The 57,452-nt window shown below is 53.9% G+C and carries 56 protein-coding genes and 1 pseudogene (1 of these 57 running past the window's edge); 21 read left to right on the top strand and 36 right to left on the bottom strand.

Features of this window, described 5'->3' with window-relative positions:
* Positions 1-600 carry the 5' portion of an aldolase catalytic domain-containing protein gene (locus tag F1379_RS19785; protein ID WP_203457140.1) on the bottom strand. It extends 360 nt beyond the left edge of the window, so the window shows 600 of its 960 coding nt (coding positions 1-600); it begins with the start codon at positions 598-600; its stop codon lies beyond the left edge, outside the window.
* Between the two features lie 288 nt (positions 601-888).
* On the opposite strand from F1379_RS19785, the gene F1379_RS19780 reads away from it, so the two are divergent.
* From F1379_RS19780 to F1379_RS30045, 4 genes are all read left to right on the top strand, one after another.
* Positions 889-1,131 (top strand): FeoA family protein, encoded by a 243-nt coding sequence (locus F1379_RS19780; RefSeq protein WP_239004744.1) that lies wholly within the window; start codon positions 889-891, stop codon positions 1,129-1,131.
* Positions 1,128-3,140 carry a ferrous iron transport protein B gene (gene feoB, locus F1379_RS19775; protein WP_150273024.1) on the top strand — a complete coding sequence of 671 codons (2,013 nt, stop codon included), beginning with the start codon at positions 1,128-1,130 and terminating at the stop codon, positions 3,138-3,140. The genes F1379_RS19780 and feoB overlap by 4 nt, the downstream gene beginning before the upstream one ends.
* A gap of 43 nt (positions 3,141-3,183) precedes the next feature.
* A complete protein-coding gene (locus F1379_RS19770; RefSeq protein WP_150273022.1) occupies positions 3,184-3,375 on the top strand; it encodes a FeoB-associated Cys-rich membrane protein in 192 nt (63 codons plus the stop codon).
* A gap of 101 nt (positions 3,376-3,476) precedes the next feature.
* On the top strand, positions 3,477-3,623 hold the full coding sequence (locus tag F1379_RS30045; RefSeq protein ID WP_203457139.1) for a hypothetical protein: 147 nt from the start codon (positions 3,477-3,479) through the stop codon (positions 3,621-3,623).
* An 88-nt stretch (positions 3,624-3,711) separates the two neighbouring features.
* Here the strand turns inward: F1379_RS30045 and F1379_RS19765 are convergent, their stop codons facing one another.
* The 4 genes from F1379_RS19765 to leuB form a co-directional block, all read right to left on the bottom strand.
* Entirely contained in the window at positions 3,712-4,815 is a 1,104-nt protein-coding gene (locus tag F1379_RS19765) for an ATP-binding protein (protein ID WP_150273019.1), read from the bottom strand.
* A 434-nt stretch (positions 4,816-5,249) separates the two neighbouring features.
* Positions 5,250-5,657, bottom strand: coding sequence for a hypothetical protein (locus F1379_RS19760; protein ID WP_150273016.1), 408 nt, complete (start codon positions 5,655-5,657; stop codon positions 5,250-5,252).
* Between the two features lie 223 nt (positions 5,658-5,880).
* Positions 5,881-6,420 carry a peroxiredoxin gene (locus tag F1379_RS19755; RefSeq protein WP_150273014.1) on the bottom strand — a complete coding sequence of 180 codons (540 nt, stop codon included), beginning with the start codon at positions 6,418-6,420 and terminating at the stop codon, positions 5,881-5,883.
* A 242-nt stretch (positions 6,421-6,662) separates the two neighbouring features.
* The gene (leuB, locus tag F1379_RS19750; RefSeq protein ID WP_150273011.1) at positions 6,663-7,745 is read right to left on the bottom strand and encodes a 3-isopropylmalate dehydrogenase; all 1,083 of its coding nucleotides are present in this window, start codon (positions 7,743-7,745) and stop codon (positions 6,663-6,665) included.
* Positions 7,746-7,973: 228 nt separating this feature from the next.
* Between leuB and F1379_RS19745 the strand changes: the two genes are divergently transcribed.
* Positions 7,974-8,954, top strand: a complete 981-nt coding sequence (locus F1379_RS19745; protein ID WP_150273009.1) for an aldo/keto reductase — start codon at positions 7,974-7,976, stop codon at positions 8,952-8,954.
* An 81-nt stretch (positions 8,955-9,035) separates the two neighbouring features.
* Here F1379_RS19745 and F1379_RS19740 read toward each other — a convergent pair whose 3' ends face one another.
* The 8 genes from F1379_RS19740 to ilvB all read right to left on the bottom strand — a co-directional run bounded on the left by F1379_RS19740 (position 9,036) and on the right by ilvB (position 17,037).
* Entirely contained in the window at positions 9,036-10,133 is a 1,098-nt protein-coding gene (locus F1379_RS19740; protein ID WP_162551221.1) for a DUF4097 family beta strand repeat-containing protein, read from the bottom strand.
* Between the two features lie 19 nt (positions 10,134-10,152).
* On the bottom strand, positions 10,153-10,650 hold the full coding sequence (locus tag F1379_RS19735) for a hypothetical protein (protein WP_150273004.1): 498 nt from the start codon (positions 10,648-10,650) through the stop codon (positions 10,153-10,155).
* Between the two features lie 170 nt (positions 10,651-10,820).
* A complete protein-coding gene (locus F1379_RS19730; protein ID WP_162551220.1) occupies positions 10,821-11,279 on the bottom strand; it encodes a zf-HC2 domain-containing protein in 459 nt (152 codons plus the stop codon).
* On the bottom strand, positions 11,276-11,800 hold the full coding sequence (locus F1379_RS19725) for an RNA polymerase sigma factor (protein ID WP_275262607.1): 525 nt from the start codon (positions 11,798-11,800) through the stop codon (positions 11,276-11,278). The genes F1379_RS19730 and F1379_RS19725 overlap by 4 nt, the downstream gene beginning before the upstream one ends.
* 197 nt (positions 11,801-11,997) lie before the next feature.
* Positions 11,998-13,539 carry a 2-isopropylmalate synthase gene (locus F1379_RS19720; protein ID WP_150272997.1) on the bottom strand — a complete coding sequence of 514 codons (1,542 nt, stop codon included), beginning with the start codon at positions 13,537-13,539 and terminating at the stop codon, positions 11,998-12,000.
* 105 nt (positions 13,540-13,644) lie between these two features.
* Positions 13,645-14,637 (bottom strand): ketol-acid reductoisomerase, encoded by a 993-nt coding sequence (gene ilvC / locus F1379_RS19715; RefSeq protein WP_150272995.1) that lies wholly within the window; start codon positions 14,635-14,637, stop codon positions 13,645-13,647.
* Positions 14,638-14,803: 166 nt separating this feature from the next.
* Positions 14,804-15,292: an acetolactate synthase small subunit gene (gene ilvN / locus F1379_RS19710; RefSeq protein WP_150272993.1), complete on the bottom strand. Its 489-nt coding sequence runs from the start codon at positions 15,290-15,292 to the stop codon at positions 14,804-14,806.
* On the bottom strand, positions 15,289-17,037 hold the full coding sequence (gene ilvB, locus F1379_RS19705) for a biosynthetic-type acetolactate synthase large subunit (protein ID WP_150272991.1): 1,749 nt from the start codon (positions 17,035-17,037) through the stop codon (positions 15,289-15,291). Before ilvB ends, ilvN begins: the two co-directional genes overlap by 4 nt.
* A 614-nt stretch (positions 17,038-17,651) precedes the next feature.
* On the opposite strand from ilvB, the gene F1379_RS19700 reads away from it, so the two are divergent.
* Positions 17,652-18,101, top strand: coding sequence for a GNAT family N-acetyltransferase (locus F1379_RS19700; protein ID WP_150272989.1), 450 nt, complete (start codon positions 17,652-17,654; stop codon positions 18,099-18,101).
* 24 nt (positions 18,102-18,125) lie between these two features.
* Here the strand turns inward: F1379_RS19700 and F1379_RS19695 are convergent, their stop codons facing one another.
* From F1379_RS19695 to F1379_RS19675, 5 genes are all read right to left on the bottom strand, one after another.
* Complete coding sequence (locus F1379_RS19695; protein WP_150272987.1) at positions 18,126-18,455, bottom strand: hypothetical protein; 330 nt, start codon at positions 18,453-18,455, stop codon at positions 18,126-18,128.
* Between the two features lie 205 nt (positions 18,456-18,660).
* Positions 18,661-19,617 (bottom strand): ABC transporter permease, encoded by a 957-nt coding sequence (locus tag F1379_RS19690; RefSeq protein WP_150272985.1) that lies wholly within the window; start codon positions 19,615-19,617, stop codon positions 18,661-18,663.
* Positions 19,618-20,691: an ABC transporter permease gene (locus F1379_RS19685; protein WP_150272983.1), complete on the bottom strand. Its 1,074-nt coding sequence runs from the start codon at positions 20,689-20,691 to the stop codon at positions 19,618-19,620.
* Positions 20,684-22,222 (bottom strand): ABC transporter ATP-binding protein, encoded by a 1,539-nt coding sequence (locus F1379_RS19680; protein WP_150272981.1) that lies wholly within the window; start codon positions 22,220-22,222, stop codon positions 20,684-20,686. Before F1379_RS19680 ends, F1379_RS19685 begins: the two co-directional genes overlap by 8 nt.
* A gap of 233 nt (positions 22,223-22,455) precedes the next feature.
* Complete coding sequence (locus tag F1379_RS19675) at positions 22,456-23,544, bottom strand: BMP family lipoprotein (RefSeq protein WP_150272979.1); 1,089 nt, start codon at positions 23,542-23,544, stop codon at positions 22,456-22,458.
* 306 nt (positions 23,545-23,850) lie between these two features.
* Between F1379_RS19675 and F1379_RS19670 the strand changes: the two genes are divergently transcribed.
* Positions 23,851-24,399, top strand: coding sequence for an acyl-CoA thioesterase (locus F1379_RS19670; protein WP_150272977.1), 549 nt, complete (start codon positions 23,851-23,853; stop codon positions 24,397-24,399).
* An 86-nt stretch (positions 24,400-24,485) separates the two neighbouring features.
* On the opposite strand, the gene rplT is transcribed toward F1379_RS19670, so the two are convergent.
* The 4 genes from rplT to F1379_RS19650 form a co-directional block, all read right to left on the bottom strand.
* On the bottom strand, positions 24,486-24,845 hold the full coding sequence (gene rplT, locus F1379_RS19665; protein ID WP_150272975.1) for a 50S ribosomal protein L20: 360 nt from the start codon (positions 24,843-24,845) through the stop codon (positions 24,486-24,488).
* A 32-nt stretch (positions 24,846-24,877) separates the two neighbouring features.
* Complete coding sequence (gene rpmI, locus F1379_RS19660) at positions 24,878-25,078, bottom strand: 50S ribosomal protein L35 (protein WP_062320217.1); 201 nt, start codon at positions 25,076-25,078, stop codon at positions 24,878-24,880.
* A gap of 61 nt (positions 25,079-25,139) precedes the next feature.
* Positions 25,140-25,637: a translation initiation factor IF-3 gene (infC, locus tag F1379_RS19655; RefSeq protein WP_150272973.1), complete on the bottom strand. Its 498-nt coding sequence runs from the start codon at positions 25,635-25,637 to the stop codon at positions 25,140-25,142.
* Between the two features lie 274 nt (positions 25,638-25,911).
* On the bottom strand, positions 25,912-27,150 hold the full coding sequence (locus tag F1379_RS19650) for a glycosyltransferase family 2 protein (protein ID WP_150272971.1): 1,239 nt from the start codon (positions 27,148-27,150) through the stop codon (positions 25,912-25,914).
* 398 nt (positions 27,151-27,548) lie between these two features.
* On the opposite strand from F1379_RS19650, the gene F1379_RS19645 reads away from it, so the two are divergent.
* Together F1379_RS19645 and F1379_RS19640 are read left to right on the top strand one after the other, a co-directional pair.
* Positions 27,549-28,076 (top strand): phosphatase PAP2 family protein, encoded by a 528-nt coding sequence (locus F1379_RS19645; protein WP_150272969.1) that lies wholly within the window; start codon positions 27,549-27,551, stop codon positions 28,074-28,076.
* 52 nt (positions 28,077-28,128) lie between these two features.
* Positions 28,129-29,244 carry an MGDG synthase family glycosyltransferase gene (locus tag F1379_RS19640; protein ID WP_150272967.1) on the top strand — a complete coding sequence of 372 codons (1,116 nt, stop codon included), beginning with the start codon at positions 28,129-28,131 and terminating at the stop codon, positions 29,242-29,244.
* Positions 29,245-29,520: 276 nt separating this feature from the next.
* Here the strand turns inward: F1379_RS19640 and trmB are convergent, their stop codons facing one another.
* Positions 29,521-30,237 carry a tRNA (guanosine(46)-N7)-methyltransferase TrmB gene (gene trmB / locus F1379_RS19635; RefSeq protein ID WP_150272965.1) on the bottom strand — a complete coding sequence of 239 codons (717 nt, stop codon included), beginning with the start codon at positions 30,235-30,237 and terminating at the stop codon, positions 29,521-29,523.
* Positions 30,238-30,498: 261 nt separating this feature from the next.
* Entirely contained in the window at positions 30,499-30,678 is a 180-nt protein-coding gene (locus F1379_RS19630) for a hypothetical protein (protein ID WP_150272963.1), read from the bottom strand.
* 352 nt (positions 30,679-31,030) lie between these two features.
* Between F1379_RS19630 and mnmL the strand changes: the two genes are divergently transcribed.
* The 4 genes from mnmL to F1379_RS19610 all read left to right on the top strand — a co-directional run bounded on the left by mnmL (position 31,031) and on the right by F1379_RS19610 (position 34,637).
* Complete coding sequence (gene mnmL, locus F1379_RS19625; protein WP_150272961.1) at positions 31,031-31,984, top strand: tRNA modification radical SAM protein MnmL/YtqA; 954 nt, start codon at positions 31,031-31,033, stop codon at positions 31,982-31,984.
* The gene (mnmM, locus tag F1379_RS19620; RefSeq protein WP_150272959.1) at positions 31,984-32,577 is read left to right on the top strand and encodes a tRNA 5-(aminomethyl)-2-thiouridylate-methyltransferase MnmM; all 594 of its coding nucleotides are present in this window, start codon (positions 31,984-31,986) and stop codon (positions 32,575-32,577) included. The genes mnmL and mnmM overlap by 1 nt, the downstream gene beginning before the upstream one ends.
* Positions 32,578-32,601: 24 nt before the next feature.
* Complete coding sequence (locus tag F1379_RS19615) at positions 32,602-33,570, top strand: type I phosphomannose isomerase catalytic subunit (RefSeq protein ID WP_150272957.1); 969 nt, start codon at positions 32,602-32,604, stop codon at positions 33,568-33,570.
* 95 nt (positions 33,571-33,665) lie between these two features.
* Positions 33,666-34,637 carry an alpha/beta fold hydrolase gene (locus F1379_RS19610; protein WP_150272955.1) on the top strand — a complete coding sequence of 324 codons (972 nt, stop codon included), beginning with the start codon at positions 33,666-33,668 and terminating at the stop codon, positions 34,635-34,637.
* Positions 34,638-34,805: 168 nt separating this feature from the next.
* Here the strand turns inward: F1379_RS19610 and F1379_RS30360 are convergent, their stop codons facing one another.
* The 3 genes from F1379_RS30360 to recQ are packed head-to-tail and all read right to left on the bottom strand — an operon-like array spanning position 34,806 to position 39,711.
* Positions 34,806-35,927, bottom strand: a complete 1,122-nt coding sequence (locus tag F1379_RS30360) for a nucleotidyltransferase family protein (RefSeq protein ID WP_150272953.1) — start codon at positions 35,925-35,927, stop codon at positions 34,806-34,808.
* 17 nt (positions 35,928-35,944) lie between these two features.
* On the bottom strand, positions 35,945-37,861 hold the full coding sequence (locus F1379_RS19600) for a B12-binding domain-containing radical SAM protein (protein ID WP_150272951.1): 1,917 nt from the start codon (positions 37,859-37,861) through the stop codon (positions 35,945-35,947).
* 17 nt (positions 37,862-37,878) lie between these two features.
* Positions 37,879-39,711 (bottom strand): DNA helicase RecQ, encoded by a 1,833-nt coding sequence (recQ, locus tag F1379_RS19595; RefSeq protein WP_150272949.1) that lies wholly within the window; start codon positions 39,709-39,711, stop codon positions 37,879-37,881.
* Between the two features lie 317 nt (positions 39,712-40,028).
* Between recQ and F1379_RS19590 the strand changes: the two genes are divergently transcribed.
* From F1379_RS19590 to F1379_RS19570, 5 genes are all read left to right on the top strand, one after another.
* Positions 40,029-41,054, top strand: coding sequence for an RluA family pseudouridine synthase (locus tag F1379_RS19590; protein ID WP_150272947.1), 1,026 nt, complete (start codon positions 40,029-40,031; stop codon positions 41,052-41,054).
* A 983-nt stretch (positions 41,055-42,037) separates the two neighbouring features.
* Positions 42,038-42,817, top strand: a complete 780-nt coding sequence (locus F1379_RS19585; protein ID WP_150272945.1) for a sporulation protein — start codon at positions 42,038-42,040, stop codon at positions 42,815-42,817.
* 306 nt (positions 42,818-43,123) lie between these two features.
* The gene (locus tag F1379_RS19580; RefSeq protein WP_338046606.1) at positions 43,124-43,684 is read left to right on the top strand and encodes a hypothetical protein; all 561 of its coding nucleotides are present in this window, start codon (positions 43,124-43,126) and stop codon (positions 43,682-43,684) included.
* A 2-nt stretch (positions 43,685-43,686) separates the two neighbouring features.
* Positions 43,687-44,103 (top strand): hypothetical protein, encoded by a 417-nt coding sequence (locus tag F1379_RS19575; protein ID WP_150272943.1) that lies wholly within the window; start codon positions 43,687-43,689, stop codon positions 44,101-44,103.
* Positions 44,104-44,201: 98 nt separating this feature from the next.
* Positions 44,202-44,531, top strand: a complete 330-nt coding sequence (locus tag F1379_RS19570) for an HIT domain-containing protein (protein WP_150272941.1) — start codon at positions 44,202-44,204, stop codon at positions 44,529-44,531.
* 331 nt (positions 44,532-44,862) lie between these two features.
* On the opposite strand, the gene F1379_RS19565 is transcribed toward F1379_RS19570, so the two are convergent.
* From F1379_RS19565 to F1379_RS19555, 3 genes are all read right to left on the bottom strand, one after another.
* Positions 44,863-45,585: a DsbA family oxidoreductase gene (locus F1379_RS19565; protein WP_150272939.1), complete on the bottom strand. Its 723-nt coding sequence runs from the start codon at positions 45,583-45,585 to the stop codon at positions 44,863-44,865.
* Positions 45,586-45,782: 197 nt separating this feature from the next.
* A complete protein-coding gene (locus F1379_RS19560) occupies positions 45,783-47,627 on the bottom strand; it encodes a hypothetical protein (RefSeq protein ID WP_150272937.1) in 1,845 nt (614 codons plus the stop codon).
* Positions 47,628-47,661: 34 nt separating this feature from the next.
* Positions 47,662-48,123 carry a hypothetical protein gene (locus tag F1379_RS19555; RefSeq protein ID WP_150272935.1) on the bottom strand — a complete coding sequence of 154 codons (462 nt, stop codon included), beginning with the start codon at positions 48,121-48,123 and terminating at the stop codon, positions 47,662-47,664.
* A 223-nt stretch (positions 48,124-48,346) separates the two neighbouring features.
* Between F1379_RS19555 and F1379_RS19550 the strand changes: the two genes are divergently transcribed.
* Positions 48,347-49,279: a glycosyltransferase family 2 protein gene (locus F1379_RS19550; RefSeq protein ID WP_150272932.1), complete on the top strand. Its 933-nt coding sequence runs from the start codon at positions 48,347-48,349 to the stop codon at positions 49,277-49,279.
* 91 nt (positions 49,280-49,370) lie between these two features.
* Here F1379_RS19550 and F1379_RS19545 read toward each other — a convergent pair whose 3' ends face one another.
* Positions 49,371-49,814, bottom strand: a complete 444-nt coding sequence (locus F1379_RS19545; RefSeq protein ID WP_150272930.1) for a MarR family winged helix-turn-helix transcriptional regulator — start codon at positions 49,812-49,814, stop codon at positions 49,371-49,373.
* 121 nt (positions 49,815-49,935) lie between these two features.
* Between F1379_RS19545 and F1379_RS19540 the strand changes: the two genes are divergently transcribed.
* Positions 49,936-51,177, top strand: a complete 1,242-nt coding sequence (locus F1379_RS19540) for a multidrug effflux MFS transporter (RefSeq protein ID WP_203457138.1) — start codon at positions 49,936-49,938, stop codon at positions 51,175-51,177.
* Between the two features lie 122 nt (positions 51,178-51,299).
* Here the strand turns inward: F1379_RS19540 and F1379_RS19535 are convergent, their stop codons facing one another.
* A complete protein-coding gene (locus tag F1379_RS19535; RefSeq protein WP_150272927.1) occupies positions 51,300-51,908 on the bottom strand; it encodes a TetR/AcrR family transcriptional regulator in 609 nt (202 codons plus the stop codon).
* Between the two features lie 262 nt (positions 51,909-52,170).
* Here F1379_RS19535 and F1379_RS19530 point away from each other — a divergent pair, with 262 nt between their 5' ends.
* Positions 52,171-53,301, top strand: a complete 1,131-nt coding sequence (locus F1379_RS19530) for an FAD:protein FMN transferase (protein ID WP_239004743.1) — start codon at positions 52,171-52,173, stop codon at positions 53,299-53,301.
* A gap of 697 nt (positions 53,302-53,998) precedes the next feature.
* Here the strand turns inward: F1379_RS19530 and F1379_RS19525 are convergent.
* The 4 genes and pseudogenes from F1379_RS19525 to F1379_RS19505 all read right to left on the bottom strand — a co-directional run.
* Entirely contained in the window at positions 53,999-54,874 is an 876-nt protein-coding gene (locus tag F1379_RS19525) for an HAD family hydrolase (RefSeq protein ID WP_239004742.1), read from the bottom strand.
* Between the two features lie 24 nt (positions 54,875-54,898).
* Complete coding sequence (locus F1379_RS19515) at positions 54,899-55,360, bottom strand: GNAT family N-acetyltransferase (protein ID WP_150272921.1); 462 nt, start codon at positions 55,358-55,360, stop codon at positions 54,899-54,901.
* A gap of 121 nt (positions 55,361-55,481) precedes the next feature.
* The gene (locus F1379_RS19510; protein WP_150272919.1) at positions 55,482-55,988 is read right to left on the bottom strand and encodes a metallophosphoesterase family protein; all 507 of its coding nucleotides are present in this window, start codon (positions 55,986-55,988) and stop codon (positions 55,482-55,484) included.
* 194 nt (positions 55,989-56,182) lie between these two features.
* Positions 56,183-57,358, bottom strand: a pseudogene (locus F1379_RS19505) (ATP-binding protein); the annotation flags it as partial.
* Positions 57,359-57,452 lie beyond the last annotated feature (94 nt).

Below are 57,452 nucleotides of genomic sequence, written 5' to 3'. Positions count from 1 at the left end.
GTGCGTATGCACGCCCAATCTTTTGTTCGGCAGATGGGTCTTAAATTTGTCTACGAGATATTTGATGTCATTATGATCAAGGCTTCCGTAGGAATCGACGATATATACCACGTCTACTACACTCTCACGGATCAGATCGAATGCCTCCAGCAGTTCATTCTCCATAACATTGGAGAGCGCCATAATATTGATGGTCGTTTCATAACCGCGGTCATGGAAGGTCTGCACCAGCTGCAGCGCCTTATCGACATCCTTGCTGTAGCAGGCAACGCGGATCAGATCGAGCATACTTTCGCTCCGGGGAAGAATGTCATTCTCATCGACGCGTCCGATATCCACCAGGGCCGACAGCTTCGTATGGCCTTTCTCCGGAATGACCTTCCGCAGGAAGTCATCGTTCAGGAAGCGCCATGGACCAGCCCCTTCTGCGCCTTTCAGCAGTTTGGGGGAATTTTTGTAGCCGATTTCCATATAATCAATACCGGCCTCATTCAGACCGGCATACAGCTTCTGCACGAATTCAATACTGAAATCCCAGTTGTTTACAAGTCCTCCGTCACGAATGGTGCAGTCCACAATTTTGCTCTGATTGATCTTCACGATACGTCTCCCTTCAGCGTTCCTGCTTAGCTCTGCCGCACAGATTTACTATGCGAACATTATCGTACAATCATACTTTAGACGTGAATATATTGTAAAGAAATCATTGGCGAAAGCTCAGTAAGCGTCTTCATTCCCTTGAAATACCTGGATTAGCTGTAAATACACATTAATATTTGCAAAGTCCGGGGAACTCATGACAAAGATCACGGAAGAGCCCTGTGAAAAATGCTACATTACAAGAAACTATTGAGATTGATTCTCAGTCTCTTTCGGAGGGATAATCATATGGCTTCCACTTCCTGCTCCTTGCTGCATCTAAAGCCGGGCTCAAGCTGCTCCATTTCCAAGATAGAAGGAATGAACCCCATTTTGCGGCGCCGCCTGGCCGATCTGGGAGTATCCGAAGGCGTTGTGGTCCGTTTGAAAGGAAAAGGCCCGTTCCTTGGTCCTATCACCCTGGAATGCAACGGCCAGCTCTTCGCCATCCGCCGGAAGGAAGCTTCACGGATCGAGGTGCAGGTGTCATGAGCTCCATTGCACTTGTCGGCAACCCCAATACCGGAAAGACCTCGTTATTTAACACATTAACCTCTTCCTATGAATATGTGGGGAATTGGGCGGGCGTAACGGTCGAGAAGAAGGTCGGCAGTCTCAAGAACGGCGCCGGCAAGCTGATTGACCTGCCCGGTATCTACTCGCTGCATCCCCTCTCCCGTGATGAAGGGGTCGCCGCCCAGTATCTGGTCGAGGAGACGCCTGAGGCGCTGATCAATATCGTCGATGCTTCCCAGCTCGAACGGAACCTGCTGCTCACCCTGCAGCTTCTCGAATACGGCAAGCCGATGCTGCTAGGCCTTAATATGGTCGATGTGGCGAATGCGCGCGGCATTCACGTCAGCCCGGAGGCGCTGGAGTCCCGGCTCGGCATCAAGGTCTTGCCGCTGGTAGCCAGAACCGGCAAGGGCAGCGCTCAGGTGCTGAGCGTGCTGCAGCAGACCTCGGACATCCCGGCGGTGAACTTCAAGCTTGATTACGGCGAGTTGACCGAGGAAGCCATTGCTTCCATTGAGAAGGAGCTCCGTTCTGTGCAGGGCTTGCCCAATCACCGCTGGCTGGCGCTGCAGCTGATGGAACAGAATCCGGTTGTGCTGGAGCTGCTGAGCAAGCGGATGGATACCAGCCGGCTGCTTGTGATCTGCGACAACTGCCAGAGTGCCTTGCAGAGCCGCAAGCTTGCCCTGACACTCCCGCAATGGATCCGCTCCACACGCATGGATTACATCCGTTCGCTGTGTCAGGCGGCCATCGATACCTCTTCGCTTAAGCCGCATAATTTAACAGAGCGGCTGGATGCGGTCCTGACCCACCGCTACCTGGGGCTTCCGCTGTTCATCTTCTTTATGTACGTCATGTTTAAGACAACCTTCGAATGGGTCGGTGCACCCTTATCCGATTTACTCGACGGGTTTATTGCCGGACCGCTCAGTGACGGCGCGAACTCCCTGCTGAATACGATCGGCGCTTCCGGCTTCACGCATGCACTCATTATCGACGGCATTATTGGCGGTGTCGGCGGAGTACTGGTCTTCGTTCCGCAGATCTTTATTCTGTTCCTGATGATCTCCTTCCTGGAGGATTCCGGTTATATGGCGCGTGTCTGCCTGCTGATGGACAGCACAATGGAGCGGATGGGACTGAACGGCAAGGCGTTTATACCGTTCATCATCGGCTTCGGGTGTAACGTTCCGGCGATAATGGCCGCGCGGAGTATCGAGCAGCCTAAAGACCGGATGCTGACCACCTTGCTGCTGCCGCTGATGTCCTGCTCGGCGCGTCTCCCGGTATATCTGCTGTTCGCCGCCGTGTTCTTCCCGCAGCGGCAGGCCGTGGCAGTACTGTCCATGTATGTGCTCGGTGTTGTGTTTGCGCTTATTCTCTGCAAATTGTTCTCCAAGCATCTGTTTAAGAATGAGTCTTCCGTCTTTATCATCGAATTGCCTCCGTACCGGATGCCGCAGTTCAAGACGCTTGGCCGCAGCACCTGGGAGAAGAGCAAAGGCTTCCTGCGTAAGGCAGGAACCATTATTCTCGCCGGCTCGGTAATTATCTGGCTGATGACCTACGCCGGTCCCGGCGGTCTGGACGTCGCCATGGACGACAGCTTCCTGGCCAAATTCGGCGGACTGATCGCTCCGCTGCTTGCACCGCTAGGCTTTGGAACATGGCAGGCCGGCTCTACACTGGTCCCCGGCTTCCTGGCTAAAGAGGTGGTCGTCTCGACCATGAACATCATTTACCATGCTCCGGATGCTGCGGGCCTGGAGAGTCAAATTTCCCAGGTGTTTACTCCATTAAGCTCCATCAGCTTTATGGCCTTTATCCTGCTCTATATCCCTTGCCTGGCCACGGTGGGTGTCATTAAGAAAGAAACCGCCTCCTGGAAATGGACGCTCTTCTCCATGGGTTATTCCCTGGTGCTTGCCTACATCGTCTCCCTGCTTATTTTCCAGGGTGGACGCTTGCTCGGCTGGTCGTAAGTTCTGCTGAACGGGATATCTATTATGAAAGCGGGGATTGGCAATGCTTGTGAATATCATCATTGTAGGGGCTGTGTTCGGTTATTCCGGCTGGATGATTTACCGCCACGTGCAGAAGGGTAAGGAAGGCGCCTGCGCCGGCTGCGACAAGAGCAAAAGCTGTGCTGCAGCTTCGCTTGACTCGCCGCTTTCCTGCTGCAGCACCGGAGCCTCCGACAACAATCTGCAGGCTTAAAGGTATAAATGGATATAATTCGCAAGGTTTAAATCCCTCTGGAGCGGGTATGTTTGTTGTAAGCAACTACAGCAAGCAAACTCATCTAGGAGGGATTTTACATGAATACCAAGAAGACTTTGTTTACCACTGTAGCCCTGGGTGCCGCCTATTTACTCAAGAACAAAGGAACACGCGATAAGCTTATTAACAGTGTGCAGTCCTTCACCAATCAGGTCAAAGCCAAAAAGTCCGGTAGCACCCTGTAGCCCGTCCTGCCGGGTTCTACCCGCAGCAATAAAGCCTGAGCTCTCCGCGGGATGCGGAGAGCTCAGGCTTTATAACTGTCTGCCGCCCTTATTGGATCAGCGGGAGCGTAATGATAAATCGGGTGCCCTCATTCAGCCGGCTGCTTACCGATATGCAGCCTCCATGATTCTTGATAATCCGGTCACTGACCGACAGACCGAGTCCTGTTCCATTCTCCTTCGTTGTGAAGAATGGCTTAAACAACCTGTCCAACGTGCAGATATCCATACCTTTTCCATTATCCGAAATGAAGATGCGGACTTCCGCTCCTTCCCGCCGGGCCCCGATTTCGATACGCCCGGACAGATCGTCGACGCGCTCCGAGATCGCTTCCATTGCATTGCGGATCATATTCAGCACCACTTGCTTCATTTGCTTAATATCGCCGGAAATCATCATATCTTCATGAAGCGGGTGAAGATTGATCTGGGTGCCCTTCATCAATGCTTCACTTTCGGCGAGCAGTACAACCTCTTTCAACAATGCAGAGATAGGGATCATGGCTACTTGGGGAACCGACGGCTTGGAAGAAGACAGAAACTCATGAATAATATCGTTAGCCCGGTCAATTTCAGCAAGGATAATCTTGGCATATTCTTCCTTGCCAAGCTGGTGGAGGTAGGGGTTCAGCAGTTGGATAAAGCCGCGGATCGCCGTCAGCGGATTGCGGATTTCATGGGCGATGGATGCGGACAGCTTGCCGAGCATAGCCAGACTGTCGTTCTGGTAGGCGGTCTGTTCAATCAGCTTAAAATCGGAAATCTCCTTCACCGTAAACAAATAATTGCCTCTCATCTGCTCTCCGCAGAACAAGGAAATACGCCAGTAACGGCCGTATTCATCCATAAACTCATAGCTCTGCTTTCCTTTGAGCACCAATTCACGGTAGCTGCGCAGCAGGTGCTTCTTCTTGAAACGGCCCAATTGGAGGTTCGATAACAGATTGGCCATGGTGCAGCCAAGTAAGGAATGGCGCGTCAGTTCAAGCATCCCGTACATCTGCCTGTTGACAAATGTAAGAATGCCGTCCTCATCAAAAAGCATAATTCCGCTGTCAATGTGCTGTAGCACATCCTCATATGTAGTATCCATGGACCCAGAATGAAACATTCTTTCCGGCAGAAGCAGGCTTTCCTGATATTGGCTGATCACGATACGATGTTCCCCCTTTACCGCTATTGGACTCAGACACTTAAGCGACATCAAATTACTATGTATTTGAGTATATGACGAAGCCGCCAGAACATTCGGAGATCGTATTATTTAATCCAACCGTTTCATCTATATTCCAATCATATCCAAGAGGAGAAGACAACGCAATCGGAGAAACTGTCGAATAGCAAAATTATTGATAAAAATGATTCTTAAGACACATTAAATATCATGTCATATTGATGGGCTTGAAACACCTGCAAAAATTGACTACCCAGTCATGAAAAAACCTGTAAAAATCCCGTCATCTCGGGATTTGTTTCAGATTGTTACAGAGCAAAAAATTGCACCATAGAAAAAAGCCCCCGCAGCTGCGAAGGCTTCCTTCAGGAGCAATTTATTCGTTTGTACTTCATCTTGCCAGCCCCGCTGCCCTATGCTTTTTGCTGGAGACGAAGACGGCGCTGGCTCATTACGGCGAGCCGTTTCTTCAGCTCGCGTTCCCATTTGGTATCCCCGATTTGCTTGGCCACGGCCAGCAAGTCCAGGGAAAGGTCGATCTGGCTGCGTACAATAGCCAGCGGATCCTCGCTTTCCAGATTCACAACGTTCTCGAAAATGGCTTCGTCATCCTCCATCACGTAGTCCTGAAAATCCACATCCGTCACACCGTCGCCATGAGCATATTCCGCGAGAATCTCATACTCGTTCTCTACCTTATAATGGACCTCCACCCGGTGGCATACCGGACAAAACAGCAGGGGAACATTATGGACTTGCGTGCGATAATGCTTTAGGGTTCCCTTAGTTCCAACCATACTCGCTCCACAGCAAAAGCTCATTAACGTTCACCCTCCCTGAAGTGTAGACACTTGTTTTCTTATTATTGTATTACAATTGCGCCACAGAGATTCCTTATTCCCATAGCCTTATGCAGACTTCACGCACCCAAATTCAGCTTTAGGATAACTCCCGGCAGTTTGGTGCAAAAAACCCCCTCGCCGTTATTTACCCGGAAGGAGGTTTCATTAGTCTATCAAAGAACTCGGGCGAAGACAAATGTAATTACAGGTTTCTGTCTCCCGGTTGCCAGTTCATGGCACACAGCCCGCCGGATTGCAAAGCTTGCAGTACACGCAGCGTCTCATCAACGCTTCGTCCGATATCATTATGGTTAACAACCTCATACTTCAGTTCCCCATCGGGATCGATAATGAACAGTCCCCGCAGGGCCACACCCTCTTCTTCGATCAGTACCCCATAATCGCTGGCTACCTTCTTCGTAATATCCGATGCCAACGGAAAATTCACCGGGCCAAGACCGTTCATATCCTTCGGCAGGCTGATCCAGGCCTTATGGCTGTGCACTGAATCGACGCTGACGCCAAGGATCTCGGTATCCAGCTCTGCGAACTCGGCAGCCGAGTCGCTGAGTGCGGTAATCTCCGTAGGACATACATAAGTGAAATCCAGAGGATAAAAGAATAAGACCAGCCATTTACCGCGATAGTCGGACAAGCTTCTGCGGCCAAATTCCTGGCCGTTGCCGGTTATAACCTCCATGGAGAAATCCGGGGCCTGCTTGCCTACCAAACGTTCCGCCATCCAAACAATCCTCCTTATGAATATGTAAAGCCAAAACCATCACATGCACGCCAAGCAAAGTGTATGCTCTTCCTGTAACAAGGATCATATAAGCATGTCTACCAGCTGTTGACAAAATGGTAGCACCCCGCAAATCTAAAGTCAATATTGCACTTATTACTTAATTATAATAATTATAAATTAAGTAAGTTTTTGTGAAGATTTAGGCTTTTCCGCTTCAATTCAGGAGGATTAGGTTTAAATTATGCTTTACGGATTGCAGCTACAATCAGATCGCCCATAGCGGAGGTGCTGATCGCTTGGCTCTTGTCTACGGCAATATCGCCAGTACGGTGTCCGGCATCGAGAACCTCAGCCACAGCGGCTTCAATGGCGGATGCAGCCTCTTCGTAGCCAAACGTCAGGCGGAACATGAGCGCCAGGGACAGGATCGTAGCGATCGGGTTAGCCAGGCCCTGGCCGGCGATATCGGGAGCGGAGCCGTGTACCGGTTCGTACAGGCCATAGCTGCCTTCGCCCAGCGACGCCGAGGCCAGCATGCCGATGGAGCCGGTCAGCATCGCTGCTTCATCGCTCAGAATGTCGCCGAACATATTCTCGGTCACAATGACATCGAAGCTGGACGGACGGCGCAGCAGCTGCATCGCGCAGTTGTCGACCAGCACATGCTCCAGCTCCACCTGCGGATATTCCGGGGCTACCCGGTTAACGACCTCACGCCAGAGACGGGAGGTTTCCAGCACATTGGCTTTGTCTACACTGGCAAGCTTGTTGCGGCGTTTGCCGGCAATTTCAAAAGCCTGGCGTACAATACGCTCCACTTCCACTACATTATATACACAGGTATCTACCGCTTCTTCGCCCTGCTCTCCCTGCCGGCGCAGCTTATCCCCGAAATAGATGCCGCCTGTCAATTCACGCACCACCATCAGGTCTGTGCCTTCCAGCACTTCCGGCTTCAGTGTGGACGCATCCTTCAAACAATCGAATACAACGGCTGGACGCAGATTGGAGAACAGGCCCAGCGCTTTGCGGATGCCAAGGAGTCCGGTCTCCGGACGCAGCTCCTTCGGATTGTTGTCCCACTTTGGACCCCCGACGGCGCCGAGCAGCACGGCATCGGCACTGCGGCAAATACGGAGTGTATCTTCCGGCAGCGGTGTTCCCCGCTCATCAATGGCGATTCCGCCGAAAAGGGCATGCTCCGTTTCAAACTTGTAGCCGAACACTTCCTCTGTCTTTTTCAGTACTTTTTCCGCTTCGGCCACCACTTCAGGTCCAATTCCGTCCCCGGCAATAACGGCGATCTTTTTCACTTCGCTCATGTTAGTCACTCCCCATTAGTTTTGCTGTCTTAACAGCTGGATTAGCAGGCATAGTTCTTCTGTATACTGTTGTATCACAAGCCCGGCCAAAGGACAAAGATATAGATTCTATGGAAGTGATAGGTATTGCCTATAGGTTAGATTTGCTCTTGATTTGCAGGTTGTTTACAATAAATAAGTATACAGCTTGTTGGTCATCATCCATATGAAGCGAGGAGTGATTGCGCAGTGCAGTTTACAAAGCTTGGCAAATCGGGTCTGAAGGTCAGCCGCCTGTGTCTGGGCACCATGAATTTCGGTCCGATTACGGACGAGAAGGAAGCTTTCCGCATTATGGACGCCGCGCTGGATGCCGGCATCAATTTTTTTGATACCGCAAACATTTACGGCTGGGGCGAGAATTCCGGCCTCACAGAGACGATTATCGGCCGCTGGTTCAAGCAGGGCGGCGGGCGGCGCGAGAAGACCGTGCTCGCCACCAAAGTCTACGGAGCAATGAGCGACAAACTGGACGGCCCCAACGATGAGGCAGGCCTGTCCTCTTATATTATCCGCCGCCATTTGGAAGGCTCGCTGCAGCGTCTGCAGACCGACCATATTGAGCTGTACCAGATGCATCATATTGACCGCAATGTTTCCTGGGACGAGCTGTGGGGAGCTTTTGAGCTGGCGGTCAGCCAAGGCAAGATCGGCTATGTCGGCTCCAGCAACTTCGCCGGCTGGGATATCGCCGTGGCCCAACTGGAAGCCAAAGCCCGCGGGTTCCTCGGCCTGGTATCGGAGCAACACAAGTACAGCCTGACTTGCCGTCTGCCGGAGCTTGAAGTGCTCCCCGCGGCGCAAAGCCTCGGTCTGGGTGTAATTCCCTGGAGCCCGCTGGACGGCGGACTGCTCGGCCGCAATGCCCTCAAGAAAATTGAAGGCTCGCGCAGCGGCGGCAACGCGGAGCGTATCGAGCAGCACAAGGCCCAGCTTGAAGCCTTCGCCGAGCTCAGCCGTGAGCTGGGCGAACCGCAGGACAACATCGCCCTTGCCTGGCTGATTGCCAATCCGGCGGTAACCGCACCGATTATAGGTCCTCGTACGCTGGAGCAGTTCGAAAGCGCACTGCGCAGCCTGGAAATCGTGCTCGACGAGTCCGTGCTGAAGCGGCTGGACGAAATCTTCCCCGGACCGGGCGGTGCCGCTCCGAAAGCATACGCCTGGTAAGCGGTTCTCCCTAAATAAATACTGGAACATAACAGGAGCCGCTTTGCGCATGGGGTTATGCGCAAAGCGGCTCCTTGCCTGTTATTCGGCGGTATCCACCGTTATCGATCCGTTGCTGGTGGACAGCTTCACCTCATGGGTACCATCGCCCAGTGTGGCTGTTCCGTCATCCTTGCCGTCACCATTGTAGCTCCAGCCGATATTGCCCTTAAGCGAACCGTTGCTGGTCCCCGCTTCAATCTTCGCATCGGCCACGGCCGGAAGGCTGACCGTTATTTTACCGTTGCTTGTAGAGAGCTTCCAGCTCCCGGTTACCGCTGAGTTAACCGTGATCCGGCCGTTGCTGCTTTTGGCTGCAAGCGGTCCGTCAATATTGTCCACCTCAATGACGCCGTTGGAGCTCCTGATGTCGACCTCGCCCTGCACATTCTGCACCGTCATCGTACCATTGCTGGTATGCGCTTCTACTCCTCCGGCGATGTCGTGGATATCCAGCTTTCCGTTGCTGGTGTCCGCCTTCAGGCCGGAATCCAGATTCCATGCTTCAATGGTACCGTCACTGGTTTCAATCTCAACGGCCAGATTACGCGGCAGCGTAATCTCCAGATACGGCGACTTCGTCGTAATGCCAAAGTGAATATTCGACAGCCAGTTATTGTCTCCCTCTTGCTCCATTGTCAGGGTATCGCCTTCGGCAACGACCCGCCACTCGTGAGCCAGTCTGCCGGCGGCCTCTTCTTCGGAGTCACCGGTTAGTTCCAGCTTACCCTCGTAATCCAGGGTGTTGCCGTCTCCCCCGGTAACCTTGACCTTGCCGTTTGGCAAATCTATTTTCACCGTCTGGATGCCGTTCAGATTATCCACAGTTCCCTGCACAGGCACGAGATGCGAATTGCCGAGAATTCCTGCCAGAGAACCCCCGGCAAGCAGTGTTTGGCCTCCGCTGGCCAGCACCAGTACTATGATCAGGATGATCGCCCAGGCACTGACACGGGTCCTGGTCTCCGATTTAATCAGCAGCCGCAGCAGCATCTCCACTCCGAACAGAATCAGCAGCCCGGGCCACAGGTAGCCCAGCAGATCGTAGGATACGTAATCGAACTGGGCCAGCACCACAAGTACACCTACCGCAATGCAGCCAAGTGCGGCAGTGAAGCTGCCAACCTTCCATCTCCCCATCCGTCCATTCCCCATTTCCCTAAACTTTTGTATTATTCCGCAGCAATCTGAACCCGTAGCCGATCAGAGCCAGCGCCAGCAGAATCGTCCCGATGTTCATATCAACGAGCACGCGCCACAGCCATGGAAAAACATTGATCACCATCAGCAGGAAGCCGGCAATCACGCAGCCGATGCCTACCCAGACTGGGCTGACCTCGTCCTGGGGATAAGCGGGCATTGGCGGAACTCCCATGCTCCAAGGCGCGCCATAAGCATCGGGATGAAACATCATCCGTTCATGCTCCTCTGCCTGCAGCTTCATCCAGGCAGCCTTCTGCAGCGCATCGAACAACTGGTAGAACCAGAGCGCAGCCAGGGCAAACGGAAATATCGTCGGCATGGAAGGGATGAAGATGATGCACAGTATGGCTCCGATCATATACTGGAGGCCCAGCTTTTTTAAGCCAAGATACATGTGCCCGAGGCCCGGAATCCAGGCCAGGAAAAAGGTAAGCCAGCGTTTTTTCTTGATCATATTTATCCTCCTAAAAGTTTTGCGAAAAATTTCGCTTCTTTGAATTCACATTGCAGCAAAACTGGCTTCGGAAGCATACGCTTTGTTTTGCGAAAAATTTCGCTTCTTTGAATTCACATTGCAGCAAAACTGGCTTCGGAAGCATACGCTTTGTTTTGCGGAAGTTTCGCTTATTTGTCTGTTGGTGGTGTGTTAGAAAGCCATGCGCTGACCGAGCTGGACATGTGGCCGTTGATCTCGCTGATGCCATAGGCAAAGTTCTCGAAAATACCAAGCTGCACCAGTATCAGGGTTAAGCCGACTGCCAGACAGTAATGCATCCAGGCTGTGCGCGGAGCAGTACGCCGTCTGACCGCCGTCTGCGGCAGGCTGCGTTCTCTGCGGTCATTCTCCAGCCGCTCAATTTCCGACATGACCGTGTTTGTTATATCGGGGTATTCCGGCAGGCCCTGCTCTGCAAAAGCACTGCCCTTCCCCTCCCAGATGGACGCCAGCTCCATGGTCTCTTCCAGCCACTGTGCGCATGCCGGGCAGGTGTCGATGTGCAGACGGAGCTGCATCTCCAAATCCGGAGACAACTGGCCGTCAATATAATGCGGCATCCATTCTTGTACTGTTGCACATTTCATCGCCATTCCTCCCCGAGTTTACGCATCATTTGTCTGGCCCTGTAAAGCTGGGATTCCACCGTTTTGACTGAAATTCCTTTTTGCTCTGCAATCTCCTGATAGGAATGGTGCTGAAAATAATACAACTGCACAACCGACCGGTACGGCTCTGCGAGATTGTTCAAATTCCGGTCCAATTCCTGCGAGGTCTCCTTACGGAGCGTCTCCTGTTCAGGCGTATGCGGTGAGACAACATCGTTCTCCGTATAGTCGGCCGCTGTACGGTGCCGCCATTCCCTGTCATTGGCCCGTTTCCAGTCAAGACAGGTCCGATAGGCAATCCGGTACAGCCAGGTGGAGAAGGAGGACTGTCCTCTGAAGGAAGGGAGCGCCTTGTAGGCTTTGATGAATACCTCCTGGGCCATATCCTTGGCCGATTCGGCTTCGCCCGTAATTTTGAAACATACTCTATAGACCATGCCTTGATAACGGTTGACCAGATGTCCAAAAGCCTGACGCTGGCCATCCAGCACGGCGGCAATCCATTCTGCCTCTTCCAGTGTGCTCCCCTCCTTCAGTTACATTACGTTAGACGCCGGACCGATCTGCCCCCCTGCAGATTTTGAAAAATATTTTTCACCTGTTTCACGATGTACACCTATCGTAACAAATCCAGGCACAAAAAAGCAGCCGGAGCAGCGGATTTCTCCGTGCCCCGGCTGCTGCCGTCTGCTGACAGCTACATCTGCGCATGCGCGCGCCGTGTATAGGTCTTGCGCTTCTCCAGCAGCTTGTTGAGCGCATCCAGATAAGCTCTTGCACTGGCCTCCAGTATGTCCGTGCTCAGACCGCGTCCTTGCGCAGCAACCTCGCCCTGCGAAAGTACAACATGGACTTCGCCCTGAGCATCCTTACCGCGGCTGACCGCCTGGATGGAGTAATCGCCCAGCGTAACTTCCTCTCCGGTCGCTCTATCAATCGCATTATAAATCGCGTCGACCGAGCCATTGCCTTCTGCTTCTGCCACAATCGGTTCCGGCTGCGGCCCGTTGATGACTACCTTGGCCGTTGGTGTGGCCTCATTGCCATAAGTAACAAAAATGGTCTTCAGGCTGAAGACCTCCGGCGTATCGATCAGCTTCGCCTCAAGCAGCGCCAGAATATCCTCATCGGATACTTCCTTCTTCTTGTCCGCCAGCTCCTTGAACCGGCTGAACGCTTCATTCAGCTCTTCTTCGTCAAGCTCATAGCCAAGATCGGCGAGCTTGTCGCGGAAGGCGTGACGGCCGGAATGCTTGCCGAGCACCAGCTTGCTTTCCTTAAGACCAATCGTCTCGGGAGTCATAATCTCATAGGTCGTCTTCTCTTTCAGCATGCCATCCTGGTGGATTCCCGACTCATGCGCAAACGCATTGGCGCCGACGATTGCCTTATTGCCCGGAACGACCATCCCGGTCAGCTTGCTGACCAGACGGCTGGTACGGGAAATTTCCGAAAGGACGAGCGAGGTCTTCGCGCCGAAGAATTCGCTGCGCGTCTCCAGAGCCATCGCCACCTCTTCAATCGCCGTGTTGCCGGCGCGTTCCCCAATACCGTTAATGGTGCCTTCAATCTGATCGGCGCCGTTCTGAATTGCGGCCAGCGTATTGGCGGTGGCCATGCCCAGGTCGTTGTGACAGTGGGCGCTGAGCTGGACCTTCTCAATATCCGGTACGGTTTCTTTGACGAACTTGAATATCGCACCGTATTCCGCCGGATTCAGGTAACCCACCGTATCGGGGATATTCACTACATTCGCCCCTTCACGGATAGCCATCGCCACCATCTCGGCCAGAAAATCGCGTTCTGTACGTCCCGCATCCTCCAGCGAGAATTCCAGCTTCGCAAAATATTTCTTGGCATAGCGGATCGCGGCCTGTGCCGTTTCCAGCACCTGCGCCTTCTCCATCCGCAGCTTATACTGGCGGTGAATCGGTGAAGTCGCCAGGAAGAGATGGATGCATGGATCGGCAGCTCCCTGCAGCGCTTCCCGAACCGCATCAATATCACTTTCTCTGGAGCGGGACAAGCCGATGACGGTCACATTCTTAACCGCCCGCGCCACCGCATTGACTGAGGCCAAGTCACCGGGCGAAGCCGCCGGAAAGCCGGCTTCCATCCGGTCAATGCCCAGCTTCTCGAGCTGATAGGCGATTTCCACTTTCTCGCGGGTGTTCAGATTGACGCCCGGCGATTGCTCCCCGTCACGCAGCGTCGTATCGAACACATAAATCTTGCGCATTCCCGAGCACCTCCTAAAGTTGTGCTTAAACCCTAAATGCGGCCCGCGTTGCCGCGGCCGCATCCAGAGTCATCAATATAAAGCCTGTAGCTTAAGTATATGAGCCTACTTCTTGCTCCAGTGCATCATTTCACGCAATTGACTGCCAACCACTTCAATCGGATGAGCGGCTTCGTTGCGGCGGGTTGCTGTCAGGAAGGCGCGTCCGGACTGGTTCTCAAGGATAAAGTCACGGGCAAATTTGCCCTGCTGGATATCGCTGAGTACAGCTTTCATTGCTTTCTTCGTTTCGTCAGTTACAACACGCGGGCCGGTAACGTAGTCGCCGTATTCAGCAGTGTTGCTGATCGAATCGCGCATTGTGGCCAGACCTCCTTCATAGATCAGGTCCACGATCAGCTTCAGCTCATGCAGACACTCGAAGTATGCCATCTCCGGAGCATAGCCTGCTTCAGTCAGGGTCTCAAAGCCGGCTTTGATCAATGCCGATACCCCGCCGCACAGTACAGCCTGTTCGCCGAACAGGTCGGTTTCGGTTTCTTCACGGAAGGAGGTTTCGATAACCCCGGCGCGTGTACAGCCGATACCTTTTGCATAAGCGAGTCCGATCGCTTTGGCATTGCCCGTTGCATCTTGCTCGATGGCAATCAGACCGGGAACGCCGAAGCCTTCTACATAAGTACGGCGTACCATGTGGCCCGGCGACTTCGGAGCCACCAGCAGCACGTCGGCATCCTTAGGAGCGACAATCTGGCCGAAGTGTACGTTAAAGCCGTGGGAGAACATCAGCGCTGCGCCGCTTTTGAGGTTCGGTTCGATCTCGTTCTTATATACGGAGGCCTGTGTTTCGTCTGGCATCAGGATTTGCACTACATCCGCGCGGGATACCGCTTCGGCGACCGGCAGCACTTCAAAGCCGTCGTTCTTGGCAGTTTCAAAGGATTTGCCTTCGCGCAAGCCGATAATGACCTGAAGACCGCTGTCGCGCAGGTTTTGCGCCTGGGCATGTCCCTGGCTGCCGTACCCGATTACCGCAATTGTCTTACCTTTTAATACGCTGAGCTCTGCATCCTGTTCATAGTACGTTGTAACTGCCATTGTCAATATCCTCCTTTAATTTGGACCCATCGTAAAGAGCGGGTGCTTCAAAAGCAAGCTGCTGGCTGTGCTTCTCAAGCCCCCGCCCTTTAGCGGGGTATAAAATATACCTTAAATGAATTAAAGCAAACAAGCAGCAATTCGTTAAAGCTGTAAATTATAACAATCAGGCATTGCCGCGGATCATTGCCGTTACTCCAGTACGTGACAGCTCTTTAATTCCGTACGGCTTCAGCAGTTCGATCATGGCGTCGATCTTGGTCGTATCGCCTACGACCTGCACCAGCAGGCTGGTTGAACCGATATCGACCACCGAAGCGCGGAAGGTTTCCACAACGCCCATAATCTCCGGGCGCTCCGCCGGGTCGGCCTTGACCTTGATCAAGGCAAGCTCACGGGCCACCATCGGCTTGGCACCAAGATCTACGACTTTGATGACGTCGATCAGCTTATAGAGCTGCTTCTCAATCTGCTCCAGTGTGTGCTGGTCGCCCAGTGTCACGATGACCATCCGCGACAGCCCGGTTTCCTCGGACTGCCCGACGGTAATGCTCTCGATATTAAAGCCGCGGCGGCCGAACAGGCCTGCCACCCGCTGCAGCACACCGGGCTGGTCATTCACAAGCACGGAAATCGTATGTCTCATCACGGTCATTCATCCCCCATAAGCATTTGATCAATCGTCGAGCCCTGCGTTACCATCGGGTAGACATTCTCATCTTTGTTAACGACGAATTCTACCAGAACAGGACCAGGGGTCTCCAGCGCTTCCTTCCACACTGCACCGGCCTCTTCCTTGTTCGTCGCCCGCAGGCCCTTGACGCCGTAGGCTTCAGCCAGCTTGACGAAATCAGGACTTCCCGCCAGATCCGTATAGCTGTAACGCTTCTCGTAGATCAAATTCTGCCACTGCCGGACCATGCCGAGCACTTGATTATTGATGACCACAATCTTAACTGGAATATTGTGTATGGCGCAAATGGCCAGCTCCTGGGAGCACATCTGCATACCACCGTCGCCGTTAATGGAGACTACCAGCCGCTCGGGTTCAGCCATCTGTGCGCCGATCGCCGAAGGGAAACCGAAGCCCATTGTGCCCAGGCCTCCGGAGGTGATCCAGGAGCGCGGATGATTGAACTTGTAATATTGGGCCGCCCACATCTGGTGCTGCCCGACATCCGTTGTCACAATCGCTTCACCCTTGGTGGTATCGTTAATCATTTCAATGACCCATTGCGGCTTGAGTTCCTCCGTAGAATCATTGTACCGCAGCGGATAGTCAAGCTTCCACTGGGCGATTTGCGTTCTCCAGGCATCGGCGTTCGCCGCGCGGGTCAAATCGGGAAGAAGCATTTCCAGCACTGTCTTCACATCTCCGACAATCGGAATGTCAGGTGTGACATTCTTGCCGATTTCCGCCGGATCAATGTCGATATGGACGATCTTGGCCTTCGGTGCGAAGCCGTCCAGCTTCCCGGTCACCCGGTCGTCGAAGCGTGCTCCGATATTGATAAGCAGGTCGCATTGCTGAATAGCATTGTTGGCAGTGTAGGTGCCGTGCATCCCCGGCATGCCCATCCACAGCTCGTGGCCGCTCGGGAAACAGCCCAGTCCCAGCAAGGTTGTCGTAATCGGAATTTCCGTACGCTTCACGAATTCGAACATTTCTTCATGCGCTCCGGAGTAGATAACGCCGCCGCCGGCGATAATGATCGGCCGCTCTGCCGCATTGATGGCGCGGATCAGCTTGTCGAGCTGCAGCTTGTTCGGAACGGTGCGCGGGTTGTAGCCGCGCAGGTTCACACCCTGATGCTGCGGTGGGGAGAACAAGGTTTTGGCTGCCGATACATCCTTCGGAATATCGATCAGTACCGGTCCCTTACGGCCGGTATTGGCAATGTGGAACGCCTCATGAATGATGCGCGGCAGATCCTCGACATCGCGAACCAGATAGCTGTGCTTCGTAATCGGCATGGTGATTCCGGTGATGTCTGCTTCCTGGAAGGCATCGGTGCCGATCAGGCTGGAGAAGACATTGCCGGTGATGACTACCAGCGGCACGGAATCCATAAATGCCGTGGCGATTCCCGTGACCAGATTCGTGGCCCCCGGACCCGATGTCGCGATACATACACCCGGCTTACCGCTTGCTCTGGCGTAACCGTCTGCGGCATGAATCGCTCCCTGCTCATGTCTGGTCAGGATATGCTTGAAATCGGTAAAGCTGTGGAGCGCATCGTAAATGTAAAGCACCGCTCCGCCGGGATAGCCGAATACAGTATCCACACCTTCCAGCACCAGACTGCGCAGCAGAATCTCCGACCCGGTAATCACCTCGGGATTCTTCCATTTCTCACGTAACTCTTCTGTAGACCGCACTTCTGAATTTGGCGCGCTCATCAGTATTCCTCCCTTCGCTGGTTAACATCCATTATGCAAATGACGGGCCGGCTTTTATCCTAAGGCTTATCCTGAGTTTCTATACAAAGCTCAAGCGACATAACAACAAAAAAACCTTCCGCCACCCACGCGCAGAAAATGACAGCGCGTGAGGGACGAAAGGTTGATCTTCCGTGGTACCACCCATGTTTGCGTTGTATCTCGCGATACAACGCCTTATCAGGTACAAAAATCCATCGATGTAGGCAGGGCCCAAATCTTTATACCTGAAGTCCGTAACGCGGACTACACGATTCCCCCTAATAATTCCATCACTCTTGCCGGTGGACCTTTCAGGGAAACAGCTCCGAGGTGAGCTCGTATATAAGGGATTATGGTGGAGGTTTCAGCATGCCCTCGCACTCTCTGGTCAAAAGAGCCCTTAAAACTTCGTCCTCTTCATTGCCGATGTAAGTATGTTTCGTTAAATGTTTAGACACATTATATGATTCCTCACACGGTTAGTCAATACCCATATTTTCTGAAAAGACACATATTGTTCGCAGCTGCTTGCCGGAACGCCCACACCCGGCTGGGCATATGATGTACGACAATGTGTGGAAAGGGGGCGCTCCATGATCCGCTACCGCAGACCCAAACAGGATGACACCGTCATTCTTGATCTGATTGAGAAGCAGCTTGTTCCGCTGTCGCATCTTCCCCAGACCGTAATCAATCAGGTACGCAAAGATCTCCCCCGCCGTCTGAGCCAAGGGGTCACTCTGGTGGCCTGTCCGGATTACGAAAGCGATCCGCTCGGATTCGTTCACTTCATGCTGCACGGCGATTTGCTGTATATTGATATGCTGGCCATCGCTCCTGCGGCGCGGCGCAAGCGTTGGGGAAATATGCTGATGGACCGGGCGGAGAGGTTTGCACTATCACGCGGCTGCCGAAGAGCCAAGGTTGCCGTAGATGTCGGCAATTCTGCCGGTATTTCCTTTTATCAAAAATTGGGCTACAGCGTAGCCCGTTATCAGCCGCAAAATTATTGCTATGAGTATGAAAAGCAATTTGATCTTTAAGTCTTTGTCTTTTCTCTCTGCAATTTAAAAGAATCCGGGAGGCGGATATGGAGGAACGCCGGGTCCGTAACCGCCGGGTCCGTAAGGACCATAAGGCACCGGGCCGGGGCCGTAACCGCCAGGTCCGTAGGGACCGTATGCGTATGGGGCTGTACCGACAGCCAGTAAGTCAAACAGCACCAGCGGAATCAGTGCTTTGGTTTGCACTTTTTTACCGGATACCCGCTGCAATACCAGACGGTTTCCCGAGACACGGACCAGTTTGCCCGTTACTTTCGAGCCGTCTTTTTTCACGGCAACAATCTGTTTGCCCACCAGCTTTAACACCTGCTTTTTTGTGACCGGGGTTGCCATGTTATCCCTCCTATACTTGAGATGGGTCTAGCTGTATCATCGTTGCTCAGGTTCGAAATCAGTCTATGCGCCTGAAGTGATATCGGCCTGTTCACCCGCCCGGTCTTCTGCCGCTTCGAGCATGCTGCCAAAAAAAAACCGCCTGTCCGGAGCTACCGGACAGGCGGTTAGATGTATGCACTGTAACGAATTAGTCGAATTCGTTTTAACGTTTTCCCGGGTCGTACGGTTCACCGAGCGCTTTCGGTGCCGAAGAACGGCCGACCGCGCTCACCAGTACGATGATGGTCAACACATAAGGAATCATAAAGATGAATTCCTGCGGGATATTCTGCGACCACTCAAACAACTGCACATAGTTGCGGATCGCCTGGGAGAAGCCGAAGAAGACAGCTGCACCGAACGCGCCAACCGGATTCCATTTCCCGAAGATCATCGCCGCAATGGCGATAAAGCCTTGCCCGGAGATCGTATTATGTGCAAATGTACCAGTGGTTGTGAGCGTGATGGTTGCCCCGCCGAGACCAGCCAGAAGGCCGCTCAGCATAACCCCGATATACCGCATCCGTTTAACGTTGACGCCCAGTGTGTCAGCTGCGCTCGGATGCTCGCCGACTGCACGCAAGCGCAGTCCGAATGGAGTCTTAAACAGGATGAAATAAATCACGATAACCAGGACGATGACCAGATAGGTCGTCGGATAAGAGTTAAAGATCCCTTCGCCGATGACTGGAATATCCGATAGGCCGGGGATTTTAATCTTTCTGAAGCCGTCAATCAGCGGAGATTCACCTGCTCCTTCGAAGAGCAGCTTAACCATGTACAGGGTGCTGCCCGCAGCAAGGAAGTTAATCACGGTACCGCTGATCGTCTGGTCCGCCTTGAAGGTGATCGAAGCTACCGCATGGATAAGGGAGCCAAGCACACCGACAACCATGGCGCAGAGCATACCCACCCAGGGAGCCCAAGCGCCCATTCCGGCATCCTGTGCATAGTAACCGCCGACAGCGGCTGCAAAGGCACCGAACATCATCAAACCTTCCAGTCCAATGTTGACTACACCGGAACGTTCAGAGAAGATGCCGCCAAGTGCGGCAAATATAAGCGCTGTGGAAAAAACAAGCGTTGTGTTCAGCAACTGTCCTAACGTCTGCAGATCCATCTATGACACCTTCTCTTTCTTGCGCTTGAAGTAAAACGGCTTCAGCACCCAGCGCACAATTCCTTGGGCTGCGATAAAGAATATGATCGAGCCGATAACGATACGGATCAACTCCGGCGGAACATCCGCGCCGAAGCTCATTCCTGCCGAACCGTAAGTCAGCATGCCGTACAGAATGGCTGCCAGAATGACGCCGAACGGATGCGTTAACCCGAGCAGCGCTACGGCGATCCCGTCAAAGCCGTAGCCCGGAGAAGCCGCGAAGATGGACTGATAGTGAAATACGCCCAGCACTTCGCCGGCGCCGGCCAAGCCGGCAAACACGCCGCTGATGAACATGGCCTTGATAACATTTCGGCCAACGTTCATTCCCGCATACTCAGCCGCATGGGGATTGAAGCCGACTGCACGCATTTCGTATCCCTGTTTAGTCTTCCACAGGTACACATAGAAGAATACTGCAGCCACAAGCGCCAGCACAGTGCCCCAGTGGACGCGTGCATTATCGAACAGCGAGTTCAGGAAGGTCATCGACATGGAAGCCGGATTGTCCACTGAACGGTTCTGGCCCTGCAGAAGCAGGAAATTCTTGATGATATAGTTGGATAAATAAAGCGCGATCCAGTTCAGCATAATGGTGGTGATTACTTCATTAATGCCACGTTTGGCTTTGAGGAAGCCGGCAAAGCCAGCCCACAGGCCACCGGCTAACCCGGCGGCAATAACCGCCAGCGGAACCAGCAAATAAGTCGGTGTACCGGCTAGCTTGATGCCTACAATAGAAGCGGCTGTCATCCCGATCAGCACTTGTCCGTCCGCACCGATATTAAACATCCCGGAGCGGAAAGCAAAGGCGACCGCGAGGCCAGTAAACATCAGCGGAGTCATCTCACGGATAGCCTCACCGAAGTCATAGGGGCTGCCGAATACGCGCTTGAACAGCGCAGAATATGCCGCAATCGGATCGTAACCGCCGATCAGCATAACGACGGCGCCGACCAGAAAGCCCATAATAACGGCCACAATCGGCACAACATAGGTGTCCGTCGCGAAGATTTTTTTCAGTCTATGCACCCGCATTTCCTCCCCGTTTCAAGCTTCCCGCCATCATCAAGCCAAGCTCCTGGTCATTGGTATCCTGCGGGTATACTTCACCGACAATTTGCCCTTCGTAGATAACGGCGATTCTGTCGGAGACGTTCATAATTTCATCGAGTTCAAAGGAAATCAGCAGCACGGCCTTGCCCTGGTCACGCTGGGCAATCAGCTGCTTCTGCACAAATTCGATTGCCCCGACATCAAGCCCGCGGGTAGGCTGGGCGGCAATGAGCAGAACCGGATCTTTGTCTATTTCCCGCGCAATAATCGCTTTTTGTTGATTACCGCCGGATAAAGAGCGCGCCTTGTTCTCAATCGATGGTGTACGGACGTCAAATTCCGCCACCAATTTCTCGGCATGCTGGTCAATGACATCGCGCTTCAAGAAGCCGTTTTGATTAAACGGCCGCTTGTAATAGGTTTCAAGCACCATATTTTCACTAACAGTGAAATCAAGCACCAAGCCATGCTTGTGCCGGTCTTCCGGAATATGTGATACGTTCATCTCGGATATCTTGCGCGGCGCCCAGTTGGCGATTTCCTGACCCGATACCTTGATGGAACCGGAATCAATCTTGCGCAGTCCGGTAATCGCCTGGATCAGTTCACTTTGTCCGTTGCCGTCGACTCCTGCTATTCCAAGAATCTCCCCAGCCTTCACTTCGAAGCTGAGACCATTTAGCACATTGACGCCTTCCTTGCTCTTACTGTTAACATTGTCCAGCTTCAGCACAGCTTCCCGCACTTGCGGCGGCTGCTTGTCCACCTTGAAGGTTACCCCGCGTCCAACCATCTTCTCGGCCAGCTCGTTCGGGTTCGTTCCGGCCGTCTGCACGGTATCGATCACTTTGCCACGGCGGATAATTGTCACGCGGTCGGAAATCTCCATGATTTCCTTAAGCTTATGCGTAATCAGAATAATGGACTTGCCTTCGGCGACAAGCCGTTTCATAATCGCCATCAATTCGGTAATCTCTTGCGGGGTCAGTACGGCGGTCGGCTCATCAAATATAAGAATATCCGCACCACGGTACAGCGTCTTCATAATTTCCACGCGCTGCTGCATGCCTACCGAAATGTCATGAATGCGGGCATTCGGATTAACCTGCAAGCCATATTGCTCGGAAAGCTTACGGACCTGTTCCGCCGCGGATTTATAGTCGATTTTAACTCCTTTTTTCGGCTCCATGCCAAGAACAATGTTCTCGGTTACCGTAAAAGGATCCACAAGTTTAAAATGCTGGTGAACCATTCCGATGCCAAGTTCAATAGCCTTGTTGGGGCTATCGATAATAACCGGTTTCCCGTTGATTTCAATACTGCCTTCGTCAGGCTGATAAAGTCCGAATACAATATTCATCAAGGTCGATTTGCCCGCTCCGTTTTCGCCGAGCAGTGCATGAATCTCCCCTTTTTGCAGTGTCAGACTGATGGAGTCGTTCGCGACGATACCGGGAAAACGTTTTGTGATTTGCTTCAACTCTACGACAGGAGCCGCAGCACTCATGGAATCACCCTCATCACAGAATATAGATTATAGCTATGCAGGAACTGCTGGGCCGTCCCGTATTTCACGGCAGCGTTCGGAGAAGTCTTATTAAATACCTGTATAGACACGGATGCACCGCCCCTTGCAGGGCGGCACCGCTGTCATCACCTTACACCTGTTGACAAGGAACAAGGCCGGCTCTTAAACCGGCCTTGTCTTTGTTAGCGAAAGAACAAGCATAGGTAGCAATATTATTCGGCCGGAACTGTAACTTCTCCGGAAATGATCTTTTGCTTGAATTCTTCAACCTTAGCGAGGATTTCTTCAGTAACATTGGCTTTGGAAGTCTCAGGCAGACCTACACCGTTGTCTTTCAAGCTCAGGACAGTAGTAGTACCGCCTTGGAATGTACCGTCAACCACTTGCTGGGATACTTTCTTAACCGCTTCGTCAACGCGTTTGATCATGGAAGTCAGGGTTACATCGTCGCCAAATTCCAGGGATTGGTCTTTGTCTACACCGATTACCCAAACTTTAGTGCCGCCGGCATCGTTGCGGGATTTCGCTTCATTGAATACGCCATTGCCTGTTGCGCCTGCAGCAGGGAAGATAATGTCGTTGCCTTCGCCGTACAGGGTAGCTGCCATCGACTTACCGATATCCGGTTTGTCGTATGCGCCGGCATAAGTGATTTTCACTTCAGCATCAGGGTTAACAGCTGCTACGCCAGCCTTGAAGCCAACTTCAAAGCGCTTGATAACCGGGCTTTCCATACCGCCGATGAAAGCGACTTTGTTGGTCTTTGTGGTCAAACCTGCAACCACGCCCACCAGGAAGGAGCCTTCGTTCTCGGCAAAAGTTACGGATTCTACGTTAGGAGCTTCAACAACGCTGTCGATGATAGCCAGCTTGGCATCCGGATTGGCCAGTGCGACTTCCTTCAGAGCGTCGCCAAGGTCAAAGCCGATACCCCAAGTCAGATCGTAGCCGCCTTTAACGAACTGGTTAAGGTTAGGTACATAGTCTGCATTGGATTTACTTTGCAGGTATTTGATTTCCGCTCCGGCTTCTTTCTCAATAGCCTGCAGCGCTTCCCAAGCGGATTGGTTAAACGATTTGTCGTTAACGCCGCCTACGTCAGTTACCAGACCGATCTTGGCATCGGATTTAGGAGCTTCTGTCGGAGCTTCTGTTGCTGGTGCATTGGTTGCCGTTCCGGCGTTGGAACCTTCAGTTGCATTGTTGCCGGAATTTGCCGTGTTATTGTTGTTTCCGCAGCCTGCCAGAATGACAGTGAAAACAAGCATCATCACGAGCGACAGCTTGTAGACTTTCTTCATTGATCGAAATCCCCCTTCGAAAATTGGCTGTCTTTGTTATCTGCTTGGACATACCATTAGTTCAGATTATAACTGTTCAAATCCTTAAAATCCAGACAGAAATAACCCTGGGTCAATAAATCTTTGCACTTTTTTGCAAGTAAACGCTTCCTCTGCCACAATGATGACAGATGTATGTGAAGTAGATGTTACGAACACTCCAAAAAGCTGCGACGGGAATCAGCTCCTGCCAATTAGTATTGCACAGCAAGAGCTTTTCTATTATCATGATTGTTTACATAATGCATGAAAGGTGAGTACGGAAACATGGATGAACTTAATTCCCAGCAAGCAGCTACCGCTTTCAAATATTGCCGCGAATCGCGCGTATTTAAGACCGGCCGCGTCTTCCCTAATGATGTTAACAATCACAAAACACTGTTCGGCGGCAAGCTGATGAGCACCATAGACGAGGTAGCCTCCATCTCCGCTATGCGCCATTGCCGTACCAACGTCGTGACAGCATCGACCGATTCCGTCGATTTCCTGCTGCCTATCCGTCCCTCGGATTCTGTCTGCTTCGAGTCCTTCGTCTCCTGGACCGGACGCACAAGCATTGAGGTGTTCGTCAAGATTATCGCCGAGAATCTGTATACAGGTGTCCGTTCGGTAGCAGCCACGTCCTTCCTGACCTTCGTAGCTGTCCATGAAGACGGCACTCCAGCACCCGTGCCGGGCGTTCTTCCCGAGACCGAAGAAGAGAAGCTGGTCAGCGAACTCGCCGCGGAGCGCTCCGAGCTGCGCAAGGTCCGGCGGACCAGCAGCAAGAAACTCGCCGCCCAGCTAAGCACCACGAAGTACTGGGAAGGCCTGTAACGCTTTAGCGGAACAGAATCACCGCACAAAAAAGCACCGTCGCACGGGAATCCGTGGAGGCGGTGCTTTTCGATTTATGCTGACGCTTAAGCGTTGATCTTTTCTTTGGCTACTACAGCCAGAGAGTTGAACGCGTTCAGGTCGTTAACGGCCAGATCGGCCAGCATTTTGCGGTTCACTTCTACGCCAGCCAGCTTCAGGCCGTGTACAAGCTTGCTGTAGGACAGACCGTTCTGACGTGCAGCGGCGTTGATACGTACGATCCACAGCTTGCGGAAGTTACGCTTAGTTTGACGACGGTCGCGGTATGCGTATACCATCGACTTCATTACTTGCTCGTTAGCTGTTTTGAAAATGCGGTGTTTCGAACCGAAGTAACCTTTAGCCAGCTTCAATACTTTTTTATGTCTACGACGAACTACAAATCCGCCTTTAACTCTTGCCATATTAATAAACCTCCCAAAAATGTGTGATCAAACTATTTCAAGTTAGCAAGTCCTTGTTTCAAACGTCTTACGTCACCGGCAGCCATAACCGGGTTGCCGTTCAGTACGCGCTTGGCGCGTTTGGACTTGTGGGACAGCAAGTGGTTTTTGTGGGCTTTGTAACGCAGAACTTTACCGGATCCGGTAATCTTGAAGCGGCCTTTCAGGCTGCTGTGTGTTTTCATCTTAGGCATGGTGTTTCCTCCTTGAATATTATGCGGTGTCCGTCCGCCGGAAAGCGGCCGGTCCCGGAACTTATTGCGGCTTAGGAGCCAGGATCATAATCATGCTGCGGCCTTCCAGCTTGGGCTGGCGCTCTACAACTGAAATATCAGCCACTTCGTTCTTGACACGTTCCAGAATCTTCTGGCCGATGTTGGCATGGGTGATCTCACGTCCGCGGAAACGTACGGAGCACTTCACCTTATCGCCTTCGTTCAAGAACTTGATCACATTGCGGAACTTGGTCTGATAATCATGTTCCTCAATGTTAGCGCGGAACCAGACTTCCTTAAGGTCAACGACCTTCTGATTCTTGCGCGCTTCTTTTTCTTTCTTCTGCGTTTCATAACGGAACTTGCCGTAATCCATGATGCGGCACACTGGCGGTTTCGCCTGCGGCGCTACATTGACTAAATCCAGATTAAGATCGATCGCCATCTGCAACGCCTCGCGGATCGGCTTGATTCCGATTTGCTCGCCTTCCGCTCCAACCAACCGAACCTCTTTGGCACGAATTTCATCATTGATCATATGTTCCTTACTAATAACTCTCCACCTCCAGATCTTCTAGGGCAATATACGGTTCTCCATAAAAAAGGGGTGCCGGTACACACCCGACACCCCGTTTGATCAACGTTCATGAACTTAAAAGTCTCATAAAGCATTGAGATCAAAACCAGCCGGCATAAAAGCCAGTCAGGTGAGAAGCCGGTGCTTCTGCTTGAATCCCTATGTTTTGCATACTTGAATAATATACAACATGCTGCCGGATGAGTCAATAGCTCACAACATTTTTTTCGGAAAATTATACTTGCTTGCTCTGTACCTCTTCAAGCCGCACTACGCGCGTATGCTTGGTATGGCTCCATTGCTTGTTGTTCTGCGTGAAGAACGCATAGAACGTAATGGGATACCAGGAGAGCAGGTAGACTGGAAAGGCCAGCAGATACAGGTAGACCTTCTTGAATCTGACCTTCTCCAGCGCCATAGCGAGCAGGAAGGTCAGTACATTCGCCCCGATGGCAAAGAAGCTGAGCCACACAGGCAGATGCCCATAAATGTTCGCGATGTTCGGTCCATCCAATAATGCGCTGTCTACCCACATCACCGCCGTCATCAGAAACGTCAGGAGTACAATATATACATTGGCCCCATATAGCGCCAGATCGAATTTGGTAAGACTCCGCTCCTTGATGCTTTGCCAGATGAGCGGGAAGAAATAGCGGCGGGCGACCGTAAAGTGGCCCTGCATCCAGCGCAGTCGCTGTCTCGAGGAAGCCTTGAAGGTCAGCGGCTTCTCATCGAACACCTTGGCATCATAATTGAAGCGCGGATATACGCCCTTGGATGCGCTGCGCATCGTAAACTCCAGATCCTCGACCAGACTCGTCGCCCCCCAGCCCATCTCTTTGAGCAGTTGGGTCTCGAAGCACATTCCGGTCCCTCCAAGGAAGTTGGCCATATTCAGGTTGTAGCGCGACAGCTGCCACAGCCGGTTAATGTACCAGTAGGATACGCCGTAAGCGGCCGTAATCCAGGAATCCTCCGGATTCTTGGTGTCGATGTAGCCCTGAATCACACGTGCACCCGAGCACAGGTCGTTGTTCATTTCCCGCAAAAATTCGGTATGCGCCAGATTGTCGGCGTCGAACATGACCACCGCGTCATACTGGCGCGGCATCGCCCACAATTCCTTCAGCATCCACTCAATGGCATAGCCTTTTCCCCGGAGATTCTGGTTCGTGCGCACACAGGCATTCATGCCGTGCTCCCGGACGATGCGCGCTGTATTATCCGTGCAGTTGTCGCAGATAACAAAAACATCATACAGCTCTTTCGGATAATTAAGCTGCTTCAGATTCTCCATTAATGCCCCGACAACCTCTTCCTCATTGTGCGCTGCAACCAGCACGGCAAAGGACTTTTGCGGCGCAAAGTGCTGCTTGTTCTTTTTCCGGTGCAGTCCAAACAGCGAAAAACAGAACTGATAGACTGCGATTGCGGCCAAAATGACCTGCAGTGTGACAAATAACGTGTCCGTCATGATGGTTCATGCCCCCTTTTCACTCCTGGATGTGGTTGATCTTTTCTCTCTCTGGTTAAAAACGTTCTCTGACCCTTTTTACTTCGTTCCTTACCATAGACCAAGAGTTCCCCTTTTACTGGCAGACGCAACGTTTTTTATTTATGCCGCTTAAAAGTTGAGTATTCCATTTTTTGCATTTACCTTTATACTCTTATACCTTTAAACGGGTTCCGGCTGCTTGAATCATTGTACGGTGAAGGGGCATCTTAAGTCAAAACAGGCATTTTCCGCTTCAGGGGAGCTTTTCCTTGAAATGGACTGCCCTATAAAAGTATGATAAAGACAGCTTAGCGGCGCTGTATCTTTAGCTGCCAAACGACCTGACATCAATAGCCGGACTAGCGGAGGGACAAGATATGATACGGATTTTCAGAAAACTGCATGCCTGGGAACAGCGCCTGTTTCAATGGATAAACGGACGGCTGCACCACCCTTTTTTGAACTTCTGGCTCTTCTATCTTACCCATTTAGGCGGAGCTACAAGCACGATTTCCATCAATGGATTAATTTGGGTATTCTCTCCCCAGCCGCTCCGAACCGTGGGCTTGCAGGCCCTTGTGGCCTTGGCGGTCAGCCACCTGCCGGTCGCCGTCGCCAAGAAGCTGTATCCGCGGATGCGGCCCTACCTGGCCCTGCCCGGAACCAACACCTTTCATAACCCGCTCAAGGATCATTCGTTTCCTTCGGGACACACTACAGCCATCTTCGCCTCAACGGTCCCCTATATGGCCGCTTATCCCGGCCTGGCCGTTATCCTGCTGCCGCTGGCGGCAACCGTCGGGTTCTCGCGGATTTATCTTGGTCTGCACTACCCCTCCGACGTGCTGGCCGGGGCGGTCATCGGGACAGGCGTAGCAGCGGGTACCATTGCTTTCTGGGCCTAAGCTGCTCCATGGCGGCAAGCGAATACCATTTCGGGAACAGGTGAATCATACATTGCGCAAAAAAAGAGTGTTATTGCTGTCGGAAGGCTTCGGCGCAGGGCATACGCAGGCGGCATACGCCCTGTCGAGCAGCCTGCGCAAATTATCACCGCATATTCAAACCAGGGTCCTTGAGCTCGGGAGCTTTCTGAATCCCAAGATGGCCCCTTACATTGTGTCGGCTTACCGGAAGACAGTCACCTCACAGCCCAGGCTAATGGGGTATGTGTACCGGCACCAGAAATCATTTAACCGTCTTACCACGCTTGCCTTGCATCGGATATTTTATACGCACACCCAAAACATTGTGAGGCAGCTAAGGCCCGATATTATCGTCTGTACGCATTTTATTCCAAGCGCCGTGGTTTCCCGCCTGAAACGGCTGGACCCCGGCCTGAAGGTTCCGCTCGTAACAGTGATTACCGACTATGATGCCCACGCCAGCTGGATCAGCCCCGAGGTGGACCGCTATCTGGTCTCTACCCAGGAAGTGAAGACGAAGCTGCGCCAGCGCAGCGTACCCGGCGGCAAAATTCAGGTGACCGGCATGCCGGTGCACCCCAGCTTCTGGGAGCATCCGGGCAGGGAAGAGATTCTGGAGCAATTCGCGCTCCGCGATCTGCCGACTGTGCTTGTCATGGGCGGCGGCTGGGGCCTGATGAACGACGAGGTCGTGAACGAGGCGCTCCTTAGTTGGCGCGACCGGGTGCAGTTAGTCTTTTGTCTTGGCCGCAACGACGAGCTTCTGGCTGAAATGCGGCGCGACGCCCGCTACAACCACCAAAACATCTCTTTGATCGGCTTCACCCGCGAGGTGGACCGGCTCATGGAGATTTCCGATCTGCTGGTCACCAAGCCCGGCGGTATGACCTGCAGCGAAGGCCTCGCCAAAGGCGTGCCTATGCTCTTCTATCATCCTCTGCCGGGTCAGGAGGAAGAGAACTGCCGGTATTTTACCGCCGCGGGATTCGGCGAGCCGATTACATCGCTTGAGGTCGTCGATAACTGGATGAAGCGCCTGCTGTATAACTATGACGATGTCCGGACCAAGCGCAAGCGGCACCTTGAGGCCATCGGCCGGTACCATCCGATGCAAAGCGCCCAGAGCATTATTGATATGCTGGAATAAGCAGAGCAAGAACCGGTTAGGGATAGTCTGCGGTTCCGGAAGCAGGTTTCCTCCAACTTAAATAAAAATAAGCAGAGCAGCGATTCTCCGGTTAGGGAGGATCGCTGCTCTGCTTATTGGTATAAGTCCGTTACGTCCCGAAATCATTGCAAAAACTTGAAATAGCAGCACCTGAGTCCTTTAGCGGAAAGACCCTGGGATTATCCCCTTAAACGCCGAAGAAGCTGCCCAAATCAGCCATTTCTTGGCTTCGGGGGCAGCTCCTGGGCGGAAAGACTAGAGGCGGTATTTATCCAGACGCGTGGCCTGATAGTTCCGCAGCGCTTCCTCTCCGACAATGGCCTCGCAGCGGTGGATGTTAACCCCTTGATTATAGAACTTCGTCTCGTATTCGGTCATGACATGTTCCTCATTAACAACCCCATCCGTATGCAGGTCCAGCGAAATATTCTTCATCTGCAGGCCGAAATCGGCAAAGGCGTTCAGCGAAAATTCAAACAGACTGCGCGAATCCGTCTTCAGGTGAATCTCACCCAGCGGACTGAGCAGTCCGCGGTACTTATCAAGAAAACGCGGATGCGTCAGGCGGCGGCGCGCATGCTTCGCCTTGGGCCAGGGGTCACTGAAGTTCAAATATATACGTTCCAGTTCTCCCGGCGCGAACACTTCCTCCGCATAATCGATATTCGCCAGCGCCACCTTAAGGTTGGGCGGGGTTGTCTGCCCCTCCGGCTCCCAAACCGCACGCGCTTTCTCGGCTGCACGTCGGACCAGTTCGTCGTACATATCGACACCGATAAAATTGATCTCGGGATATTTATAGCTCATCCGGCTGATAAACTGCCCTTTGCCCATGCCGAACTCCACATGGATCGGATGATCGTTGCCGAACACCTCCGACCACTGCCCCTTGAGGCTGCGCGGGTCCAGCACCACAAGGTCCAGCTGCTGTTCCAGGCTTTCACGTATTCCTTTTCTTCCGCGTAAACGCATTTAGGTATTCCTCCGCTTGTCTCTTTGTCCAAATCACACATTCACTTGCAATATTGTGCCGAACTTATCCGCAAAAGTAAAGCAATTTACGGCAAAAATCAAAATAATCCGGCAGCGAAACGCCTTCGGCTGCCACTTTTGCAGGATACCCGTTAAATCTCAGGTAAATGATGTAAATAAAGAAATTCTCCGGCACGGAGATGCCGGAGAATTTCTGGTGTTGTATTTGGAATTGGGGTCCATGTATTCAACGTCTATAGTCTACCTTGCCGGGGTGTTAAAATCAAATTTCTTCTCGAATGCGTTTCTGATCTTGCGCTGCGCTTCGATCTTGATCTTATGGTTGCCGTTAAACTCCACGCCGGTCAGCGCGAGCGCTTCGTCGGGGGTAAGCTGGACATCAATAGGACCCTTCTCTGGATATGCTGTTTGAGAATTCATCGTGATCACCTCTTGTTAATTAGTATGGACGGGACGACACGAAAGTATGAATTCAATATATAGGGAAAATCGGCTGGTACGTGGCTTTTTTTACAATTTAAATATAACACAACGTGTAAGTAATTTCAAGTGAAAACGGCTTAATTTTCGCCTGTTTTTTTCCAGTTTCGGGTCCGTGCGGTTACGCTGTTCGCTGTTTTTTGATACAATAGGTAGGTTAAAAGGAACCTGCGGAATGCCCTCGAAGCGGGTGCCGCCGATTTCTGCCAGAATATAAGGATTATGCCGGGTGAAATTCAGCGGGTAGCCCCATAAAATAAACGTTCTTATATCAGGAAAGGAGCTTGCAACAATGACTTTACTTCAGAACTCCTCTCCGCTGCTGTGGGGGGACAAACGGTTTCATACCTGGAATTACGAAATGCATGAGCACATGGACACCAAGGTGTTCAAAGTCATGCTCGACGCTGGCTTCACCTGCCCGAACCGCGACGGATCAATCGCCAAAGGCGGCTGCACGTTCTGCAGCGCCCGGGGCTCCGGCGACTTCGCCGGCAGCCGCCGCGACGACCTGGTGACCCAGTTCAACAAGGTGCGTGACCGCCAGCATCTCAAATGGCCGAATGCCAAATATATCGGCTACTTCCAGGCCTATACCAATACTTATGCACCGGTGGAGGAACTGCGCGAATATTATGAGGTTATTTTGGAGCAGCCGGGCGTGGTCGGCCTGTCTATCGCCACCCGTCCCGATTGCCTGCCGGATGATGTCGTTGAATATTTGGCCGAGCTGAATCAGCGTACGTATCTGTGGGTGGAAATGGGCCTGCAGACGATTCATGAGTCCACCTCCCAGCTGATTAACCGGGCCCATGATACGCAGTGCTACCTGGAAGCGGTCGCGAAGCTGCGCCGCCACGGCATCCGCGTGTGCACCCACATTATTCACGGGCTGCCGCAGGAGACGCATGAAATGATGCTCGAGACCGTATCGGCCGTCGCCAATATGGACGTGCAGGGCATCAAGATTCATCTGCTGCATCTGATGCGCAAGACGCCGATGGTGAAGCAGTACGAGGCCGGACTGCTGCGCTTCCTGGAGCAGGACGAATATGTGAAGCTGATTGCCGATTCACTGGAGATTCTGCCGCCGGAGATGATTGTGCACCGTCTGACCGGCGATGCCCCGCGTGACCTGCTCGTCGGGCCGATGTGGAGCCTTAAGAAATGGGAAGTGCTCAACGCCATCGACGCCGAGCTCGTTGCACGGGACACCTGGCAGGGTAAATACTGGAGGAAGGGCTGATGGGCTTCATCTCGGTCTTGAGCTTTGCCCATAAATTGACCGCCGAGCGCCTCAGTGCCGGCGGCCGTGCCATTGACGCCACCGTCGGCACCGGGGCCGACACGCTGGCGCTGGCCCGGCTGGCCGGACCGCGCGGCGCGGTCTGCGGCTTCGACATCCAGCCGGCGGCGCTGCGCCTGGCCGAAGAGCGCCTGCGCCTGGCGCGCGAGGAAGCGCCCGCGGCGCTGGCGCCCGTGACGCTGCTGGCGCGCAGCCACGCAGCGCTGCTGGAATCCGTTCCGGCCGATTGGCCCGGAACGGTGTCAGCGGTGATGTTCAATCTCGGCTATCTGCCTGCGGCAGATGCCGACAAGAGCATCATCACCGAGCCCGAAAGCACGCTGGCCGCGCTGGATGGCGCGCTGTCCGTGCTCCGCCCCGGCGGCATCATCACCGCGGTGCTGTATCCGGGCCATCCCGGCGGCGAACGCGAAGCCGCCGCCGTGGAAGCCTGGGCGGCTGCACTGCCGCAGCAGACGGCCCAAAGCATCGTCTACCGCCAGCTGCAGCGTGCGGACGCTCCGTATGTAATTGCGGTTGAAAAGAAAAAATAATGTTTGGGAGAGGAAGATGCTGTAATGACGAAACCATATCCTTTAAAATTTCAACCCGAGTTTAAAGAGCGTGTCTGGGGCGGACGCGCACTGGAGAAATTCGGCCTCGATCTGCCCGAAGGCCACATCGGCGAAGGCTGGATGATCGCCGACCATCCGAACGGTACTTCCTCGGTCGTCAACGGTGAGCTGGCCGGCCAGGGCCTGGATCAGATCCGCGAGCAGTTCGGGCACGAATGGTTCGGCAGCAAGGGAATTTCCGAAGCCGGTGGCCGCTTCCCGCTTCTGATCAAGCTGCTGGACTGCAATGACAACCTGTCCGTTCAGGTTCATCCGACCGATGATTACGCCGGCCTCCCCAAAGGCGAGCTGGGCAAGACCGAAATGTGGTATGTGCTGGATGCCAAGCCCGGCGCCAAAATCATCTACGGCCTCAAGGAAGGCGTAACGCGGGACACCCTTCGGGAAGCACTGGAGAACGGAACGGTTATGGATTCGCTCCAGGAAGTGACCGTACAGGCGGGAGACACGTTTTATATTCCGGCCGGCACTGTTCATGCGCTGTGCGCCGGCGTAGTGGTGGCCGAAATCCAGCAGAACTCGGATACTACATACCGCATTTACGATTATGACCGCCCGGGTCTGGACGGCAAGCCGCGTGAGCTGCACATTGAAGATTCGTTGAACGTAACGGCCTATGAAGGCGCCGGAGCGACTTCCATGAAGACAGACGGTGCGGTTCCCGGAGAGTGGCTGCAGATCGCCTCTTCTCCTTATTTTATCGTGGAAAAAGGGCTGGTGAACGGCGAATGGAAGCTCGCCACCACCCCGGAGAGCTTCACGATTCTGGTCATCTGCGAAGGCAACGGCCATCTGACCTGGGAAGGCGGCACCCAGCCTTATGCCGCAGGCGAATGTTATCTGGTACCTGCAACGCTCGGGGAATATGCCATTGAAGGTCATTCCACCGTGCTTCGTTCTTATTTGCCGTAAGGCTTATTCCTATTCGGTCCTGCGGGTATGCAGATTCGTGTGCTTTCATATGCTACTCATGGCAGTAATATTCTAAGGCTTCAGGAGGACGGGCGATGCAGGAGACCAGCTTTGTGATGAGCGATCCCATTGGCGTGCGGATTCATGTCTATGAATGGCTGCCGGAACCGGACGCGCCGGTGCGCGGCATCGTGCAGATTGCACACGGGATGTGCGAGACGGCAGCGCGGTATGCCCGTTTTGCAGGGGCGCTTACTGCGGCCGGCTACGCCGTCTATGCCAATGACCACCGCGGCCACGGCAAGACGGCCGGTCAGGTCAGTCTGCTTGGCGACGCCGGAGAAGACGGCTTCTACTGGATGCGGCGGAACATGCTGCAGCTCGCCGAAACTGCCCGTGCCCGGCATGAAGGGCTGCCGATCTTCCTGTTCGCACATAGCATGGGCTCCTTTCTCGCCCAGAAGCTGATGTGCGAGGAAGACGGCCGCGTGTATGCAGGCTACATTCTCAGCGGCACCAACGGTCCGCGCGGCATGCTGAAGACAGGCGAAGCGCTGGCTTCGCTCCAGCTGAAGCTGCGCGGTGAGCTGCACCGCAGTGTGTTATTAAATGCCCTTGTATTCGGTGCATATAACCGCTCCGTGTCTCCGGTCCGCACCGCCTTCGACTGGCTCAGCAATGATCCCGAAGAGGTTGACCGTTTTATTGCCGATCCCTTCTGCGGCGCAATCTGTACCACCCGTTTCTTCCGGGATTTCTTCCGGCTGCTGCAGGATATCCATACCTCGGAAACCCTGCTTGCCCTCTGCAAGGATAAGCCGGTCTATCTCTTCTCGGGCGCCAAAGATCCTGTAGGCATGAACGGCCAGGGCGTACTGCGTCTGGCCGAGATCTACAAGAAGCACGGCGCTGGCGACGTGGAATACCGGCTGTACCCGGAAGGCAGACATGAGATGCTGAACGAAGTCAACCGTGATGAGGTGACCGCCGATGTGCTCGACTGGCTGGTACGCCACCTGCCGGCCGAGTCTCTGCTCTCAGGGGTAAGCGAGGGCGGCCGGAGCTGACCATTGGTGCCATCCGTGTTCCGCAAGAGCGCATAACAAAATCCGCAGCCGGCATGCCCTTGAGAGGCAGCGCGGGCTGCGGATTTTTTTGCGGACTGGGCGGACTCCATGCCGCTATTTCGCGTTAATCAATCTTTTTATCTGCGTCGAGCACAGAGGAGTTTGAATTCAACGCGCTGCTCCTACCGGAGTCCAAGGCTCCACTTTCAGCTCCGGCCACAGCCGCTGCCATTTGTCCGTTTTGTTCCGGTAAACCTCTTCCGTCACCAGCGCTTTGTTAGCCCTCAGCTCCATTGCAAAGAGATCCCCCAGGCCGAAGGGCGCATAGATATGCCACTCATCCTCCCCCGACCACCGCACACCCAGGGAAGTAACCGTTGTCGGCCAGCTGTCGATGGCGGCTTCCAGAGACGTGTAAGGGGCCAGGCGGACCCCAAATTTCCTCTCGTACCATAGATGGACGCGGGCCTGATTCTTCAAATCGACCGGTAGAGGAGCATCGGCAAAAAGCTTGCGCCCCCGGGCAATCATCCGGTCCTCCGCTTCATAGCTTAAATCTTCCCCGTCATAGTAAATGATATCGATGTCTCCGATTCCGTAGTCCGGCTGCCGCCCGGAAAGGCCGTTCCATACGGTCTGTACAAGACAGCCTGCCCCGATGTAATACGGATATGGCTCCAATTCACGGACAAGGCGGAATACCTCCATCAGCAGCGGACTCTGCCTAAAATGTCCAATCAGACGGCGGCGCAACGCCTCCTCTTGATCCATGTATCCTTGAGGACCCGGAAGAGGCTCATCCTGCAGCGGATATTGCATAATTCTCTGCTGCCCCTTCATACCGCTTCGCCGCAAGCCGTAATCCCGGAAGCCTGCGCGCGCATAAAGCGCAAGCGCGACGTCATTCCGTTCATTCACTGCCAGCACAATCTCGCGCACGGCAGGCAGCAGGTTACGGACAAAGCAGGGCAGCAGCGCCAGCCCCGCCCTGGCGATTCCTTGACCCTGACTGGCCTGATCCACGAGAAAGGCACGCAGCAGCACTGTTTCCGGCCACTTGGCATAGAAAGACGCAATGTCCTCGCCCGTATGCAGAACAAAGAAGCCCACCGGCTGCTCTCCCGCCAGAATGACTACCGGAATTTTACCTGCGTTGCTCAGCGCTTCATCCAGCGTCTCCTCCGGCATTCCGGTAAACTTCGCCTGCTCCGCAGGCAAGCGGAAGGCCAGCAGGTCTTCCCGGTATTTCTCCTCGAATCCTGCCAACCTAACCGGAAGCTTGCCGCCCATACTCCTGTGACTCCCTTCTATATCGGCAGCGCAACGTATTGCGCCTGCTGATTCTCCTCTTGCTGGTACAGCACCACCAGCAGCGTCCGACCTGCGGCGGAATCCGGATCAAATTGCGCCCGGTCTGCATCTGTTGGCGAAGTATCCGCCTCAGATGAAATAGCTATGCCTCCGCCAGCTTCAACTAGCGCTTCCGCCCCGGCTGTGGCGCCACCTGCCTCGGCCCGCGCTTCCGGCTCGAACCCGGCAGCGCCTGCCCCGGCGGTCAACCCGCTGATGGACGCCAGCACCGGCTCCAGCCGGAACGGCAGCACCTCCAGCATGACGAACTTCTGCAGCTCGCGTTCGCTGTAGCCGGCTGCGGCCAGCTTGGCCGAGACCAGCTCCGGCCGGTCGGCAATTTGCTTCATATGCTTGGACCAGTCGCCCTTGTCCAGCACGTAGTCCCACCAGATTTTGCGCGGCTTGAATTTATGCTGCAGGAAATAATCCAGCTTCATCAGCCCGGTGACAATGTCCATGGACGGCGTCCCCCGGTCCGTGAGAAAAGCCAGCAGCCGCGTAAACAGGTCCTCCAACTGGTGGCCGATCTTTTGCCAGCCTTGGACTTCCCAGTAGTCCCCGAATTCCTGGAAGAAGTCAAACGGCGAGGTGAACACATGCCGGATCAAGTATTTGACGGTATGATCCAGCCGGTGGCTGTTCCAGTATTTCTCCAGCACATCCTCCAGCCGCTTCAGCCGGATAATATCGGAGAACGGCATTACATGGCTGCTGAGAATCTCATAGGGCGCATGCTCCATGTAGGTGTAATCGTATTTGGCCGCCTGGGCCCGGAGGCCGGTGCCGCGCAGCATTTTTAAGAAGCCCAGCTGCAGCTCCTCCGGCTCCATCACAAACACATCATTAAAAGTCTTGCGGAAGGTGGCGTAATCCTCCATCGGCAGCCCGGCGATCAAATCGAGATGCTGGTCAATGTTGCCGCTCGCCTTGATCTTCATCACGGTGCGGGACAGCTTGACGAAATTCTGGCGGCGCTTGACGAGCTCGTTCGTCACATCGTTGGTCGACTGCACGCCGATCTCGAAACGGAAGATGCCGGGAGGGGCATTCTCCGCCAGAAAATCCAGCACTTCGGGACGCATAATATCCGCCGTAATCTCAAACTGAAAAATACAGCCCTGATGGTTGTCAATCAGGAACTGGAACATCTCCATCGCGTAATTGCGGTTGATATTGAAGGTGCGGTCAAGGAACTTAATCACCTTGGCCCCGCCTTCGATCAGGTAGAGCAAATCGGACTTCACCCGCTCAATATCATAATAGCGTACGCCCACTTCAATGCTGGAGAGGCAGAACTGGCAGTTGAACGGGCACCCCCGGCTGGTCTCAAAATAAACGATCCGTTTGCCGAGATCCGGCAGGTCCTCGGGAAAACGGTGCGGCGTAGGCAGCGTGTTGAGATCGCTTTTGGGACGGGGCGGGTTGACGATGACTTCGCCGTCCTTGCGGTAAGCGGCACCGAACACATAATGGAACCTGCGCTCATCCCGCAGCTCCTGCAGCAGATGGTGGAAGGTCTCCTCCCCGTCGCCGCAGACAATGAAATCAACGCCCGGCTCACGCTTCATGAAGGCCAGCGGCTCATAAGAGACCTCAGGTCCGCCCAGCACAATTGCCACTTCCGGCAGCACCTGCTTCAGAATGCCGACCAGCTTGAGGGTCTCTTCGATATTCCATATATAACAGGAGAAGCCGATGACATCCGGCCGCTTCTGGAACAGGTCCGACACGATGTTCATCACGGGATCTTTGATGGTGTACTCCGCCAGCACGATGTCCGGAAACTCTTGCTCGCTGTACGCCTTCAGAAGACGGATGGCCAGCGAGGTGTGGATGTACTTGGCGTTTAAGGTGGCCAGGATGATCTTCATGTGTGGTTTAACCCTCTTTACAGTTCATTTTGAAAAAAATCGAGAAACGGCTTGCCGTATTTCCGGTATTTGACCTCACCAACGCCCTTTACCTTCAGCATCTCCGCTTCGGTCTGCGGGCAAACGACGCTCATCTCGCGCAGGGTGGCATCGTTAAAAATAATATACGACGGCACATGCTCGCGCCCCGCCAGCTCGCGGCGGATCAGCCGCAGCTGCTCGAAGACCGTCTCGTTGACCGCCGACGGCGAATAATCGCGGCTGCGGCTGCGGTCCCGCCCGCCGGAGGCTCCGCCCCGCGCGGGACGGACAACGCGCTGATGCACCTCGCGCTGGCCGCGCAGCACCTCGGCGGCCAGCGGCTGCAGCCGCACGACCGGGTACTGGCCTTCGGAGAGGGCCAGGTAGCCTTCCGAGATCAGCACGTTGATGACCTCGGTGATCTCCTTCTCGGTGCGGCCGGACATTGCGCCGTGCGTCGGCAGTGATTCGAAGCCGTACTGCAGCACCTTCTGGTTGCGCGAGCCCTTCAGCACCGAGGCCACCAGCGCGATGCCAAAGCGCTCGCGCATGCGGTGGATGCAGGAGAAGATCTTCTGTGCATCCACGGTGATGTCAATCAGCTCACGCTCATCAGTGCAGGAGCTGCAAATACCGCAGGTATCATCGCCATGCGCCTCGCCGAAATACTCCAGCTGCGCAATCCGCAGACAGCGGGTTGTATAGCAGTAATCGATCATCTGCTGCAGCTTGCGGTATTCGTTCGCTTTACGCTCCGTATCCTGCGGGTTCTGCTCGATCAGGAACTTCTGGGTCATAATATCCTGCGCACTGAACAGCAGGATACATTCGCTCGGCTCGCCGTCACGTCCGGCGCGCCCGGCCTCCTGTACATAAGCCTCCATGTTCTTCGGCATATTGTAATGGATGACATACCGGACGTTCGACTTGTCGATCCCCATGCCGAAGGCGTTGGTCGCGACCATCACGCGGATGTCGTCATACAGAAACCCTTCCTGGCTCTCGGCCCGCTCCTGGTCGCTCATTCCGGCGTGGTAACGCCCGGCGGCGACGCCGCTGGCCTGCAGCCGCTGGTACAGATCGTCGACCTCTTTGCGGGTCGCCGCATAGATGATGCCCGGCTGATGGGCATGCGAGGCCGTGTACTCAAGCACGTACTCGCGTTTGTTCTCGCCGCGCAGCACGGACATCGCCAGGTTGTCCCGGCCGAGTCCGGTCATGAAGACGCCCGGCTCCCGCAGGCGCAGCAGCCGGATCATGTCGTCCATGACCTCCGGCGTCGCCGTGGCCGTAAAGGCCGCGAGGATCGGCCGCTGCGGCAGCTCCTCGACGAACGGCGCCACCGCCAGGTAGCTGGTGCGGAAATCATGGCCCCACTGCGACACGCAGTGCGCCTCGTCCACCGCCACGCAGGAGATGGATAGGCCCGCCATTTCCAGCCGGAACCAGTCCAGCTCCAGCCGTTCCGGCGCGACATAGAGCAGCTTCAGCTCGCCGCGGCGCGCGGCGCGGATGCGTTCATTCACTTCTTTGCCGCTAAGTGTACTGTTTATATAGGCCGCAGGAATACCGGCCGTTGTGAGCGCGTCTACCTGATCCTTCATCAGGGAAATCAGCGGCGACACGACCAGCGTCAGCCCCGGCAGCAGCAGTGCCGGAACCTGGTAGCAGATCGATTTCCCGCCGCCCGTAGGCATGATGCCCAGCGTATCTTGGCCCTCCAGCAGGTTTTGCACGATCTTCTTCTGGCCTTCGCGGAAGTCCGGATAACCGTAGTACCGCTGCAGCTCCGCCTGCGCCTGTTCCATGGTAGGTGCTTGAATGTTCATATCGATCATAACTCCTTAAGACTGTCTGTCTTTAGTTTACCGGGCATCGCGAAGCTCGGCAACCGCCCGAACGCAAAAACCCCGCACAAATGTTTGCCATCGGCCCTAGTCTGGCATCCACCCGCAGATGTATCGGACGGTTACCTGCCGCTTGATCTGCCTCTATAAAGCTCATTCAGGCTTAACCCGAATACGGTCATCCTGCAGACATAGACCATTTACGGAGGTGACCGCCTGGGCGGGCGCTCCCGATAGTTTTTTTGGCGTGTGCATGGTATATTGAGGAGTACAATTCTACAGGACGGAGAATGCTTAACATGGATAACAAACGCAATTCGAATAAAGGCGACAAACGGGGCGCCAAGCCCGGACAAGCCGCCAGACCGAAGAAGCTGCCCAATAAACCTCCATATAAAAAAACCGGCAAGCCGCAGGCCGGCCCCGGTCGCAGACCCGCCCCGGCTCCGGTAAGAACCTATCCGGTCACCGAGCCGGCTGAGCTGCTTCCATTTCTGCTGAATGTCATGGGCAGCCGCGGACGCAATTCGGTCAAGTCCATTCTCGCTCGTGGACAGGTCTCGGTGAACGGTCAATCCGTGACCCGGCACAACTATCCGCTGCAGCCCGGTCAGACGGTCGCCATTAACCAGGAGAAGACGGCACCGGCCAAGGAACTCCATGGCCTGAGCATCATTCATGAGGATGACGACATCATCGTGATCCAGAAAGAGGCCGGACTGCTCTCCATCTCCGCCGGGGATGACAATGAGCCGACAGCGTACCGCCAGCTGATGGAGCATGTACGTCTCAGTAATCCGAAAGCCCGTATCTTTGTCGTACACCGGCTGGACCGGGATACCTCCGGGCTCATGATGTTCGCCAAGAGCGAGGCCATCCAGCAGGCGCTGCAGACGACCTGGAAGGACAGCGTCAAGGAACGCGTCTATGTCGCTCTGGTCGAAGGCTCCGTGAAGAAGACCGAGGGAACGGTCAGCTCCTGGCTGAAGGAAACCTCTACGCTGAAGATGTACTCCAGCCCTCATGAAGGCGATGGACAGCATGCAGTCACCCATTATAAGCTGCTGCAAGGCAACCGCCATTTCTCGCTGCTGGAAGTGCGGCTGGAGACCGGACGCAAGAACCAGATCCGCGTCCATATGTCAGACATCGGCCACCCGATTGCCGGAGATAAGAAATACGGTGCAACCACCAAGAGTGTGGGGCGTCTCGGGCTGCATGCGCGTGTGTTATCCTTTGTTCATCCGGTCAGCGGAGAGCTACTGACGTTCACCAGTGAAATCCCCCGTACCTTCCTGAAGTACACCGCTCCCGCTAGCGAGTAGACATTCCGGATTGTCTCCGCAGACAAGACCGTTGCCCTACCGGGACGTTATGAATAGCCTTGAATTACTCGCCGGAACAGACATCTCCCCGAATAGGGGGATGTCTGTTTTGGCCTATTGGCATATATAATATATAAGTTGAATTTAAGATTAGCCTGAATAAGGCCGGAAAGTGAATTAAAGTTATGGACTTCATACGCTGCCCATTCCCGATCTCCAGATGAATACCGCTAGTTGCTGTTGAGTTCGCTGGCAGCAGGCTCTGTCCGGCTCTGTTTAGGTATGATGGACATAGGCACCCCCTATCCAACAAGGATAAATGTATTTCGTACAACTATTTGTTAGATATGCACCCATCTTTGAAGGATAGATGTACTTTGTGCAACTAAAATCAGCATATGGGGATCAAACTGCCTTAAAGCAAGAAAATAGATGTACGAAATACAACTATAGCCGGGAAACGGCCTGTTTAGGTGGATATAGTTGTACAAACTGCAATTAGCAGCGGGTAGTGAGGTCATTAAGAGCAATAGCTGCTGTCGCCTTTAGTCATGGGTGCTCTTGGCCTTCCTCATCTATCTTATTGATTTGACCTGTGTGGAGGATAATCACGATCTGCATTTCAGTAGCTTAAAACGATGACAGCCCGTGCTCCGCCTATCAGCTTTTACTGCGGAAAGCCATCAGTCGGAGGCCGGAACCGCAACAAGCGGTATAAATCAAGAAATCTACGGACGGGAAGCGACCGGAAGTCCAAAGGTTTTCTTGCGTCATGGCTAATCCCAACACGAAAATCTTTAGTTCAATCTATATAGAAGAAACCGCTATCATCTCTGCCATAACCTCATGCTGCGGCATTTCCAGCACCGGTATGCCGGATCGGCGAAAGCAGAAATTTCTCTAAAATTTTCTATTACCGGGTGAAACCAAGCTCAGGGTCCCGGCGTATCAGAATTATTATCCATAAGGAGGAGTTCACAGAAATGTCCATGTTCAAAAGAATGCTCGCGAGCGCCGGCATCGGCGCCGCCGAAGTCAATCTCATGCTCCATCAGGACACGGTGCAGGCAGGAGATACACTCAGCGGAATCGTCCGCATTCAGGGCGGACGCGTCGACCAGAAGGTTGATGATGTCTACGCCTTCGTCAAGACCCGTTATATCCGGGAGCACAATGACTCCAAGAGCAACGTGGAAGCAACGATCGCGAAGTTTCTGCTTGCTTCCGGATTCATCGTGGAAGCGGAGAAGGCCTACGAATTCCCCGTATCCTTCCGCCTGCCTGTGGTCACACCGGTGACGATGGGCCGTACACCTGTATGGATACAGACCGGGCTTGACATTAAGGAAGCCGTTGATCCGAAAGACGAGGATTACCTTCAGGTGCTGCCTCATCCGCACGCTGCAGTGGTACTGGACGCAGTCACCCAGCTCGGCTTCCGGCTTCGCGAGGTCAGCTGTGAACATGCTCCTCATTACGGTAAAAGAAACGGCCTATCGTTCGTGCAGGAATTCGAGTTCGCCCCTTCGAGCGAATTCCGCGGACGGCTCGACGAGCTGGAGATTATGTTCTACCCCGATGAGCACGGCGTAGAGCTCCTGCTGCAAATCGACCGCAGAGCCCGCGGACTCTCCGGGTTGTTCGCCGAAGCGATGGATACCGACGAGAGCTTCGTGCGGCTGCGGTTCGACCGCAACCAGCTTGAGGCCGGCACAGCATATATTGCCGAGCAGCTCGCCGGAACGATCCGCAGATACGCGTAATTCAAGCGTCTACGTCGGCTTGCAGTTGCTTGAAGCGCTCCTCCTTAGTTGGCTTCCACAAACGCCACAAGCCCCTCCGCGCCGGAGGGGCTTTAAGCTTTTATCCAGATCGGATGCTCCTGGTGTTAGTGGGCGCTATCTCTGCCGAGGCCATGCTCGGTGAATGCAGTATATAACGATACGATGGTTCCCATACGCCAAAATCACCTTCTCCTGCATTGAATCGCTCCTTAATGAGGGGTTATCATTGCTTCCAATATATCGGAAGCGACAGGCATTTCCCCTTCGCTCGGGACGCATGGTACAATGAGAATTGAAGCTTACATTGATACATGGAACAGGAAGGTGCCGCTTTTGTTTCATCCGACGGTATTTGAGAATTTAAAAATCTCGCTGGAGAACCAAATCTACGACTACGATAATCTCGACGGGATCCTTGAGGTCACCGGCCGTACCGATGTGCTGGATCTGGCAGTGTTCTCACGTGAATTCACCCTGTCCTTCAGACTGAATGGTGCGGACAAAGTGACTGCGGAAATCGTGCTTCTGGCCTCAGTGAAGGACCTGGGGGACGAAATTCTGGAGGTAGAGGGCAGCCAGCCCGGCTGCAAGCTGCTGCTGCGCTTTTATAAGAAGATTAGCGATGCTGCTGTACAATGTCCGGCAATTGAAGCCGTTCTGGGCAAATATTGGGGTTCGGAGATACAGCCCAAACAAATCTTAAGCTTCCATTATGGCGGCGAAGCCATGTACGACAACTGCATTACGCTTCCTTTCGGACGACAAATCAACGAGGCGCAGATGGAGGATTTACCGGAGCTTCTGGAGAATCTGCTGCAATGCGCCGGAGAACTGGAGAATGTGTAACGATGAAAGTAACGGAATCGATATTAAGTTTCATGCCGCCCGCCAAGGACAACCGCTGGTTTCAATGGTACCTGATTTATGCGCTGATCATTACGGTCATTCTGTCGGTGTACCGGTTTCTGGTGCTTGGAGCAGAGTTTGACCTTGCACTGCTGGGGCGTTTCGCCCTGCTTGCGCTCGCCTTCTCGGGAATCGTCCATATCTGCGGCTGGTTCGGCGGCAAATGGGTCTGGCTGATTACCACGGCCGGGCTGATTGTCGGGTTCTACACGATGTTCCGTTATTCGGGCCGGAATATGTCCGGATGGGAGGATCTCGCCAGCTTCCTGGCGTTTATGATGTTTGCCGCCGGAAGCTTCGTACTCGGACTGATCGTAGAAGGCGTACGCTGGCTGCTTCAGCGGATGCGCGGGGTGTAGCAGAACAGCAGCAGAGTTACCCTATGGTTACACCTCAGGAATTTATTGAAGAATAGTCTCCTGAACTGCTGCATAACACAAGTTAACGGGAGGGTTCCATGAGCGAGGATTTTTATTGTGACGAAGTGCTAAACGGCAAAACCAAGGTTAACACAGTCCTGGAAACTGAAAATGTACTGGCCTATCATCACACCCGGCCTTTTTATCCGGTACATATTGTCGCCATTCCCAAAAAGCATATCTCTTCACTGCTCACCCTTGAAGCAAGCGACAATGAACTCCTGCTGGAGCTGATCGGAGTCATCAAACAGGTAGCCGCACAAGTCACCGAGCAATACGGCTCTTGCCGCATATCGACGAACCTGGGCAATTATCAGGATTCCAAACATCTGCACTGGCATATTGCCTATGGAGATCCGCTCAGATAAGCGCAACTTTGTCGTCTGGTGACCGGAGCACCCGCTCTTAGTCCGGGTTGGGTGGCTCAGGGCGGTAGCCAACATCTTAAGATTGATGCATTAATCGCATCCGAGTTGTCATTCATCTATTAGCAAGATTACAGACAAAAGCCTCTCCGTTCGGCTCGGCCGACGGAGAGGCTTTAGGTCTGTGGCGCGATTCCGGCCAGAATCTGATAGCAGCTAGCGTTACGGACACCAGTGGACCTTATTGGGCAGAAATCAGCCTCATCCGCTTCGGTACGAGTACCGGGAGCGGCCAGTTACCTGCCGGCGGCCGCCATCAGCCAGGCAACTGGCATCAGATGCTGCAGGAGCCGTCGTCGCAGCCTTCACCGCCGGCGGTATCTGCCTTTGGCTGGCCAACCACCTGTAAGGACGGGGCTTGCTGTTCTTCCGCCCAGACGGTGTCCAGCACCTCGGAGAAGACCGGGCCGGGCTGAGCGCCGGAAATTGCATATTTGTTGTTAAAGACAAAGAACGGTACGCCGGTGACATTCAGGCTCTGCGCCGCGGCAATATCGCCGTGCACCTCATCGGCGTATTTGCCGCTGTCCAGCACGGCCAGCACCTCAGCTGAGTCAAGGCCAAGCTCTGCAGCCAGCGAGAGCAGCACCTGCCGGTCTCCGAGATTCACGCCGTCAGTGAAGTAGGCGCGAAGCAGCCGCTCCGACATCTCCGTCGCTTTACCCACCGTTTTGGCATAATGGCTCAGCCGGTGCGCATCGAAGGTATTGGTAGAAACAATCTGATCAAAGTTGAATTCCAGTCCCACACTTTGGGCCTGCTCCGCAAGCTGGGCGTTCATTGCCTTGGCTTTGTCGCGGGTCATGCCATATTTGGCGGCCAGCATATCATGAATGTCCCGTGTCTCATCCGTGCGTGCCGACGGGTCAAGCTGGAAGCTGCGGAATACGACCTCCACCTGATCACGTCCGGCAAACTGGCTCAAGGCGTGCTCCAGCCGTCTTTTTCCAATATAACAGAACGGGCAGGCATAATCGGACCATACATCTATACGCATAATAGTTCCTCCTAAATAATAAACGAATTTAAGTCACTTACTATTATATAGTTATAAACTGAAAATTACAATCAATCCGAACGATAAGCTGGACATAGAAAAGGCACCCCCAGACTTAAGCATGTCCGGAGCTGCCGCTAAAAATGTAACTCGGCCAGGGTACTAGCCAATCATCTGTGGGCTAACCATATTTATGGTCATCTGACGGCATCCAATATATCTACAGACAATAACTTGCCGTTCACCTTGGATTCTTGGACAAGGATCGTAATCGGCCCAGCCGGAAAAGGTACCTCCACCCGGTACACAGCAGTATTGTCGTCGCTTTGATCCGCTAGTTCTGCAGATCCGTAAGCGCCTTGAATGCCGGCGTTGCTCAGCAGCTCGAGGGTCCTCTCCAAGCCGGCACCTTGGTACCGCCCACGCAAGTCGTCTGTCCACGTATCGGCATTCCAATCGGGCGCAGACACTTGAACACCGCTTTCCCGCATCGTCCGCAGCAGCTCGGCCACCATCCGCCCGTCACCTTCCTGCATGGCACAGGCCAGCGCCAGATAAGCCCGGTTAAGCGTCGTAATATAATTGGTATTATTCTTGGCTTCGAGCAGTTCAAATACATTCTCCTGGCTATGTTCAGCAGTGAACCAATACATGCGGAAATCATCCGGATTCATCTGGCTGGTCAGGGGAATCAGATACCGGCCGTCCTCGGAGGCCCGGAATACCGGAGCCGACTCGAACCGTGACGGATATTGCAGTACATAGATGTGGGTGCCGTCGCCGCTGACCATCATCTCGAAGGACAAAGGCTCACGCGGCTCTTCCCCTCCCGGCAGAATCGCAGCCGAGCCGCCCATGCTGGAATAGTAGACGCTGCCGTCACGGGCCGTCTCCCGGACAAGCCGGTACATGATCCGATTCTTATGCAGGACTTCCGTTGCACCGGAATGCATAACGTTATAATCCTCTCTCACTTTCCACGTGATATCCGCGATCCCCTGCAATTCGCGGGGCTTCCGCTCCCCGGACAAATCCGGCAGCGTAACAGCCAGGCTGTACGGGGCGGCCTCCCACTCATAAGCGGTATACATCTGATCCGACGCGTAGAACACATCCGAGAAATTCGCGTGATAGGAGACGCCGGGAAGTTGCTCTGTACTGCCGGAAGCAAAGATGCTTAAATGCCTTCCGGTAGCACCATAGATCCCGGCCGTAATCAGCAGAGGTACAAGCACCACCAGCAGCGCTCTGGCTCCCCGGCGTGGACGGACTTCTGTAAAAGGCATACCCGGAACCTTTTCCCCGTCCCGGCGCAGCTTCTCTGTCAGCTTCTTCAGCAGCTCGCTAAGTACCCAAGTCCCGGCACTCACATAGATAAGCAGCGGCACCGCGTATCCCCAGGGAGCCGGCAGCGGCCGGAATATGCTGGCCAGGAAGGTAATCAGCAGTGCCAGAATGGTCAGCGGGAGCAATGAGCTGAAGTAGCGTCTGAGCAGGCGCGAGGCTTTGGCCAGCGCTTCTGTTAACGTAATATTTTGCAGCACAATCAGGTATGGGGTCAGTGAATAGAGCATGAGTACAACCATCAGGGCAAGTCCCAGCGGGAAAAAGAAAGCAGACAGGAATACAGTCACCCACCCGAATACTGTGACCAGGAACGACCAGGCGATCATATCGATAAAATACTTCTTGCCGCACGCGATCAGCGGGACAGCCTTGCCTTTCAAAGCCCAGCCCTTCAGACCGCCAAGGTACATCCCCCGCACAAAGCTCTGCAGGACCGCCACCGCAACCGAAATTACAATGGTGAGCAGTTCAATTCCCGCTCCGGGCTGAAGATAGGTATAGGGGACTTTCAAGTCCGTCAGCGAAGGCATATACAGCGGAATTGTAATATGAAAAAAGTATTGCCCCTCCGTACCCGCTGCCGCCGCCTGGGCATACGGATAAATGGAGAAGCCATAATAAATCCCCAGGCCAAGAACTACCGTAATGAACACTTCAAACGCCAATACCAGAACCATTAAACGTATGTATGCCATGCTTACCTCCCTTGCTGCTGGACCAATGCGTTCTCTATAACCATTTGACAAAAGGTGTATACGACAGCTTCACCCGATTCTCTTCTGCCCAGCGCTCGATTTCCTTGATGTCACGGTCCTCCTCTTCCGCAAAGCGGAAGCTCAGCGGCACGGGAACGATTCTCCTTCCGACAGGTTTGATTCCGACCACAGGCCTGAAATAACCTGAAATCAGCAGCACTTTTACCTCGTCTGCCTGAACGGTACGTCCGTTTAGTGAAATCTGTTTGTTGTCTATCTGCAGCACTGTCGGTGCTTGTAATGCCCTGTACACCACCGCCACCAGTATAATCATGTAGAGTACAAAGACCGCAAGCCAAAAAACAAACGAAAATACACTCTCTGCACGCTGCAATATTCCGACCGTAATCCATACATAAACCAGTCCGTTGATAGCCACCACTATAACTGTTCCGATTCCTGAGGGATTTCTAATGGCAAACGTAGCCATGCTCATCTCACGCCCCCTTCGTCACCACCTTACCATATATATACAAAATAATCATTCTGCGGATTAAGTCTGCTTTAATCAGATTGAATTACAGCGATTCTGCAAAAAAGTAAACCAAAGTGGTATATACGTTTCAAGTGAACAACAAGTACACTTAAGGTAATAAAGAGACTTCGGATGATCAGGAAGGCGGGCAAGCACCGCGCTTTTAGAAAGGAGCCAACCCGGCATGCATGATGTGTCGATTGTCATTCCCACCCGCAACCGCGTACAGGACCTTACGCTATGCATCGAATCCATCGCCAGGCAGACCGAGCTGGAGGACGTCTCCATCGAGCTGCTGATTGTTGATGACGGCGATATTGAGGCCAGCAAGCTCGATTATTTCCGTAAAGTGCTGGACGGCATGCCCGATGCCGAACTGAAGTATTACCGCAAGACAAGACCGGGCGTCTGGCTGTCGCGCTATGAAGCGCTGGAGCTGGTCGACGGCGAGATTCTGCTCACCTTCGACGATGACGCCGAGCTGGATGATCCGCTATATATCCGGCGGATGCTGGATACTTACGCTTCCGATCCGGCGATCGTCGGCGTCGGCGGCATCGCCAAGGGCCTCTCCAGCAGCCGGTCCGGCAAGCTGCTCGGGCGCCTGACCTGTCAGATGTCCGCTTCCCCCGGACGGTTGTCGGCCAGCACGCTGGCCGGCTCACTGCTGCTGTGGGGCGAGACGGAGCAGACATTCGAGACGGATTTCTTCCACGGCTGCAACATGTCCTTCAAGCGCTCGGCGCTGCAGGATATGAAGCCTTATCCGTGGATGACCAGCTACGCGGTGGCCGATGATATCTACATGTGCCATCTGGCCAGCAGATACGGCAAGCTCGTAATCAATCCCGAGATGAAGATTACCCATCATGAATCGCCAAGCTCGCGCGATAAGGCCGGACGGGTGGCGCGGGCAACCGCCGTCAACCATTACTACCTGCTCAATCTGCGCAAGGCTTCCGTGAAGAACTATGCCGCACTGCTGTGGACGCTGAGCTATTTAACCGTCAAATTCACGCTGAAGCGCAACTTCAACGCCGTGAACGGCTATGTCAGCGGCATCCTGTTCGTACTTAATCCCCGCAAGAACAAATATAGCGAGTATATGCTGGATTAACCTCCGTGATTTCCCCGCAACCGAAGAAGACGGTCCGCCTCCGGCGGCCGTCTTCTTCGGTTGGTTTAGCAATGGATCATCCCGCTCCTGCTCAGGACATTTTATGGATCATACGGTACAAATCATTCAGCGCACGCTGAAGATCCGCGACATCCTGGTTATCCAGCCCCTCCAGCTTCGATCTGATGGACTCAAACAATGTTCCCTGCAGTTCCTGAAGCTTGGACACCCCAGTCTCCGTTATATGGATATTAATGATTCTGCGGTCCTTGGCAGCGTACTCCCGCCGCACATCGCCGGTTTTACAGAGCTTCTCGATAATCGGCGTCAGCTGCGGCTTGGCAATTTGAATTTCCTGCGCAAGCTCCGTCATCGTGGCAGAACCCTTCTCCGTTAATATCGTCAGCACATGGATGACCAGCGGACTGACAATATGTCTTGTTCTCTGTTCATGCGGGCGGATCAGCTTGCGGTCAATCACTGTCAGTAGGGAAGCCAGCCCGTGCGCAGCCTTATTTCGTTCCTGATCTTCCACTCTCGCCCCACCCTTTCCCTTAAAATAGATCTGTTGACAAGCTGTGACCTGTTCATTATGCTATTATAGTTAATAATTGTGAACTATTAAATAAACAAATAATTATGGGGGCACGAAAGCTTTGAACGAACAGGAAACCATGGAAATTCAACCGGCATCGAAACAGAAATATCTCGGCTCAACAGGGATTATTGCTTTTATCGCCCTGATGAACATGTTCATTCCGCTCTCGACCGACTTGTATTTACCGGCGCTGCCGAAGATGAGTCAGTATTTTCAGAGCAACCCGGCAGTTACCAATCTTACCTTGAGTGTGTTCTTCATCTTCTATGCGGCGGGAATTCTCTTATGGGGGCCGCTCAGCGACAAGTACGGCCGCAAGCCGATCCTGATGGCGGGAAATGTGATTTATATTCTCAGCACCATTGCTTGCGCACTCTCCACCAATGTGTACATTCTGATTATAACCCGGGCGATTCAGGGGATCGGGGCCGGCGCAGTTACAACCGTATCGGTAGCCATGGTCAAAGACTGCTTTGCGGGGAAAAAGCGGGAAAGCATCCTTGCCGTCATCCAGTCGATTTCCGGCATTGCTCCCATGATTGCTCCGATTATCGGTGCATTCATCCTGACCTTCTCCTCCTGGAGAGGCTCATTCTGGACACTCGCCGCCATCGGCATCCTCAATTTGATATTGACCCTGCTCTACCAGGAATCGCTGACTGAGGCCGACAGGTATAAAGGAACCCTGCTGGGCTCCATGGGACGGCTGCTCGTGGTGGCACGTAACCGCAGCTTCTTCTACCCGGCAATTATTTTTTCGCTGCTGGCTCTGCCCTTTATGGGCTATATTGCGGTCTCTTCCTACATTTATGTTGATTATTTCGGACTCAGCGAGCAGGTATACAGCTACTTCTTCGCAGCCAACGCGCTCGTCTCTATTCTGGGGCCGTTCCTGTACGTCCGCTTCTTCAGCAAGATGAACAAAAAGATTCTGGCCACAGCCTGCTTCGCAGTCGCGGCAGTCAGCGGTTTGCTGGTCATGACCATCGGCAGACACTCTCCCGCACTCTTCCTGCTGTCGTTCGTCTGGATGTCACTGGCCTTCACGGCGACCCGTCCATTCAGCATGAGTCTGCTGTTCCGGCAGCAGCAAGGGGATACCGGCTCGGTCTCCTCGATTATCAACACGATGACAACCGTCCTTGGCAGCATCGGGATGGCAGTCGCTTCCGTGCCTTGGGGCAACATTGTCACCGGACTGGGTGTCCTGATCGTTGCCATGGGACTTATCTCCGTAATCGGATGGCTCGCCTTCCTGCGTTCGAGCATTCCTTGCGTGGGTGTCAAAGACCCGGCATAAGCACTGCTGTATCCAGAGATATACAAATAAACTCGCAGAAGCCTGTTCACGCATCGCTCCGCCTGGAGTGGGACTCCCTGTCCAAGGATGATGATGTGCATACAGGATTCTGCGAGCTTTTTTTATGAGAGCTCCCCGTCACTAACCGCAGCCACATCCTGCATCAGCAGGCCGCCAGATATAAACAGCACCATATGCTCTTTAATAACCGCCTTATCAAGCGGCTCATGGGTACGGTTCCACTCCGTGGTAAGCGCCAGATACATCCGTAGCATCATGAACGCCGCCACACTGGAATCACAGGGCTTGACTTCACCTTCGGCAATGGCGCGGTCGATCTGCTGCTGCAGGTAATCCAGGGCGTAGCTCTCAATCCGCTTGACCCCCTCGAGCGCCTGGGCGGTTCCGATGTCCCGGACCTCCTGCGCCAGCTTGACGAACAGCTCATGGTCGGAACGGAAATCGAGTATGGAATCCAGCAGATTCAGCATTTTCTCGGTGAACGAGCGGTCCTCCTGCGCTACCCGGCTCATGATGGCCATCTGCTCCCGGGAAGCCTGGTCCAGAATCTCGGCGAACAGCTCTTCTTTGGTTTTGAAAAAAGTATAGATCGTCCCTTTGCCCACATTGGCGATCTTGGAGACAAGCTCCATCGTTGTCGCTTTGTATCCGAACTGGACAAAGGATTGTGTGGCCGCCTGCAAAATCAGCGACCTGCGGTCGATTGCCATAGCCGAAGCTCCTTTCCTGGCCGACAGTCAAAATTGGGTTGACTGAATTCTAATTTTAGTCAACCAGTCAACCGGTCATACCCCAATTTAACATGTCCCTACCGGAAAGACAACTTTGCGCCAAGGAGGGAAATGCTGCTGAATGTGCCGCCGGATATGCTTTTCCCGTGAAATGTCACCAAATCAGTATCCATGGCTGTTCGTTCTGGGGTATTATAGTAAGGATGTAATCACGAAACTACTTGATGGATGGTGGAACGTATTGAAAAACAAAAAAATGGCGCTCATCCTGGCGGCAGCGGTTGTCCTTATTATTGCTGCGGTCATTGTTATTTGGCAGCTTACCGGCAAAGAGGACAGCGGCAGCGGTAACGCATCAAGCGGGGAGACCGCCGGAAGTGCTGAAGTCGGCAAAGAGAGCGGCGTGAAGTCGCTGGCACAGACTTTTTACATTTACGATACCGTCGTTAATATCAAAATTATCGGTGACACCGCCGAGCAGCAGAATATGGACGACATCGCAGCCATGCTGGAGCGGATGGACCTGGAGTTCAGCCGCACCAAGGAGAACGGTGAAGTCTATGCCATCAACCAGGCCGCAGGCAAGGAGGCTGTCGCCGTCTCCGACGAGACGCTCGACCTGATCAAGCAGTCGATCAAATACGGCGAAGAGATGGACGGGCTGTTCGATGTGACGATCGGACCATTGGTCGATCTGTGGAACATCGGCAGCGGCGGGGAAAGCGTCCCTGCCCAGGCTGACATCGACCAGGCCAAAAGCATGACCAACTACAAGGATATTATCATTGACGAAGCCGCGAAGACCGTCATGCTGGCCAAGGAAGGCATGATCATGGACCTCGGCGGGATCGGCAAAGGCTACGCCGCCGACCGGATCGCCGATTACCTGAAGGAGCAGGGGCTGAACAGCGCCATGATCAATCTCGGCGGCAGCAGCATCATTGCGCTGGGCACCAAGCCGGGCGAGGTTCCGTGGAACATCGGCCTGCAGGACCCGGACAAGAGCCGCGGCACCCAGCTCGGCACGATCAAGATCGCCGATGAAGTCATCGACGCCTCCGGCGTGTACGAGCGCTACTTCATCCAGGATGGCGTGCGGTACCACCACATTCTGGACCCGCGCACAGGCTTCCCTGCGCAGAACGGCCTGAAGAGCATTACCATCATGAGCCCGAACGCCACGGATGCGGATGCCCTCTCCACCGGTGTGTTCCTGATGGGGCTCGAAGACGGCATCAAATACCTGGAGTCCCTCCCGGAGAAGGTTGATGCCTTCTTCATCACCGACGACAACAAGATTTACGCCACCTCGGGCATCAAGGACCGGCTGGTGCTGACCGATCCGACTTACAGCTTTGCGGAGCTGCCGTAAGTCGGGTCTGAAATGAACCATGTATAGATAAGGGCAACCCCCAAGCTGGAACCTGCAGCTTGGGGGTTGCCCTTGTTATGGAATAGCTCTAGAGCAACGATACCTTCCCGGATCAGAGCCCGCACGCAACCCGCGCTATTCACTGCCGCCGTGCTGACTAGCTACTCTGGAGCTTAGTTGTATTTTGTACATCGCTCTGTACATCGCTGACTAGCTCACTCTGGAGCTTACTGTATTCTGTACACCGCTAAATAGCTCACTTTGGAGCTTAGTTGTTTTTCTGTACACCACTGACTAGCTCACTCTGGAGCTTAGTTGTTTTTCTGTACATCGCTGACTAGCTACTCTGGAGCTTACTGTATTCTGTACACCGCTAAATAGCTCACTTTGGAGCTTAGTTATTTTTCTGTACATCGCTCTGTACACCACTGACTAGCTCACTCTGCAGCTTAGTTGTTTTTCTGTACATCGCTCTGTACACCACTGACTAGCTCACTCTGCAGCTTAGTTGTATTCTGTACATCTAAACGCAGCTGTTTCGCCTCCATTTAGGCTTTAGTTGTATTTCATACAACTAAAATTACGGAAACTCGCATTTTTTGCCTATAACTGAAAATATAGTTGTACGAAATACATCTATAAGTAGTTTTAACCAAAAACCGGGCGATTTAGTTGTACGGAATACACTTATTCTCCCTCAAACCAGTGGCAGCCCACCGAACTCGCGGTAATCCCTGAATACATGGCTGGGCGTATGCCCCGTGTTGCCCGGCTCGCGGCCGCGCGGATTATACCAGCACACCTGCCAGCCGGCCGAAAGCGCGCCGACAACATCATTCGCCCAGGTATCTCCCACGTATAGCGAGTGCTCCGGGAGCGTACCGGTAACGCGATTCACATGGGCGAAGATCGCCGGGTCCGGCTTCGCCAGTCCGACGGCGTCCGAGATAAAGATCATGTCCGGCGGAATCAGCTTGTCTACGCCAAGCCCGCGGAGCTTGTTCATTTGATGGTCTTTCGGACCGTTTGTGATCACGCCGACCTTATGTCCCAGGGAGATCAGCCGACGGATCAGCTCCTCGACCCCATCGATAAAGCCGATGTCGTATTGCCGTCCAATATACGATGCCTGGATTTGTTCCGCCTCGCCCCGGGTAAGCATTATGCCGAATTCGGCAAAAGCCAGCTCCAGCCGCCGCACCCGGGTCTCCTCCAGCTCCAGCTCACCGTTTAAATATTTCGGCCACAGCACATCGCTGTGATGCCGCACCCTGTAGAACAGCTCTTCGTCATCCAGATGTTTACCCTCCTGCCCCAGTACCTCGCGCACTGCCTCCCGAAACGGCACCAGATGGTCGTATAGTGTATCATCCAGATCAAAAAATACCGCCAGCTTCACGCCGCTGTCGTCAAAGCCGTGGTTGCTGTCCTTACCGCCATGGTTGCCATTATTGCCATTACCACCATTACCACCATTACCACCATTACCGCCATTGTTGCCATTACCACCATTACCACCATTACCGCCATTGTTGCCATTGTTGCCATTGCTGCCTCTATTGCCGTTAGTCACATCCATGCTCCTTACTTGTTCAGCTCAGTAGAATAAATCATACGTCACAAATTCCTCGTCGCGGACATATCCGTTCGCTTCATAAAGCCGCTGGGCGCCGGTATTGTCCGTCATCGTCGTCAAGGTGAGTCCCTTCGTCCCCGTCTCTCTGGCGAACGCCTCGACCCGCTGCAGCAGCAGTGTTCCGATTCCCTGGCCGCGCTGCTCCTCCGCTACGAACAGATCATTGAGAATCCAGAGCTTCTCCAGCGTCACCGAAGAGAATGAGGGATACAAATGGGCAAGCCCCACCGCACGCTTCTCCGGCCCTTCGCCTGTTACAGCGAGGAAGAGAACCGATTCCCCGGCTTCCAGCCGCTGCCGCAGAAACCGCTCTGCTCCCGGCACATCCGAACCCTGCTTGTAATACCTCCGATAAGCATCAAACAATGGAACAGCCTGCTCCACCGCTTCCGAAAATACCTGCTCCACCTGATAGGTCAGCATCACTAACACCCCTACACTTTCCGGCAACCGCCTTTTTCCTCTATTCTAGCGATACAGGCTGGCGCCGGACATGGAGTAAATGCCGTTTCTTTTATATAATTGCACCGCACCCGGACCCGTTCTACTCCCTGGAGTCATAAAAGACATGGCGGGCGCTGACCTTGCCCTGCTCAATGTCCATCAATCCGATGGAATAGCGTTTCTCGCGGCGCTTGTCGGTGGCTGAGCCCGGATTGAACAGCAGAATCCCGTTCTCCTTGCGCACCAATGGCTGATGCGAATGGCCGAACAGAATGCAGTCCACCGCCTCTCCTTCAAAAGCCAGCAGCGCATTGCCGTCCGTGCCCTTGCGGGAATACGGCGTATGGCCGTGAATCATGCCGATGCGGGCGCCCTCCAGCGTCAGCAGCTTGCGCTCACCGAACCTGCGGATGATTTCCGCACCGTCGTTGTTCCCGGCAATACCTTCCACCGGTGCAAGCTGCGCCAGCAGCTCGTACACCTCCAGCGACACCCAGTCGCCCAGATGGAGGATCAGGTCCACATCGCGGAATTCAGCCAGCAGCGCCTGCGGCAATCCTCTGGCGGCGCTTGACATATGTGTATCCGAAACTATTCCAATCTTCATCTGCTTCAGCTCCTGTTCTGTATCCTTTGCGGTATAGAATGCGTCAATTCCAAGCATTTAGACCATTGTACGATTATACGGGAAGAGGAGGCAAGTTTTGGACAGCACACAAAGGGAGCTTTCCGGCTCCCTTGTTCCCTATACGTCGGGCAATGAGTACCACCGAGATCCGGCCGGCACAACTGTTCTACTGACTAGGTAAAAAAACCGATGGACGCCGGAGTCTCCCGCATCCACTCCTGCTTGCGTCCTTTATCCAACTCGCCGCGCATGCCCCTGACCAGCGTCTCCACATCCGCTGTTCCGCTGTCATGCCATTCCAGTGCAGCTGACACATACAGCTCGCCAAGCTGGCTCAGCGAGAAGCCGTCCGTCAGTCTTGCGGCCAGGCTTACTCCCTGCTCTCCGGAAAAAGCTGTGAATCCACGCAGGCGCAAATACTTCAGCCGCAGCTCTTCAGCGGGCAGCTTGATTTCATAAGACCGGTCGAATCGGCCCGCGCGGTTCATCAGACCCGGATCGATTTTATCCGGATAGTTGGTGGTGCCGATCAGGAATATGCCCTCCTTCGAGGTCGCCCCGTCCAGCGTATTCAGAAAGAACGACCGGACCTCCTGTGGCATGGAGTCAATATCCTCGATCACCAGCACCATCGGGGCCAGGCGGACAGCCGCCTCGAATACATCTTTTACCGATTCGCTGCCCGTATACTCCGTGATCTGCCAGTACACCACAGGCCCCGGCACACTGCCTGCAATGGATTTGACGAGCGTCGTCTTGCCGTTGCCCGGATGGCCGTAGAGCAGAATCCCCCGTTTATAGGGAATATCATATTTATTGTAGAAGCTGCGGTCGGCAGCAAAGAATTGATCGAGCGAGCGGTAAATCTCTTTTTTGACAGACGACTCCAGCACTACCTCATCCCGGCCTACCCTGCGGGTAATCGGCTCATCCTCACGGAAGAGGCCATGGCGTCTATCCGTAAATACGGTGATCTTGCGGATATTCTGTTCCCGCTGACGCCGGCGTACATTGCCGAGAAAGGTCTTCAACTGTTCATCCGAGACCGCAAACACAAAATCCTGAAATTGAATGCTGCCCTGCTGGAACACTGGCACTCGCGCTAGCGCTACCCCCATAGCCGGGTAGGCCAGCACATTGTTGCGTACCGATAGGTGGATATTGTACTCCGGCAGTTCCTTGTCATCTTCGTATTTAAAGGTGCGGTCCTCCAGCAGATCGAATATCCGTCCCACGTGCTCGACCTCGGAGCTGCCGCTACGGACATCCTCCTCCAGCAGCGACCAGTATTCACTGTTCGGATCGTCACTGGCATACAGCGCATAACTTACCCCGTACCTGGAATATAACTAGAGTAAAGGACTGGTGTATAGTCAGCCCCTCCTCATCAAACCGTACGTGAGGTTTTCCCTCATACGGCTTTCCGATGTTCGTCACTCCTGG

The sequence above is a fragment of the Paenibacillus tepidiphilus genome, from assembly GCF_008635795.1.
GTDB lineage: Bacteria > Bacillota > Bacilli > Paenibacillales > Paenibacillaceae > Paenibacillus_AQ > Paenibacillus_AQ tepidiphilus.
The sequence above is the reverse complement of the archived record's forward strand: the minus strand, read 5'-3'. Positions and strand labels throughout refer to the sequence as shown.

Bases quoted from the DNA above. Each gene is read 5' to 3' on its own strand.
- F1379_RS19780 (WP_239004744.1), top strand. From the start codon at position 889: ATGGCTTCCACTTCCTGCTCCTTGCTGCATCTAAAGCCGGGCTCAAGC.
- feoB (WP_150273024.1), top strand. From the start codon at position 1,128: ATGAGCTCCATTGCACTTGTCGGCAACCCCAATACCGGAAAGACCTCG.
- F1379_RS19770 (WP_150273022.1), top strand. From the start codon at position 3,184: ATGCTTGTGAATATCATCATTGTAGGGGCTGTGTTCGGTTATTCCGGC.
- F1379_RS30045 (WP_203457139.1), top strand. From the start codon at position 3,477: ATGAATACCAAGAAGACTTTGTTTACCACTGTAGCCCTGGGTGCCGCC.
- F1379_RS19760 (WP_150273016.1), bottom strand. From the start codon at position 5,657: ATGAGCTTTTGCTGTGGAGCGAGTATGGTTGGAACTAAGGGAACCCTA.
- F1379_RS19755 (WP_150273014.1), bottom strand. From the start codon at position 6,420: ATGGCGGAACGTTTGGTAGGCAAGCAGGCCCCGGATTTCTCCATGGAG.
- leuB (WP_150273011.1), bottom strand. From the start codon at position 7,745: ATGAGCGAAGTGAAAAAGATCGCCGTTATTGCCGGGGACGGAATTGGA.
- F1379_RS19740 (WP_162551221.1), bottom strand. From the start codon at position 10,133: ATGGGGAGATGGAAGGTTGGCAGCTTCACTGCCGCACTTGGCTGCATT.
- F1379_RS19735 (WP_150273004.1), bottom strand. From the start codon at position 10,650: ATGATCAAGAAAAAACGCTGGCTTACCTTTTTCCTGGCCTGGATTCCG.
- F1379_RS19730 (WP_162551220.1), bottom strand. From the start codon at position 11,279: ATGAAATGTGCAACAGTACAAGAATGGATGCCGCATTATATTGACGGC.
- F1379_RS19720 (WP_150272997.1), bottom strand. From the start codon at position 13,539: ATGCGCAAGATTTATGTGTTCGATACGACGCTGCGTGACGGGGAGCAA.
- ilvC (WP_150272995.1), bottom strand. From the start codon at position 14,637: ATGGCAGTTACAACGTACTATGAACAGGATGCAGAGCTCAGCGTATTA.
- ilvN (WP_150272993.1), bottom strand. From the start codon at position 15,292: ATGACCGTGATGAGACATACGATTTCCGTGCTTGTGAATGACCAGCCC.
- ilvB (WP_150272991.1), bottom strand. From the start codon at position 17,037: ATGAGCGCGCCAAATTCAGAAGTGCGGTCTACAGAAGAGTTACGTGAG.
- F1379_RS19700 (WP_150272989.1), top strand. From the start codon at position 17,652: ATGATCCGCTACCGCAGACCCAAACAGGATGACACCGTCATTCTTGAT.
- F1379_RS19695 (WP_150272987.1), bottom strand. From the start codon at position 18,455: ATGGCAACCCCGGTCACAAAAAAGCAGGTGTTAAAGCTGGTGGGCAAA.
- F1379_RS19690 (WP_150272985.1), bottom strand. From the start codon at position 19,617: ATGGATCTGCAGACGTTAGGACAGTTGCTGAACACAACGCTTGTTTTT.
- F1379_RS19680 (WP_150272981.1), bottom strand. From the start codon at position 22,222: ATGAGTGCTGCGGCTCCTGTCGTAGAGTTGAAGCAAATCACAAAACGT.
- F1379_RS19675 (WP_150272979.1), bottom strand. From the start codon at position 23,544: ATGAAGAAAGTCTACAAGCTGTCGCTCGTGATGATGCTTGTTTTCACT.
- F1379_RS19670 (WP_150272977.1), top strand. From the start codon at position 23,851: ATGGATGAACTTAATTCCCAGCAAGCAGCTACCGCTTTCAAATATTGC.
- rplT (WP_150272975.1), bottom strand. From the start codon at position 24,845: ATGGCAAGAGTTAAAGGCGGATTTGTAGTTCGTCGTAGACATAAAAAA.
- rpmI (WP_062320217.1), bottom strand. From the start codon at position 25,078: ATGCCTAAGATGAAAACACACAGCAGCCTGAAAGGCCGCTTCAAGATT.
- infC (WP_150272973.1), bottom strand. From the start codon at position 25,637: ATGATCAATGATGAAATTCGTGCCAAAGAGGTTCGGTTGGTTGGAGCG.
- F1379_RS19650 (WP_150272971.1), bottom strand. From the start codon at position 27,150: ATGACGGACACGTTATTTGTCACACTGCAGGTCATTTTGGCCGCAATC.
- F1379_RS19645 (WP_150272969.1), top strand. From the start codon at position 27,549: ATGATACGGATTTTCAGAAAACTGCATGCCTGGGAACAGCGCCTGTTT.
- trmB (WP_150272965.1), bottom strand. From the start codon at position 30,237: ATGCGTTTACGCGGAAGAAAAGGAATACGTGAAAGCCTGGAACAGCAG.
- F1379_RS19630 (WP_150272963.1), bottom strand. From the start codon at position 30,678: ATGAATTCTCAAACAGCATATCCAGAGAAGGGTCCTATTGATGTCCAG.
- mnmL (WP_150272961.1), top strand. From the start codon at position 31,031: ATGACTTTACTTCAGAACTCCTCTCCGCTGCTGTGGGGGGACAAACGG.
- mnmM (WP_150272959.1), top strand. From the start codon at position 31,984: ATGGGCTTCATCTCGGTCTTGAGCTTTGCCCATAAATTGACCGCCGAG.
- F1379_RS19615 (WP_150272957.1), top strand. From the start codon at position 32,602: ATGACGAAACCATATCCTTTAAAATTTCAACCCGAGTTTAAAGAGCGT.
- F1379_RS19610 (WP_150272955.1), top strand. From the start codon at position 33,666: ATGCAGGAGACCAGCTTTGTGATGAGCGATCCCATTGGCGTGCGGATT.
- F1379_RS30360 (WP_150272953.1), bottom strand. From the start codon at position 35,927: ATGGGCGGCAAGCTTCCGGTTAGGTTGGCAGGATTCGAGGAGAAATAC.
- F1379_RS19600 (WP_150272951.1), bottom strand. From the start codon at position 37,861: ATGAAGATCATCCTGGCCACCTTAAACGCCAAGTACATCCACACCTCG.
- recQ (WP_150272949.1), bottom strand. From the start codon at position 39,711: ATGAACATTCAAGCACCTACCATGGAACAGGCGCAGGCGGAGCTGCAG.
- F1379_RS19590 (WP_150272947.1), top strand. From the start codon at position 40,029: ATGGATAACAAACGCAATTCGAATAAAGGCGACAAACGGGGCGCCAAG.
- F1379_RS19585 (WP_150272945.1), top strand. From the start codon at position 42,038: ATGTCCATGTTCAAAAGAATGCTCGCGAGCGCCGGCATCGGCGCCGCC.
- F1379_RS19580 (WP_338046606.1), top strand. From the start codon at position 43,124: ATGAGAATTGAAGCTTACATTGATACATGGAACAGGAAGGTGCCGCTT.
- F1379_RS19575 (WP_150272943.1), top strand. From the start codon at position 43,687: ATGAAAGTAACGGAATCGATATTAAGTTTCATGCCGCCCGCCAAGGAC.
- F1379_RS19570 (WP_150272941.1), top strand. From the start codon at position 44,202: ATGAGCGAGGATTTTTATTGTGACGAAGTGCTAAACGGCAAAACCAAG.
- F1379_RS19565 (WP_150272939.1), bottom strand. From the start codon at position 45,585: ATGCGTATAGATGTATGGTCCGATTATGCCTGCCCGTTCTGTTATATT.
- F1379_RS19560 (WP_150272937.1), bottom strand. From the start codon at position 47,627: ATGGCATACATACGTTTAATGGTTCTGGTATTGGCGTTTGAAGTGTTC.
- F1379_RS19555 (WP_150272935.1), bottom strand. From the start codon at position 48,123: ATGAGCATGGCTACGTTTGCCATTAGAAATCCCTCAGGAATCGGAACA.
- F1379_RS19550 (WP_150272932.1), top strand. From the start codon at position 48,347: ATGCATGATGTGTCGATTGTCATTCCCACCCGCAACCGCGTACAGGAC.
- F1379_RS19535 (WP_150272927.1), bottom strand. From the start codon at position 51,908: ATGGCAATCGACCGCAGGTCGCTGATTTTGCAGGCGGCCACACAATCC.
- F1379_RS19515 (WP_150272921.1), bottom strand. From the start codon at position 55,360: ATGCTGACCTATCAGGTGGAGCAGGTATTTTCGGAAGCGGTGGAGCAG.
- F1379_RS19510 (WP_150272919.1), bottom strand. From the start codon at position 55,988: ATGAAGATTGGAATAGTTTCGGATACACATATGTCAAGCGCCGCCAGA.